Origin of the sequence: Brevundimonas sp., assembly GCF_013912065.1 — a bacterium.
In the GTDB taxonomy this organism is placed as follows: domain Bacteria; phylum Pseudomonadota; class Alphaproteobacteria; order Caulobacterales; family Caulobacteraceae; genus Brevundimonas.
The window spans coordinates 1-51,057 of the sequence record NZ_JACESA010000018.1 but is presented as its reverse complement, the minus strand read 5'-3'; the positions used below and the strand labels follow the sequence as shown (position 1 = coordinate 51,057).

The 51,057-nt window shown below is 67.6% G+C and carries 54 protein-coding genes and 1 pseudogene; 31 read left to right on the top strand and 24 right to left on the bottom strand.

The window, feature by feature from the left end:
* The 4 genes from H2037_RS14270 to H2037_RS14255 form a co-directional block, all read left to right on the top strand.
* The coding region (locus H2037_RS14270; protein WP_292123330.1) for a hypothetical protein at window positions 1–378 on the top strand (378 nt) is incomplete at its 5' end.
* A gap of 158 nt (window positions 379–536) precedes the next feature.
* Window positions 537–800: a hypothetical protein gene (locus H2037_RS14265; protein WP_292123328.1), complete on the top strand. Its 264-nt coding sequence runs from the start codon at window positions 537–539 to the stop codon at window positions 798–800.
* Window positions 797–1,540 carry a Crp/Fnr family transcriptional regulator gene (locus H2037_RS14260; protein ID WP_292123326.1) on the top strand — a complete coding sequence of 248 codons (744 nt, stop codon included), beginning with the start codon at window positions 797–799 and terminating at the stop codon, window positions 1,538–1,540. The genes H2037_RS14265 and H2037_RS14260 overlap by 4 nt, the downstream gene beginning before the upstream one ends.
* Window positions 1,541–1,592: 52 nt before the next feature.
* The gene (locus tag H2037_RS14255; RefSeq protein ID WP_292123323.1) at window positions 1,593–2,273 is read left to right on the top strand and encodes a helix-turn-helix domain-containing protein; all 681 of its coding nucleotides are present in this window, start codon (window positions 1,593–1,595) and stop codon (window positions 2,271–2,273) included.
* Here the strand turns inward: H2037_RS14255 and glmS are convergent.
* The gene (gene glmS / locus H2037_RS14250; protein WP_292123321.1) at window positions 2,234–4,048 is read right to left on the bottom strand and encodes a glutamine--fructose-6-phosphate transaminase (isomerizing); all 1,815 of its coding nucleotides are present in this window, start codon (window positions 4,046–4,048) and stop codon (window positions 2,234–2,236) included. The genes H2037_RS14255 and glmS overlap by 40 nt on opposite strands.
* A gap of 165 nt (window positions 4,049–4,213) precedes the next feature.
* Between glmS and glmM the strand changes: the two genes are divergently transcribed.
* Complete coding sequence (gene glmM / locus H2037_RS14245; protein ID WP_292123319.1) at window positions 4,214–5,563, top strand: phosphoglucosamine mutase; 1,350 nt, start codon at window positions 4,214–4,216, stop codon at window positions 5,561–5,563.
* Between the two features lie 215 nt (window positions 5,564–5,778).
* Window positions 5,779–7,611, top strand: a complete 1,833-nt coding sequence (locus H2037_RS14240) for a DUF885 family protein (protein WP_292123317.1) — start codon at window positions 5,779–5,781, stop codon at window positions 7,609–7,611.
* A gap of 8 nt (window positions 7,612–7,619) precedes the next feature.
* Here H2037_RS14240 and H2037_RS14235 read toward each other — a convergent pair whose 3' ends face one another.
* The 3 genes from H2037_RS14235 to H2037_RS14225 are packed head-to-tail and all read right to left on the bottom strand — an operon-like array spanning window position 7,620 to window position 8,864.
* Complete coding sequence (locus tag H2037_RS14235; RefSeq protein ID WP_292123316.1) at window positions 7,620–8,540, bottom strand: NAD(P)/FAD-dependent oxidoreductase; 921 nt, start codon at window positions 8,538–8,540, stop codon at window positions 7,620–7,622.
* Complete coding sequence (locus H2037_RS14230; protein WP_292123314.1) at window positions 8,521–8,733, bottom strand: DUF2945 domain-containing protein; 213 nt, start codon at window positions 8,731–8,733, stop codon at window positions 8,521–8,523. Before H2037_RS14230 ends, H2037_RS14235 begins: the two co-directional genes overlap by 20 nt.
* Complete coding sequence (locus tag H2037_RS14225; RefSeq protein ID WP_292123312.1) at window positions 8,697–8,864, bottom strand: hypothetical protein; 168 nt, start codon at window positions 8,862–8,864, stop codon at window positions 8,697–8,699. The genes H2037_RS14230 and H2037_RS14225 overlap by 37 nt, the downstream gene beginning before the upstream one ends.
* 186 nt (window positions 8,865–9,050) lie before the next feature.
* Here H2037_RS14225 and H2037_RS14220 point away from each other — a divergent pair, with 186 nt between their 5' ends.
* The 3 genes from H2037_RS14220 to H2037_RS14210 all read left to right on the top strand — a co-directional run bounded on the left by H2037_RS14220 (window position 9,051) and on the right by H2037_RS14210 (window position 11,580).
* Window positions 9,051–10,271, top strand: a complete 1,221-nt coding sequence (locus tag H2037_RS14220) for an NADP-dependent isocitrate dehydrogenase (RefSeq protein WP_292123310.1) — start codon at window positions 9,051–9,053, stop codon at window positions 10,269–10,271.
* Window positions 10,272–10,400: 129 nt separating this feature from the next.
* A complete protein-coding gene (locus H2037_RS14215) occupies window positions 10,401–10,991 on the top strand; it encodes a DUF2939 domain-containing protein (protein WP_292123308.1) in 591 nt (196 codons plus the stop codon).
* Between the two features lie 34 nt (window positions 10,992–11,025).
* Window positions 11,026–11,580: a DUF2939 domain-containing protein gene (locus H2037_RS14210; RefSeq protein ID WP_292123306.1), complete on the top strand. Its 555-nt coding sequence runs from the start codon at window positions 11,026–11,028 to the stop codon at window positions 11,578–11,580.
* A gap of 15 nt (window positions 11,581–11,595) precedes the next feature.
* On the opposite strand, the gene alaS is transcribed toward H2037_RS14210, so the two are convergent.
* From alaS to H2037_RS14190, 4 genes and pseudogenes are all read right to left on the bottom strand, one after another.
* The gene (gene alaS, locus H2037_RS14205; protein ID WP_292123304.1) at window positions 11,596–14,256 is read right to left on the bottom strand and encodes an alanine--tRNA ligase; all 2,661 of its coding nucleotides are present in this window, start codon (window positions 14,254–14,256) and stop codon (window positions 11,596–11,598) included.
* A 95-nt stretch (window positions 14,257–14,351) separates the two neighbouring features.
* Window positions 14,352–14,810, bottom strand: coding sequence for a pirin-like C-terminal cupin domain-containing protein (locus tag H2037_RS14200; protein ID WP_292123333.1), 459 nt, complete (start codon window positions 14,808–14,810; stop codon window positions 14,352–14,354).
* An 81-nt stretch (window positions 14,811–14,891) separates the two neighbouring features.
* A pseudogene (locus H2037_RS14195) lies at window positions 14,892–15,199 on the bottom strand (pirin family protein); the annotation flags it as partial.
* 46 nt (window positions 15,200–15,245) lie between these two features.
* Complete coding sequence (locus H2037_RS14190) at window positions 15,246–15,839, bottom strand: hypothetical protein (RefSeq protein ID WP_292123302.1); 594 nt, start codon at window positions 15,837–15,839, stop codon at window positions 15,246–15,248.
* Between the two features lie 204 nt (window positions 15,840–16,043).
* On the opposite strand from H2037_RS14190, the gene sdhC reads away from it, so the two are divergent.
* The 9 genes from sdhC (at window position 16,044) to H2037_RS14145 (ending at window position 23,948) form a co-directional block, all read left to right on the top strand.
* Entirely contained in the window at window positions 16,044–16,508 is a 465-nt protein-coding gene (gene sdhC, locus H2037_RS14185; protein WP_292123300.1) for a succinate dehydrogenase, cytochrome b556 subunit, read from the top strand.
* Window positions 16,505–16,909 (top strand): succinate dehydrogenase, hydrophobic membrane anchor protein, encoded by a 405-nt coding sequence (gene sdhD, locus H2037_RS14180; protein ID WP_292123298.1) that lies wholly within the window; start codon window positions 16,505–16,507, stop codon window positions 16,907–16,909. The genes sdhC and sdhD overlap by 4 nt, the downstream gene beginning before the upstream one ends.
* 7 nt (window positions 16,910–16,916) lie before the next feature.
* Window positions 16,917–18,701, top strand: a complete 1,785-nt coding sequence (gene sdhA / locus H2037_RS14175) for a succinate dehydrogenase flavoprotein subunit (RefSeq protein WP_292123296.1) — start codon at window positions 16,917–16,919, stop codon at window positions 18,699–18,701.
* A 6-nt stretch (window positions 18,702–18,707) separates the two neighbouring features.
* Complete coding sequence (creD, locus tag H2037_RS14170; RefSeq protein WP_292123294.1) at window positions 18,708–20,210, top strand: cell envelope integrity protein CreD; 1,503 nt, start codon at window positions 18,708–18,710, stop codon at window positions 20,208–20,210.
* Entirely contained in the window at window positions 20,210–21,007 is a 798-nt protein-coding gene (locus H2037_RS14165) for a succinate dehydrogenase iron-sulfur subunit (protein WP_292123291.1), read from the top strand. The genes creD and H2037_RS14165 overlap by 1 nt, the downstream gene beginning before the upstream one ends.
* A 218-nt stretch (window positions 21,008–21,225) precedes the next feature.
* Window positions 21,226–21,546, top strand: a complete 321-nt coding sequence (locus H2037_RS14160; RefSeq protein ID WP_008259676.1) for a 2Fe-2S iron-sulfur cluster-binding protein — start codon at window positions 21,226–21,228, stop codon at window positions 21,544–21,546.
* A 68-nt stretch (window positions 21,547–21,614) separates the two neighbouring features.
* Window positions 21,615–22,550 carry a signal recognition particle-docking protein FtsY gene (gene ftsY, locus H2037_RS14155; protein ID WP_292123289.1) on the top strand — a complete coding sequence of 312 codons (936 nt, stop codon included), beginning with the start codon at window positions 21,615–21,617 and terminating at the stop codon, window positions 22,548–22,550.
* A gap of 1 nt (window position 22,551) precedes the next feature.
* Window positions 22,552–23,208 carry a septation protein IspZ gene (locus H2037_RS14150; protein ID WP_292123287.1) on the top strand — a complete coding sequence of 219 codons (657 nt, stop codon included), beginning with the start codon at window positions 22,552–22,554 and terminating at the stop codon, window positions 23,206–23,208.
* Window positions 23,209–23,333: 125 nt separating this feature from the next.
* Window positions 23,334–23,948: a MarR family transcriptional regulator gene (locus H2037_RS14145; protein WP_292123285.1), complete on the top strand. Its 615-nt coding sequence runs from the start codon at window positions 23,334–23,336 to the stop codon at window positions 23,946–23,948.
* 8 nt (window positions 23,949–23,956) lie between these two features.
* Here the strand turns inward: H2037_RS14145 and H2037_RS14140 are convergent, their stop codons facing one another.
* The 6 genes from H2037_RS14140 to H2037_RS14115 all read right to left on the bottom strand — a co-directional run bounded on the left by H2037_RS14140 (window position 23,957) and on the right by H2037_RS14115 (window position 29,048).
* On the bottom strand, window positions 23,957–24,343 hold the full coding sequence (locus tag H2037_RS14140) for a hypothetical protein (RefSeq protein WP_292123283.1): 387 nt from the start codon (window positions 24,341–24,343) through the stop codon (window positions 23,957–23,959).
* A gap of 126 nt (window positions 24,344–24,469) precedes the next feature.
* A complete protein-coding gene (locus H2037_RS14135) occupies window positions 24,470–24,841 on the bottom strand; it encodes a phasin (protein ID WP_292123281.1) in 372 nt (123 codons plus the stop codon).
* Window positions 24,842–24,924: 83 nt separating this feature from the next.
* Window positions 24,925–25,698: a creatininase family protein gene (locus tag H2037_RS14130; protein WP_292123279.1), complete on the bottom strand. Its 774-nt coding sequence runs from the start codon at window positions 25,696–25,698 to the stop codon at window positions 24,925–24,927.
* A gap of 25 nt (window positions 25,699–25,723) precedes the next feature.
* Window positions 25,724–26,338: a TetR/AcrR family transcriptional regulator gene (locus tag H2037_RS14125; protein WP_292123277.1), complete on the bottom strand. Its 615-nt coding sequence runs from the start codon at window positions 26,336–26,338 to the stop codon at window positions 25,724–25,726.
* Window positions 26,338–27,951 (bottom strand): DHA2 family efflux MFS transporter permease subunit, encoded by a 1,614-nt coding sequence (locus H2037_RS14120; protein WP_292123275.1) that lies wholly within the window; start codon window positions 27,949–27,951, stop codon window positions 26,338–26,340. Before H2037_RS14120 ends, H2037_RS14125 begins: the two co-directional genes overlap by 1 nt.
* On the bottom strand, window positions 27,948–29,048 hold the full coding sequence (locus H2037_RS14115; RefSeq protein WP_292123273.1) for an HlyD family secretion protein: 1,101 nt from the start codon (window positions 29,046–29,048) through the stop codon (window positions 27,948–27,950). Before H2037_RS14115 ends, H2037_RS14120 begins: the two co-directional genes overlap by 4 nt.
* A 122-nt stretch (window positions 29,049–29,170) precedes the next feature.
* On the opposite strand from H2037_RS14115, the gene H2037_RS14110 reads away from it, so the two are divergent.
* Window positions 29,171–30,487 carry an NAD(P)/FAD-dependent oxidoreductase gene (locus H2037_RS14110; protein ID WP_292123271.1) on the top strand — a complete coding sequence of 439 codons (1,317 nt, stop codon included), beginning with the start codon at window positions 29,171–29,173 and terminating at the stop codon, window positions 30,485–30,487.
* A 56-nt stretch (window positions 30,488–30,543) separates the two neighbouring features.
* On the top strand, window positions 30,544–31,230 hold the full coding sequence (gene nth / locus H2037_RS14105) for an endonuclease III (RefSeq protein ID WP_292123332.1): 687 nt from the start codon (window positions 30,544–30,546) through the stop codon (window positions 31,228–31,230).
* Here the strand turns inward: nth and H2037_RS14100 are convergent.
* Complete coding sequence (locus tag H2037_RS14100) at window positions 31,227–31,763, bottom strand: MarR family transcriptional regulator (protein ID WP_292123269.1); 537 nt, start codon at window positions 31,761–31,763, stop codon at window positions 31,227–31,229. The genes nth and H2037_RS14100 overlap by 4 nt on opposite strands.
* Window positions 31,764–31,844: 81 nt before the next feature.
* Between H2037_RS14100 and H2037_RS14095 the strand changes: the two genes are divergently transcribed.
* Window positions 31,845–33,332, top strand: coding sequence for a PAS domain-containing methyl-accepting chemotaxis protein (locus H2037_RS14095; RefSeq protein ID WP_292123267.1), 1,488 nt, complete (start codon window positions 31,845–31,847; stop codon window positions 33,330–33,332).
* On the opposite strand, the gene H2037_RS14090 is transcribed toward H2037_RS14095, so the two are convergent.
* On the bottom strand, window positions 33,329–34,201 hold the full coding sequence (locus H2037_RS14090; protein WP_292123265.1) for a transporter: 873 nt from the start codon (window positions 34,199–34,201) through the stop codon (window positions 33,329–33,331). The two genes, H2037_RS14095 and H2037_RS14090, sit on opposite strands and share 4 nt — an antisense overlap.
* A 93-nt stretch (window positions 34,202–34,294) precedes the next feature.
* Here H2037_RS14090 and H2037_RS14085 point away from each other — a divergent pair, with 93 nt between their 5' ends.
* The gene (locus H2037_RS14085; RefSeq protein ID WP_292123263.1) at window positions 34,295–35,311 is read left to right on the top strand and encodes an adenosine kinase; all 1,017 of its coding nucleotides are present in this window, start codon (window positions 34,295–34,297) and stop codon (window positions 35,309–35,311) included.
* Window positions 35,312–35,502: 191 nt separating this feature from the next.
* Here the strand turns inward: H2037_RS14085 and H2037_RS14080 are convergent, their stop codons facing one another.
* Window positions 35,503–36,624, bottom strand: coding sequence for an aromatic ring-hydroxylating dioxygenase subunit alpha (locus tag H2037_RS14080; protein ID WP_292123261.1), 1,122 nt, complete (start codon window positions 36,622–36,624; stop codon window positions 35,503–35,505).
* Window positions 36,625–36,790: 166 nt separating this feature from the next.
* Between H2037_RS14080 and H2037_RS14075 the strand changes: the two genes are divergently transcribed.
* The 3 genes from H2037_RS14075 to H2037_RS14065 all read left to right on the top strand — a co-directional run bounded on the left by H2037_RS14075 (window position 36,791) and on the right by H2037_RS14065 (window position 40,573).
* The gene (locus H2037_RS14075; protein ID WP_292123259.1) at window positions 36,791–37,750 is read left to right on the top strand and encodes an alpha/beta hydrolase; all 960 of its coding nucleotides are present in this window, start codon (window positions 36,791–36,793) and stop codon (window positions 37,748–37,750) included.
* The gene (locus H2037_RS14070; RefSeq protein WP_292123257.1) at window positions 37,747–38,370 is read left to right on the top strand and encodes a class I SAM-dependent methyltransferase; all 624 of its coding nucleotides are present in this window, start codon (window positions 37,747–37,749) and stop codon (window positions 38,368–38,370) included. The genes H2037_RS14075 and H2037_RS14070 overlap by 4 nt, the downstream gene beginning before the upstream one ends.
* 106 nt (window positions 38,371–38,476) lie before the next feature.
* The gene (locus H2037_RS14065) at window positions 38,477–40,573 is read left to right on the top strand and encodes a PBP1A family penicillin-binding protein (protein WP_292123254.1); all 2,097 of its coding nucleotides are present in this window, start codon (window positions 38,477–38,479) and stop codon (window positions 40,571–40,573) included.
* Between the two features lie 175 nt (window positions 40,574–40,748).
* Here the strand turns inward: H2037_RS14065 and H2037_RS14060 are convergent, their stop codons facing one another.
* Together H2037_RS14060 and phaZ are read right to left on the bottom strand one after the other, a co-directional pair.
* Window positions 40,749–41,477, bottom strand: coding sequence for a SprT family zinc-dependent metalloprotease (locus H2037_RS14060; protein ID WP_292123252.1), 729 nt, complete (start codon window positions 41,475–41,477; stop codon window positions 40,749–40,751).
* A complete protein-coding gene (gene phaZ / locus H2037_RS14055; RefSeq protein WP_292123249.1) occupies window positions 41,443–42,723 on the bottom strand; it encodes a polyhydroxyalkanoate depolymerase in 1,281 nt (426 codons plus the stop codon). The genes H2037_RS14060 and phaZ overlap by 35 nt, the downstream gene beginning before the upstream one ends.
* A gap of 197 nt (window positions 42,724–42,920) precedes the next feature.
* On the opposite strand from phaZ, the gene H2037_RS14050 reads away from it, so the two are divergent.
* The 3 genes from H2037_RS14050 (at window position 42,921) to H2037_RS14040 (ending at window position 45,035) form a co-directional block, all read left to right on the top strand.
* Window positions 42,921–43,259: a hypothetical protein gene (locus tag H2037_RS14050; protein WP_292123246.1), complete on the top strand. Its 339-nt coding sequence runs from the start codon at window positions 42,921–42,923 to the stop codon at window positions 43,257–43,259.
* A gap of 60 nt (window positions 43,260–43,319) precedes the next feature.
* Complete coding sequence (locus H2037_RS14045; RefSeq protein ID WP_292123243.1) at window positions 43,320–44,591, top strand: hypothetical protein; 1,272 nt, start codon at window positions 43,320–43,322, stop codon at window positions 44,589–44,591.
* 96 nt (window positions 44,592–44,687) lie between these two features.
* Entirely contained in the window at window positions 44,688–45,035 is a 348-nt protein-coding gene (locus H2037_RS14040) for a PilZ domain-containing protein (RefSeq protein ID WP_292123240.1), read from the top strand.
* Between the two features lie 77 nt (window positions 45,036–45,112).
* Here H2037_RS14040 and H2037_RS14035 read toward each other — a convergent pair whose 3' ends face one another.
* Together H2037_RS14035 and H2037_RS14030 are read right to left on the bottom strand one after the other, a co-directional pair.
* Window positions 45,113–45,988: an HAD family hydrolase gene (locus H2037_RS14035; RefSeq protein ID WP_292123237.1), complete on the bottom strand. Its 876-nt coding sequence runs from the start codon at window positions 45,986–45,988 to the stop codon at window positions 45,113–45,115.
* Window positions 45,989–46,028: 40 nt separating this feature from the next.
* On the bottom strand, window positions 46,029–46,550 hold the full coding sequence (locus H2037_RS14030) for an S-type pyocin family protein (RefSeq protein ID WP_292123234.1): 522 nt from the start codon (window positions 46,548–46,550) through the stop codon (window positions 46,029–46,031).
* Between the two features lie 116 nt (window positions 46,551–46,666).
* On the opposite strand from H2037_RS14030, the gene coaBC reads away from it, so the two are divergent.
* Together coaBC and dut are read left to right on the top strand one after the other, a co-directional pair.
* The gene (coaBC, locus tag H2037_RS14025; RefSeq protein WP_292123231.1) at window positions 46,667–47,896 is read left to right on the top strand and encodes a bifunctional phosphopantothenoylcysteine decarboxylase/phosphopantothenate--cysteine ligase CoaBC; all 1,230 of its coding nucleotides are present in this window, start codon (window positions 46,667–46,669) and stop codon (window positions 47,894–47,896) included.
* The gene (dut, locus tag H2037_RS14020) at window positions 47,893–48,351 is read left to right on the top strand and encodes a dUTP diphosphatase (RefSeq protein ID WP_292123228.1); all 459 of its coding nucleotides are present in this window, start codon (window positions 47,893–47,895) and stop codon (window positions 48,349–48,351) included. The genes coaBC and dut overlap by 4 nt, the downstream gene beginning before the upstream one ends.
* Here dut and H2037_RS14015 read toward each other — a convergent pair.
* Window positions 48,348–49,271 (bottom strand): DMT family transporter, encoded by a 924-nt coding sequence (locus H2037_RS14015; protein WP_292123226.1) that lies wholly within the window; start codon window positions 49,269–49,271, stop codon window positions 48,348–48,350. The two genes, dut and H2037_RS14015, sit on opposite strands and share 4 nt — an antisense overlap.
* Before the next feature lie 144 nt (window positions 49,272–49,415).
* Between H2037_RS14015 and H2037_RS14010 the strand changes: the two genes are divergently transcribed.
* On the top strand, window positions 49,416–49,781 hold the full coding sequence (locus H2037_RS14010) for a hypothetical protein (RefSeq protein ID WP_292123223.1): 366 nt from the start codon (window positions 49,416–49,418) through the stop codon (window positions 49,779–49,781).
* Window positions 49,782–49,938: 157 nt separating this feature from the next.
* Here H2037_RS14010 and dapB read toward each other — a convergent pair whose 3' ends face one another.
* Both dapB and H2037_RS14000 read right to left on the bottom strand, forming a co-directional pair.
* Window positions 49,939–50,688, bottom strand: a complete 750-nt coding sequence (gene dapB / locus H2037_RS14005) for a 4-hydroxy-tetrahydrodipicolinate reductase (protein ID WP_292123220.1) — start codon at window positions 50,686–50,688, stop codon at window positions 49,939–49,941.
* A partial coding sequence (locus H2037_RS14000; protein ID WP_292123217.1) for a DnaJ C-terminal domain-containing protein occupies window positions 50,685–51,057 on the bottom strand: 373 nt, incomplete at its 5' end. The genes H2037_RS14000 and dapB, both read right to left, overlap by 4 nt.

The window sequence follows — 51,057 nt, the reverse complement described above, 5'->3', positions numbered from 1 at the left end:
CGCGGCCCGGCCTGTTGCTCACACCGCGCTGAGAAGCGTAACAAACGCCGGGACTCGGGTCGCCGCTGGATGAAAACTCAGGGGCAGGTCACTGGCGGCTGGGCGATCCACACAACAGAGTATAACCTGTTTTCTAACGACGCGACGGTTGACGACGCCGGCACGGTTCTATTTCGCCGTCGAGATTTCGAGTCTCTTGCGGCCAGATTGGCGAAAAAGGGTCACCGTATGGCGCCCCTATCATTTGAGCCGGGCAATGGTTTGATCGACAACTACATCGACATCGCCCCCTACTCGGAAGAACCGTCGCTGAAAATCGCCCTATTCGGCTTCGCCACTACATCGTTCGGCATCGTCGTCCAGCGGTCGGAAACCTGACCTCCGCTGCGCCGCTTCGACGAGTGTCTGGAATGGGCGCCGCGCGCGGAAATGCTCAGACCCTGTGGACAGAGGTCAGCGACTTCTGACCACAGGATCCTGATCTGAACCAATCGGCGTGACGACCGCTTCATCCAGACCTGACGCTGGAGGCCCGATTGCCGCATTATTATTTCCACACCGAGAACGGTGATCGCATTCGTGACGACCAGGGCGAGGAATTGCCCGATGTTGAGGCCGCCCGCGAGGAGGCTGTCACCGTACTGGGCGAGATTCTGCGTTATCGCGGCTCGGCCTTCTGGACCACCGGCTCCTTCAGCGTAATCGTCACCGATGACGCCGGCCAGGCCGTGGTCAGCGTCACGGCCAGGGCCTCCGACAAGCCGCCAGAGGGCTGGAAGCTGAAGAAGGCCGGCGCATGAACACCAATCCGGTGAAGCCGCAGATCACCAACCTGGTCGAAAAACTGGCCCGGCGCGATGCAGTCACGGCGGCCGAGGCCGAGGCGCTGCAGGACATGCTGGGGCCGTCGAGGGACGTTCGCTTCGGGGCCGACATCGTGAGTCAGCACGAGCACCCGCTGCATTCCACCCTGCTGATCTCGGGCTTTTCTGCCCGGTACAGCACCCTTGCCGACGGGTCGCGTCAGATCACCGAGATCAATGTGCCCGGCGACTTCATCGACCTGCACAGTCTGCTGATGAAACAGATGGACCATGGAGTGGTGGCCCTGAGCGACTGCGTCGTCGCCTCCGCGCCCCATGCCAAGTTGATCAGGCTGACGGAAACCCAGCCGCATCTGATGCGGCTGCTGTGGCTGGACACCATCGTCGACGCAGCCATTCACCGCCAGTGGCTGGTGGCCATGGGGCGGCGCAGCGGCCTGGGCCATCTCGCCCATCTGGTGTGCGAACTCTATCTGCGCCTCCAGGCCGTGGGTCTGGCGGACGGGATGCGGTTCGAACTGCCCTTGACCCAGGCCGTGCTCGGCGACGCTCTGGGCCTGTCGACCGTCCATGTCAGCCGGCTCGTCACCGAGCTTCGCGGCGAGGGCGTCGTCAACTGGACCGGCGGCCAGGTGGAGATCGTGAACTGGCACAGGCTGGCCGAGATCGCCGAGTTCGACGCCACCTATTTGCGCCTCCAGAACGAGCCGGTCTGAGGGATTAACCCATGTTATCGCGCAGGGCTCCGCCCTGGGTTTGATCCGCCTCATGTCCGAATCGAATCTCGCGCGCGTCCTGCTGTCCCAACTGGCGGTCCAAGGGATTGATCCGGGTGACCAGCGGGTCTTTCCGGGCGCTCGTGTCCATTCGCTTCAGGACGGCCGGCCATTGGTCACCCTGGTGCTTGAGGGCGCGGTGGCGCGGCGAGGGGGCGGCCCCTTGTGCCTGGGTCTCGCCGGTCCCGGTGATCTGCTGAATTTCGACGCCGTCGCCGGAGGGGCCGCGCAAGAGGAAGGTCTGTGGCTGACCCACGGCCGACAGGCCGCTATTCCGGCCGACCGTCTGATCGCGACGATCGATCCTGGTATCCTGGTCGAGACTGCCATGGCGGACCTTCGAGGTCGGATGGAGGCGGCCAAGGCCGAGGTGGTGCGCCAGGCGCGGGGCCGGGTCACCGAACGGCTCGCCTCGCTCCTGCTGGATATTCACGCCCTAAGCGAGGCTACGGAAATACCGCTGCGTCAGAGCGATATCGCCGATCTGCTGGCCGTGCGCCGCGCGGGGATTTCCACAGCGGGCGGCGAACTGCAGGCGACCGGCGCGATCCGCGTCGGCCGGGCGTCGATCAGTCTCTGCGATATCGACGCCCTGGCAAGAGCGGCCGTCGGTCCGGCGCGCGAGGGCGGGCTTCACTCCACCGTGACGGACTTGGCCAGGTTGCGCGGCTGATCGACGTCCGTCCCCTTCTGGACGGCGGTGTAATAGGCCAGCAGCTGGACCGGCACGGCGTAGACCAGGGGCGCGATCAGCGGGTGGCAGTCGGGCGCATGGATGCGGCGGATGCCGGCGCCGTGGGGATCGGGGGCCTGTTCCGGCGCGATCATGATGACCGGGCCGCCGCGCGCCGCCACCTCCTGCAGGTTTGACGCGGTCTTCTCGAAAACGTCGTCCAGGGGAGCCAGGGCGATGGTGGGGGTATCTTCGTCGATCAGGGCGATGGGGCCGTGCTTCAGCTCGCCGGCGGCATAGCCCTCTGCGTGGATATAGCTGATCTCCTTCAGCTTCAGCGCGCCCTCCATGGCGAGAGGGAACATGGCGCCCCGGCCCAGGAACAGGACGTCGTCGGCCTTGGCCAGGTCCTGAACGACGGCGCGGATGCTCTCGTCCATACGCAGGGCGTCAGCGATCAGGCGGGGGCTTTCGAACAGGGCCTTGACCAGTTCGGCCTCTTGGATCGCGTCGATCCGGCCGCGAGCCACGCCGGCGGCGACAGCCAGGGCCAGCAGGGCGGCGACCTGGGCGGTGAAGGCCTTGGTCGAGGCGACGCCGATCTCGGGCCCGGCGTGGGTCGGCCACAGCACCTCGGCCTCGCGCGCCATGGACGAGGAATGGACATTGACCACGGCGGCGGTCTTCAACCCTTGCGCCTTGCACCAGGTCAGGCTGGCCAGGGTGTCGGCGGTCTCGCCGGACTGGCTGACGGCGACCGCCAGCGTCCTTTGCGACACGGCCGGGGAGCGGTAGCGGAACTCGGACGCGATCTCGACGTCGCACGGCAGGCCCGCCAGCTTCTCGAAGGCGTAGCGGCCGATCTGGCCGGCGTAGAAGGCGGTGCCGCAGGCGACGATCTGAATCCGGTCCAGGGCGGCGAAGTCGATGGCCTGGGGCTTGGCCTTGCCGGTCACCAGGTCGAGATATTCCGACAGGGTATGCTGGACGCTGTCGGGCTGTTCATGGATCTCCTTTTCCATGAAGTGGCGGTATTCGCCCTTTTCGACCATGGCCGAGGAGGCCGAGACCTGGACCACAGCCCGATCGACCGGGCGGCCGGACACGTCGAACATCTGGGCGCCGGACTTGGTCACGGCGACATAGTCGCCCTCTTCCAGATAGGAGATCTTCTGGGTGAAGGGGCCGACAGCCAGGGCGTCGGAGCCCAGATACATCTCGTCCTCGCCCCAGCCGACCACCAGGGGGCTGCCGCGACGGGCGCCCAGGATCAGATCGTCCTCGCCGTCGATCAGCACCGCCAGGGCATAGGCGCCGGTCAGCCGGTCCAGCGTGACCTTGAAGGCCTCCAGCGGCGCCCGGCCAGTGTTCAGCTCGGCGTCCAGCAGATGGGCGATGACCTCGGTGTCGGTCTGGCTTTCAAAGACATGGCCCTCGGCGGCCAGTTCGGCCTTCAGCTCGGCGAAGTTTTCGATGATGCCGTTGTGGACCAGGGTGACGCGGCCGGCCTTGTGCGGGTGGGCGTTGGCCGTGGTCGGGGCGCCGTGAGTGGCCCAGCGGGTGTGGCCGATGCCGACGGTGGCCTTCAGCGGGTCTTCGACCAGGACGGCTTCCAAATTGCGGATCTTGCCCTGGGCGCGGCGACGTTCGACCGAGCCGTCCACCACGGCGGCGACCCCGGCGGAGTCATAGCCGCGATATTCCAGCCGTTTCAGACTGTCGATCAGCCGGGGAACGACGGGTCCATTGCCGGTGACGCCGATGATGCCGCACATGGGCTGGAACTCCGCAGACGAGGGGAACAGAGGGGCGCCGCTTTGCACTGGCGGCGATCCGGGGCTAAGCCACGCATCGAGCCCCATCGGCCGTCTATGCAATCTTAAGGCGGACCGCATCAAAAAAGGGGTTTCGGAACGTTACCCGACACGAAGGACGACGCCTTGGGCGACAGGAAATATTTCGGCACCGACGGTATTCGCGGGCGCGCCAACACCTATCCGATGACGGCCGAGGTGGCGCTGCGCGTGGGCCTGGCTGCGGGGAAACTGTTCCGCACCGGCGACGACCGGCGCCATCTGGTGGTGATCGGCAAGGACACGCGCCTGTCCGGCTATACGATCGAGCCGGCCCTGGTCGCCGGCTTCGCCTCGGTGGGCATGGACGTGCGGACTTTCGGCCCGGTGCCGACGCCGGGCGTGGCCATGCTGACCCGGTCGATGCGCGCCGACCTGGGGGTGATGATCTCGGCGTCGCACAACGACTATGCCGACAACGGGATCAAGCTGTTCGGGCCGGACGGCTACAAGCTGTCGGATGAGATCGAGCTGAAGATCGAGGCCCTGATGGACGACGGTCTGGACCAGGGGCTGGCGCCGTCGAACAAGCTGGGTCGCGTCAAACGCATCGACGACGCCCAGGCCCGCTATATCGAGATCGCCAAACAGGCCTTCCCCAAGAAGCTGACCCTGCAGGGCCTGCGGATCGCCGTGGATTGCGCAAACGGCGCCGGCTACAAGGTCGCGCCCACCACCCTGTTCGAACTGGGCGCCGAAGTCTTCCCCGTGGGCGTCACCCCCAATGGAACCAATATCAATGCGGAGTGCGGTTCGACGCATCCCCAAACTCTGATCGAGGCGGTCAAACGCTACCGGGCCGACATCGGCATCGCCCTGGACGGCGACGCCGACCGGCTGATCATCTGCGACGAGAAGGGCCAGGTGGTGGACGGCGACCAGATCATGGCCCTGGTCGGGCTGGACTGGGCCAGGCGCGGGCGACTGGCGGGCGGCGGCGTGGTCGCCACCGTCATGTCCAACCTGGGGCTCGAGCGTAAGCTGAAGGCCGAGGGACTGACGCTGGAGCGGACCAAGGTCGGCGACCGCTATGTGATGGAGCGGATGCGCGAGGGCGGCTTCAACATCGGCGGCGAACAGTCGGGCCATATCATCCTGCATGACCACGCCACGACCGGCGACGGCCTGATGGCGGCGCTTCAGGTGCTGGCCGTCCTGGTCGAATCCGGGAAGCCGATGAGCGAGCTGGCGCGCCAGTTCGATCCGGTCCCGCAGCGGCTGGAGAATGTCCGCTACGCCGCCGGCAAGCCGCTGGACAGCGACAAGGTCAAGGCTGCAATCGCCGAGGCCGAGGCCGCGCTGAACGGCGCGGGCCGGTTGCTGGTCCGCCCGTCGGGCACCGAGAGACTGATCCGCGTCATGGCCGAGGGCGACGACGAGGCCCTGGTGAAACGGGTGGTGTCGGACGTGTCCGCGGCGGTGAAGGCGGCAGGGTAGGCGTCGCCGTCTCCTTCCTCTTGCGGGGGGCAACTCCTACGGACGCTGGCGACGCGGTGAAGAGCCCCTCCGTCACGACCCGAAGGCGCGTCGCGCCACCTCCCCGCGAAGCGGGGAGGAGACCGGTCTAGCCTTGTCCCTGTCCGCGATTTCACTTGCCGGATAGCGCGAGCGGGGCTCCACTGCGGGCTGACATTATCGCAGGGGGCTCCACCATGATCGACCGTCGCCGTCTTCTCCTGTCCGCCGCCGCCGGCGCGGGCCTCGCCGCTGCGGGCGGACCCGCCTTCGCCCACGGTGCGGCCGGCGACGCCGCCGCGGCCAAGGCCGCGCTGGCGACCTATATGGACCAGGCCTTCGAGCAGACCCTGGACCTGAGCCCGGAAGCGGTCACCGCCTTCGGTCTGGACAAAGGTCCGCGCGCCGCCACCAAGTCGCAGCTGACGGTCCCGACCCTGGCGAACGAGGAAAAATTCCGCGCCTTCACCAAGGCCCAGCGCGCGGCCTTGAGCGCGCTCGACCGGTCGTCGATGGACGCCCAGGACGGCGTCTATTACGATACCATCGCCGATAATCTGGACGGGGTCATCGCCACCTTCGCCATCCCCTACGGCCAGGGCGGCTGGCCCAATCCGTATCGGGTCAGCCAGCAGGGCGGGGCCTATCAGTCGACGCCGGACTTCCTCGCCAACCAGCACACGATCGAGACGGCGGCCGACGCCGATGCCTATGTGTCCCGGATCGCCGCCTTCGCCGACGTGCTGAGCGCCGAGACCGAGCGACTGCGCGAGGACTACGCCCTGGGCGTCATCCCGCCCGACTTCATCCTGGCCAAGGCCATCCGCCAGCAGGACGGAATCCTGGGCACGGCCGCCGCCGCCTCGCCGATGGTCGCCTCGGTCGTGGATCGGAGCGGCCAGAAGGGATTGACCGGCGACTGGGGCGCCCAGGTCGAAGCCCTGTTGAGCCAGAAGGTCTATCCGGCCCTGGCGGCGCAGAACGCCCTGCTGAAGGCTGCCCTGCCGCGCGCGGGTCACGAGGCCTCGGTGCGGCGCCTGCCCCAGGGCCAGCAGTATTACGCCAACAGCCTGCGCTACATCACCACCACCCGGCTGACGGCGGACGAGATCCATCGCACCGGCCGCGAACAGATGGCCGAACTGACCGCCCGCGCCGACGGCCTGCTGAAGACCCAAGGCCTGACGCAGGGGACGGTTGCGGAGCGAATTCGGGCCCTCGGCGAAGATCCCCAGTACGTCTATCCGAACACCGACGCCGGCAAGGCCGAGCTGATCGAGAAGCTGAACGCCCAGATGGCCGACATGCAGGCCCGTCTGCCCAACGCCTTCGGCCGCCTGCCCAAGGCCACGGTCCAGATCAAGCGGGTCCCTCCCGAGATCGAGGCCGGCGCGCCGATGGGCTATTACAACTCGCCCAGTCTGGATGGGTCGCGGCCCGGCATCTACTGGATCAATCTGAAGGACACGTCGGAATGGCCGTCCTGGACCCTGCCGACCCTGACCTATCACGAGGCCGCGCCCGGCCACCATCTGCAGATCAGCCTGCAACAGGAGAGCGCGGCGGCGCCGAAGCTGATGAACCTGCTGGGCTTTTCCAGCTATGTCGAAGGCTGGGGGCTATACTCCGAACAGCTGGCCGACGAACTGGGCGCCTATGAGAACGATCCGGTGGGCCAGATCGGCTATATCCAGTCGCTGATGTTCCGCGCCGCCCGCCTGGTGGTCGATACCGGCATCCACTCCAAGGGCTGGAGCCGCGAACAGGGCATCCAGTACATGATGGAGGCCTATGGCGACCAGGAGGGCGCGGCCGTGTCCGAGGTCGAACGCTATTGCGGTTGGCCGGGCCAGGCCTGCGCCTACAAGGTCGGTCACAACGAATGGGTCCGGTTGCGCGAAAAGGCCAAGACGACGCTGGGCGATCGGTTCGACCTGAAGGGTTTCCACGACACGGCCCTGGCCACCGGCGGCGTGCCCCTGTCGGTGCTGGAGCGGATCGTGGACGGCTGGATCGCGACCCAGGCCTAGGCCCAGGCCTAGTCCGACACCGTCAGGCCGTCGATCCGCCGCAGCCGGTTGTGCATGTCGGTGGCGGCGACGGCGGCCTCTGCGGTGGCGACGGCGATCTGATTCAGGCCGCGCACCACATCGCCGGCGGCATAGAGGCCCGGCACGCTGGTTCCCTGGTGCAGATCGACCTCCAGCCGGCCGTCGTCGGCGAGCTGGGCGCCCATCGTCTGAGCCAGTTCGGCGTTGGGGGACGTGCCCAGCGCCGAATAGACAAGGTCAAAACCACGGGCGCGACCGCCCCAGGTCAGGGCCGTGACCCGGTCCTGTTCGATGGAGACGGCCTCGATCGGAGCGAGGATCAGTTCGACGCCCAGCCGGTCCAGTTCGTCGTGCCGGGTCAGGGCCGACGCCGGACCGACATGGATCAGCGTCACCCGCTCGGAATAGGTGCGCATGAAGGCGGCTTCTCGCGCGCCCTTGTCGTCATGGCCGATGATCGCGACCGCCTTGTCCGTCGCCTCATAGCCGTCGCAGATCGGGCAGATGCGGACCAGGGACCGCTGGATCGCGCGCTCGACGCCGGGCAGGTCGGGATGATGGTCGATGACCCCGGTCGCCAGAAGCGCGATCCGGGCCCGGATCGACCGGCCGCCGATCTGGGCCGTGAAACCGTCGCCGTCTCGCGTGAGGGTCTCGACACGACCGGAGACGATCTCCGCACCATATTCCAGCGCCTGATCGCGCATGCGCTGCAGGATGTCGGTCCCCGCCACCCCTGCGGGAAAGCCCGGCATGTTGTGGCTGATCGGGATCCAGCAGGCGCGGGGATCGCCCGCGTCGACGACCAGGGTCCGCCGTCTGAACCGCCCCAGATAGGCGGCGGCCGTCAGTCCGGCCGGGCCGGCGCCGACGATCAAGGCCTCGGGTTCAAAGCTTGCGGAGGGCATCGGGCCGGTGAGCCGCCTTGGCGCCGGTCTTGTCGCTCTCCACGAGAAACTCGGGATCATCTCGCGACGCGGCGACCTTGTGATCCTTGATGCGTATCGGAGAGACGACCTTCTTGACGACCTTGCCCGTCGTCGTCCCTTGGCTGTGATCCCATTTCACACGGTCGCCGGGGCGGAAGGATTGCTCTGACATACGACCGGTCTCCTCAGGATGGCTTCCTGCTCAGCGATCAGGCTCCGCATCAGTTCCGCATCGACGATCGGGGGCGCCTCGCAGAATACGGCGATCCATTTATCGACAAGCGCCTGCTCATCCTGGGTCATTCGCGGGGTCCGTCATTGTCTGGGGGGTAGCCAGGCATAAAGCGTCGCGCGCCGGGCGGTTCAGCTTGGCCTTGGGCTTTTTTAGAGACGGACCAGACTGAAGCCGGGGTTTGCGCAGGCGCGTCGTCCCGCTATATCCCCGCCACGATATTCTTTCCCCCAAAGCTTCAGAGGCGGACCTCACGCATGGCCAAGATCAAGGTCGAAAACCCCATCGTCGATATCGACGGCGACGAAATGACCCGCATCATCTGGCAGATGATCAAGGACAAGCTGGTCTTCCCGTTCCTGGATCTCGAGCTGGACTATTACGACCTGGGCATGGAGCACCGCGACGCCACCGACGACCAGGTGACGATCGACGCCGCCCACGCGATCCAGAAGCACGGCGTCGGCGTGAAATGCGCCACCATCACCCCGGACGAGGCGCGGGTGAAGGAGTTCGGCCTGAAGAAGATGTGGAAGTCGCCCAACGGCACGATCCGCAACATCCTGGGCGGCGTGGTCTTCCGCGAGCCGATCATCTGCTCGAATGTGCCGCGCCTGGTGCCGGGCTGGACCCAGCCGATCGTCGTCGGCCGCCACGCCTTCGGCGACCAGTACAAGGCCACCGACTTCCTGATGCCGGGACCGGGAACCCTGACGATCAAGTTCGTCGGCGACGACGGCGAAGTGATCGAGCACGAGGTCTACAAGGCCCCCGGCGCCGGCGTGGCTATGGCCATGTACAATCAGGACGATTCTATCCGCGAGTTCGCCCACGCCAGTTTCGCCTATGGCCTGCAGCGCAACTATCCGGTCTATCTGTCGACCAAGAACACCATCCTGAAAGCCTACGACGGCCGCTTCAAGGACCTGTTCCAGGAGATTTTCGACGCCCACTACGCCGCCGAGTTCAAGGCGCGCGGCCTGACCTATGAGCACCGTCTGATCGACGACATGGTCGCGGCGGCGATGAAATGGTCGGGCGGCTTCGTCTGGGCGTGCAAGAACTATGACGGCGACGTCCAATCCGACGTCGTGGCCCAGGGCTTCGGCTCGCTGGGCCTGATGACCTCGGTCCTGATGACGCCGGACGGCAAGGTGCTGGAGACCGAGGCCGCCCACGGCACCGTGACCCGCCACTACCGCCAGCATCAGAAGGGCGAGGCCACCTCGACCAACTCGATCGCCTCGATCTTCGCCTGGACCCGCGGCTTCAAACACCGCGCCAAGCTGGACGACAACGCGGCCCTGGGCGTCTTCGCCGAGACCTTGGAAAAGGTCGTCGTCGACACCGTCGAGGCCGGTTACATGACCAAGGACCTGGCGCTTCTGGTCGGCGACCAGCAGGGCTGGCTGACCACCGAGGGCTTCCTCGACAAGGTCGCCGAGAACCTGCAGGCGGCCCTGCCGGACGCCGGCTAAGCCCGTCTCGAAGCCGCGCGAAGCGTGGCGGACAGCCGAGAATAAAGCCCCGCCGGAACGATCCGGCGGGGCTTTTCATTGCGTCGTCGTCACGGGCATGCATGATCGGCTCGACCTTGGGGAAGCGACTTGAAACGACTGTTTGGCAATCTTCTGATCCTGGCGATCGTGGTGGCGGTGGTCGCCTTCTTCGCGGCGCCGGCCGTGGGCTTCTTCGCCATCCGCTCGGCGGCGGAGGCCAGCGATGTGCAGGGGCTGGCCCGGTTGATCGACTTCCCGGCGGTGCGTCAGTCGTTGCGGCCGCAACTGACCGGGCGGCCCGAAGCCTTGGCGCCGGCGCCCTCCTTCCTCGAGGATCCGATCGGCGCGGTCCGGCGTCAGCTCGAACAGAATCCGGTCGTTCGCGCGCCCGACGTCGACGCCTATCTGACCCCCGCCGCCCTGGCCGCCCTCATGCGGGGCGAGGGGCGTTACGCCAGCCTGAGGACGACGATTCAGACCGAGGCCGAGGCGGCCGAGCCCTGGCCGCGCCCGGTCTTCTGGAGCGTCAACCGGGCGCGGATGGCCGTCGAGGACCAGGGCGGATCGCGCACCGTCTTCACCTTCGAGCGACGGGGTCCGTTCGAGTGGAAACTGGTCCAGATCGGTCTGCCGGACGGGGCCGCGCCTCCACCGCCGCCGGCGCCTCCGCCTGCGGCAAAGGCCAAGGGCGCCTCGTGACCCCGGTCCAGCGTTGGACGGGCGTGGACGCGTCATGACCCGCAAGATCGTTACCGGACTACTGGTCGCCGTCGTGGCCGGCCTGCTGATCGCCTGTTTCGTCTCGCCCTTCGTCGCGGCCCAGGGCCTGATCCGGGCGGCGCGGACGGGGGATCAGGCGGGGCTGGAGCGCTACGTCGACTTTCCCGCCTTCCGCGCCAGTCTGAAGACCGAACTGAACGCCCGCGCGGCCTTGGAAATCCGCCGCCGCGCCGGAGACGACACCGGCATGGCGGCCCTGGGCATGTTGCTGGCGCCATCGCTGGTCGAGGGGGCGGTCGACGGCTTCGTCACCCCCCAGGCCATCGCCGCCATGGTGCGCTCAGGCGAGAAGCCTCGCCCGGAACGGCCGGTTCCGCCGACGGACACGCCCGCGACGCCCAAGGATCGAATTCATCAGTCCTGGGCCTATCGCGGGATCAACGCCTTCGCCGTGACCCTGACACGCGACGACCGGCCCGACGACGCCCTGGTTCTGATCCTGGAGCGGCGGGGCCTGTTCGGCTGGCAACTGACCGGGGTGGACCTGACGCCGGATCCGATGGGCTAGGTATCCGGGCGGGCTTCAGCCCGCGAGGGCCGCACGCACCGCCGCCAGACCGTCCTCGGCCTTGGAACCGTCAGGGGCGCCGCCTTGGGCGAAGTCCGGCTTGCCGCCCGCGCCCTGACCGCCCATGGCCAGGACCGCCGCGCGGGCCAGATCGGCGGCGCTGATCCGGTCGGCCCCGGTCCCGGCAAGGTCGGAGGTGACGGCGACGGTGACGGCGGCCTTGCCCTCGGTCACGCCGATCAGGGCGACGACGCCGGTTCCGACCTGTTTGCGGAAGTCCTCGGCCACGCCGCGCAGACCCTTGCCGTCGACCCCGTCCAGAACGCGGGCCATCAGCTTGATCCCGCCGATCTCTTCCGGCGCGGCGGACGCGCCCGAACCGCCGCCCAGAGCCAGTTGCTTCTTCAGTTCGGCGACCTGTTTCTCCAGCGTCTTGACCGAACCCTGCAGGGCCTCGACCCGGCCGGGGACGTCCTGGGTCTGGATCTTGAAGTCGCGGGCCAGGCCGCGCGTGACCTTGGCCTGGGCTTCCAGATAGAGGCGGGCCGCCTCGCCGGTCAGGGCCTCGATGCGGCGGACGCCGGCGGCGACGCCGGTTTCCTGAACCACCTTGAACAGGCCGATGTCGCCGGTGCGGGCCACGTGGGTGCCGCCGCACAGTTCGACCGAATAGGGGGCGTTATCGCTGACCAGCGAGCGGCCCAGGGTCAGAACCCGGACTTCGTCGCCGTATTTCTCCCCGAACAGGGCGATGGCGCCGGCCTCAATGGCGTCCTGAGGGGCCATCAGCTTGGTTTCCGCCGGGACGTTCTGACGGATCACGGCGTTGACCTCGGCCTCGATGGCGGCCAGCTCGTCCTCGGTCACGGGGGCTCCGTGGCTGAAGTCGAAACGGGCGCGCTCGGCATCGACCAGCTGGCCCTTCTGGGCGACCGCCGGGCCAAGCACATTCTTCAGGGCCGTGTGCAGCAGGTGGGCGGCCGAGTGGTTGGCGCGGGTGGTCATACGCTTGTCGGCGTCCACCAGTTGGGCGACGCGGGCGCCGATCTGCAGCGTTCCGGCCGTGATCTGGACCGACAGGACGTGCAGGTCGCCAGCGTGTTTCTTGACGTCCAGCACTTCCGCCTCGCCGCCCGGCCATTCCAGCGTGCCTTGATCCCCGGTCTGGCCGCCGCTTTCGGCGTAGAAGGGGGTGTTGTCGAACAGGATCTCGACGATCTCGCCGGCCTCGGCCGTCTCTACGGGTGCGCCGCCGTTCATCAGGGCCAGGACCTCGCCCGAGCCCTCGATGTTGTCATAGCCGGTGAAGACGGTCGGACCCATGCGGTCGCGGATGGCCAGCCATTCATTGGTGTTGGCGGTCTGGCCCGAGCCCTTCCAGTGTTCGCGCGAACGCTGGCGCTGTTCGGCCATGGCGGATTCGAAGCCATCGACATTGACCGAGAAGCCGCGACGACGGGCCTCGTCCTGGGTCAGGTCCAGCGGGAAGCCATAGGTGTCGGACAGGGTGAAGGCGGTCTGGCCGTCCAGCATGTCGCCGGGACGGAAGCCCTGAACCGCCGTGTCGAACAGGGCCATGCCCCGGCCGAGCGTGGTGCGGAAACGCACCTCTTCCTGTTTCAGCGTATCCTCGATGAAGGGCTGGGCGCGGGCCAGTTCCGGATAGGCGTCGCCCATCTGGGCTACCAGGGTCGGGACCAGACGGTGCATCAGCGGATCGGCGGCGCCCAGCAGGTGGGCGTGGCGCATGGCGCGGCGCATGATCCGGCGCAGCACATAGCCCCGGCCCTCGTTCGACGGGGTGACGCCGTCGGCGATCAGGAAGGAGGACGAACGCAGGTGGTCGGCGATGACCCGGTGGCTGGCGGCGCGCTCGCCGTCCGACTTGGTCGAGGTGGCGTCTTCCGAGGCGGCGATCAGGGTCTTGAACAGGTCGGTCTCGAACACCGAATGCACGCCCTGGAGCACGGTGGTGATCCGCTCCAGCCCCATGCCGGTGTCCACGCTGGGCTTGGGAAGGTTGCGAACGATCTGATCGTTCTCCTTCTCGAACTGCATGAAGACGTTGTTCCAGATCTCGACATAGCGATCACCGTCCTCGTCAGGCGAACCGGGAGGGCCGCCGGCGATCTTGTCGCCGTGATCCCAGAAGATTTCGGTGCAGGGACCGCAGGGACCGCTGTCGCCCATGGCCCAGAAGTTGTCGCTGCCGGCGATGCGGATGATCTTGTCGTCGCCGAAGCCGGTGACCTTCTTCCAGATCGCCGCCGCCTCGTCGTCGTCGATATAGACGGTGACCAACAGGCGTTTGGCGTCCAGGCCGAACTCCTGCGTCACCAGTTTCCACGCCCGGTCGATGGCGTGTTCCTTGAAATAGTCGCCGAAGGAGAAATTCCCCAGCATCTCGAAGAAGGTCAGGTGGCGGGCGGTGTAGCCGACATTGTCCAGGTCATTGTGCTTGCCCCCGGCGCGGACGCATTTCTGCGAGCTGGTGGCGCGGGGATAGGGCGGCTTGGACGCGCCGGTGAAATAGTCCTTGAACGGCACCATGCCGGCGTTGACGAACAGCAGGGTCGGATCGTTCTGCGGCACCAGCGGAGCCGAGTGCACCTTCTCGTGGCCGTCGGCCGCGAAGAAGTTCAGATAGGTGGCGCGGATCTCGTTCAGGCTGGGCATTTGGGCGTGTCTTCGGCTGGGCGGTCGCTAAGGAACCGGCGTCATATAGGGTTTCGTCGGCGAACGCATCATCCGGTCGGGGGATGGCGAACGCCTCACACCCGCGGCGGCGGACCGAACTTGCCGGCCTGATAGTCTTGCATGGCCTGGATGATTTCCTCGCGGGTGGTCATGACGAAGGGGCCGTGGCTGAAGACGGGCTCGTTGATCGGTTCGGCGTGACCCAGCAGGACGACGGCCTCGGTCTGGGCCTTGATCTCGACCGTGTCGCCCTCGCCCAGGGCGGCGAGGTTCCATTCGGGCACGGGGGTTCCGGCGACGGAGACCTGGCCCTTGACCGTATAGAAGAAGACATTGCGGCCGGTGGCGACCGGGGCCTCGAACCGGGCGCCGGCGGGCAGACGGACGACGGCCAGATGGATGTCGATCAGCGACTGGATCGGCGCCGCGACCCCCAGCCATTCGCCGGAGACCGGCTCGACTGTGACCCCGCCCTCGGTGGTGAAGGTCGGGATGTCGGCGGCCTGAAGGCCCACATAGTTGGGCCTGGTCATCTTCAGGCGCGAGGGCAGGTTGACCCATAGCTGAAGGATTTCCATCGGCCCGCCGTCGCGCTTGAAGTCGGCCGGCGACAGTTCTGCGTGGATCAGGCCCGAGCCGGCGGTCATCCACTGGATGCCGCCCGCCCTTATGATGCTCTCGCCGCCGCCGGAATCATTATGGGCCAGTTCGCCGTCGAGACGGTCTCGAACCCCCGGTGCGGGTGTGGGCCGAACGGCAGGCCGTCGTTGCCCGGCGCATAGGTCTGGGGCCCGTGGTGGTTCAGGAACAGGAAGGGATCGACCTGGTCCAGGCCCGGGCCGGGCACCGGACGGCGCGTGATCAGGTCGCCGATGTCATCGCGGTCGGCGGGATGCAGGCGCAGGACGGGGCGGGGAGTCATCAGGGTCATTCGTCACATATAGTGTGGCGATTCAGGCGTGGCGAGCTTAGCCGATTCGCGAGACGGTGACGGGCCGGGCGCGGCCGTCCTGGACCCATTCGCCGGTCCAGCCCGGTCCCGCCGGCTGGAGCCGCAATTCGCCGCCGGAGACCGGAACCACAAGCTTGCCGCCGACGGTGGCGACGGGGCCGGCCGGGCCGCTCAGGGGCGTTTCGGGCGGAGCGTCGAGCCTGCGCCAGGCGCCTTCGACCCGCCGTCCCTGGCCCTGGTCGGTCAGGGCCAGGGACATCAGGGGCGCGCCGTCCGCTGCGCTCACGCGCCAGCGGCCGTCCAGAGGTCCCATGAGACGATCGGTGTCGATCTCGGCTTGTGCCACCCCTTGGTCGTAGGCGACCTCGGCGTCGGTCGGGCTGACCTCATAACTGCCGACATACGCACCGACGTCTACCGGTCTCGTCAGGGGGGCGCGGTGCAGATCCATATCCGCGTCGCCTTGAGCCTGTTCTCGACCAAAGTCGGAGGGAGGTTCAAACGGTCGCACCACCGGCGCCTGATAAGTCTCGGGGGTGGCGTCGAGCAGACCGGTGGTCTGGACGACGGGGTCGGAACTCAGGGCGATTACGAAAACTAGCCAGAACATGAGCTTAACCTGCCAAACACTGCACTGCGGCGCCTAGTGCAGATCGGTCACACGCGAAAACGTGATCCTGACGTCGCGGAACCTTTGTCAGGCAAGATTGAGCCGATGATCGCCGCGGTGCGTTGACACCGCCGCCTTGGGGTCACAAAAGCCTTCGCAACCGCACACGGCGATTGAATTCATTCGCTTTTGAGAACCATTCGCATGACTCAGCCCAGCCCGACCCCGGGGGTTGCATCCGGCGACCGGACCGGTCGTTTCGTCACCCAGCCCAACGGTCACGTCACGCCGCTTTCGCCCCACATGGACATCTGGCGCTGGCATGTGACCATGGCCGCCTCGATCCTGTTCCGGGCCACCATCATCGCCGCAACCGTCGGCGTCCTGTTCGTCACGGCCTGGCTCGGCGCCCTGGCCTGCGGGCCTGAAGCTTACGAGACCGCCCTGGCCCTGGCCGGATCGCCGCTGGGCCTGTTCGTCGGCTTCGGCCTGACGGCGGTGCTGTTCTCCTTCATCCTGAACGGCGCCCGCCACACCATTAACGACACTGGCAACGGCCTGACGATCAAGACATCGACAACCCTGTCGAACATCGCCGTCTGGGCGCCGGTTCCTCTGGCGGTCCTGTTCTGGGTCGTCCTGTTCGCTGTCGGGAGGGTTTCGCTGTGAGCGGCGCCGCCAAGTTCAAGAACAACGTCAAGATTTCGGAGCGCCACGGCGCCGGCGAATGGGCCGCCGAGCGGGTGCTGCTGGTGATCCTGCTGCCGCTGGGCCTGTGGGTCGCCTCGACCGGTTTCACCCTGGCGGGCGCGGCCTATAAGGTCGTTCTGGACTGGTTCGCCAGTCCGCTGAACGCAGGCCTGCTGGCCGTCACGGCCGTGGTCTTCTTCTGCTATGTCAGCCTGGCCTGGAAGGTCATCCTCGAGGACTACGTGCCCCAGCCGGGCGCCCGCAAGGCGCTGCTGGGTCTGCTGAACCTGGTCTTCCTCGTGCTGGCGGCCGCCAGCGTCTTCTTCATCGTGCGGCTGGCGCTGGGTTCGGCGCCCCTGCCCGCCGGTCTCGGAGCCTGATCGCATAATGTCTGCTTACGAACTTATCGATCACGAATACGACGTCGTTGTCGTCGGCGCGGGCGGCTCCGGCCTGCGCGCCGCCCTCGGCGCCGCCCAGCAGGGCCTGAAGGTCGCCTGCGTGACCAAGGTCTTCCCGACCCGCTCCCACACCGTGGCCGCCCAGGGCGGCATCTCCGCCTCGCTGGGCAATATGGGCGAGGACAGCTGGCAATGGCACATGTACGACACCGTCAAGGGGTCGGACTGGCTGGGCGACCAAGACTCGATCGAATATCTGGTCCGCAACGCCCCCAAGGCCGTCTATGAGCTGGAACACTGGGGCGTGCCTTTCTCGCGCACCGAAGAAGGCAAGATCTACCAGCGCGCCTTCGGCGGCATGACCCGCAACTTCGGCGAGGGCCCGGTGCAGCGCACCTGCGCCGCCGCCGACCGCACCGGCCACGCCATCCTGCACACCCTGTACGGCCAGTCGGTCCGTCGGGAAGTGAAGTTCTTCGTCGAATATTTCGCGCTGGACCTGATCATGCAGGACGGCGCCTGCACCGGCGTCACCGCCTTGCAACTCGATAATGGCCAACTGCACCAGTTCCGCGCCAAGATGGTCGTGCTGGCCACCGGCGGCTACGGCCGCGCCTATTTCAGCGCCACCAGCGCCCACACCTGCACCGGCGACGGCAACGCCATGGTGCTGCGCGCCGGCCTGCCGCTGCAGGACATGGAGTTCGTCCAGTTCCACCCGACCGGCATCTATGGCGCCGGCTGCCTGATCACCGAGGGCGCGCGCGGCGAGGGCGGATATCTGACCAATTCGGAAGGCGAGCGGTTCATGGAGCGCTATGCGCCGACCGTGAAGGACCTGGCCCCGCGCGACATGGTCAGCCGCTCCATGACCATCGAAATCCGCGAAGGCCGCGGCGTGGGTCCGAACAAGGATCACATATTCCTGCACCTGGACCACCTGGATCCGAAGATCCTGCATCAGCGCCTGCCGGGCATTTCCGAAAGCGCCAAGATCTTCGCCGGCGTGGACGTGACCAAGGCGCCGATCCCGGTCCTGCCGACCGTCCACTATAATATGGGCGGCATACCGACCAATTATCACGGCGAGGTGCTGACCCTGCGCGACGGCAACCCCGACAGCGTGGTGCCCGGCCTGATGGCCGTGGGCGAGGCGGCCTGCGTCTCGGTGCACGGCGCCAATCGCCTGGGCTCCAACTCCCTGACCGACCTGGTGGTGTTCGGCCGCGCCGTCGGCCTGCGCTGTGGCGAGGTGGTGGACAAGGCCTCGGCCGTGCCTTCGGCCTCCAAGACCCAGACCGACGCCCACCTGGCCCGGCTGGACCGCTTCCGCCACGCCGATGGCTCGACCCCGACGGCCGAGCTGCGCCTGGCCATGCAGAAGGCCATGCAGGCCGACGCGGCGGTGTTCCGCACCGGCGAGACCCTGCAACAGGGTACGGACAAGCTGCGCGCCATCGACGCCGCCGGTTCCGACATCAAGACCACCGATCGTGGTCTGATCTGGAACACGGACCTGATGGAGACCCTGGAATACGACAACCTGATCGCCCAGGCCGTGGTTACAATCGAGAGCGGTCTGAACCGCACAGAATCGCGCGGCGCTCACGCCCGCGAGGATTATCCGGACCGGGACGACGCCAACTGGATGAAACACACCCTGGCGTGGAAGCGTCCGGGCGAACAGGTCCAGATCGACTACCGTCCCGTGCATAATTACACGATGTCCGACGACATCGCGTACATCGAGCCCAAGGCTCGGGTGTACTGATCCACCATGGCCCAGCCGCCTTCAGACGCACAGCCTGACAGTCCCGCCACGCCGTTCGAGATCAGCGCGGCGACGGCGGCGCGTCTTGCGTTGGGCAAGGCGACGCCGCGGCGGTCGCTGGGGTTGAAGCTGCTGCTGGTCTGCGCCCTGGCGCTGCTGATGAGCATTCCGGCCCTCTTCGTCTTCGGCCTGCTGATGGATCGCAGCAATCGGGCCGATCGGGTCGCGACCGAGGTCGGCGACCTGATGGGTGGCAAACAGACCTTCCTGGGGCCGGTCATCGCCATCCCCTACAGTCGCTCGGCCGGGGTCGTCGCTGCCTCGCAGATTGCCGCCCCCGTCGCCCCGGCCCCGAACCTCGCCGCTGACCGAATCCAGACCGGCGTCTGGTACGTCTTCCCGGCCCAGGGCCGGATCGATGTGGACACGGATTCCGAAGTGCGTCGCCGCTCACTGTTCCGCGTCGCCGTCTATGAGGCCCAGGTCGGCTATTCCGCCCAGTTCGATCTGGACCGCGCGGGCGCGGAAGCGCCGGCCGGCGCCGTGCTGGACTGGAGCCGCGCCGAGATTCTGGTCGGCGCATCCGACGCTCGGGGCGCCCGCTCCGACATCACGCTCAAGATCGGCGGCCGTAACGCCGTGCTGACGCCCTCGACGCTTGATCCGTCGGTCGCCCTGACCACCGATCCAGGCGTCGACATGCGGTCCGCCACGGCGCCCCGTTCCGAATTGAAGCTCTTTGGAACACCGCTGAACCTGACCGACCGCGCCGGCGGACTGCAGGTGTCGGGTCGGGCGACCTTCTCGGGCGCGCAGAGGATTTCAGTCCTCCCCTTCGCCGGCACGACCGAGGCTGCGATCAAGGGCGACTGGCCCCACCCCTCCTACAACGGCGGCTTCCTGCCGACACGCCGCGAGACGGCGGACGGGGGGTTCGACGCGGCCTGGAGCGTACCCTTCGTGGCGCGCGGCATTCCCGCCGAGGGCGACGCCGGGGCCCTGGCGCGGCTGGGCGCGGCCGATCTGGCGGTCAGTTTCGTTGAGCCGGCAAACCCCTATCAGTCGGTCAGCCGCTCGCTGAAATACGCCCCGATGTTCATCGGCCTGGTTTTCCTGGCCTTCTTCCTGTTCGAGACCACGACCGGACGACGTGTGCACCCGGCGCAATATATCCTGATCGGTCTGGCCCAGGTCATCTTCTACATGCTGCTGCTGTCCATCGCCGAACACACCGGCTTCGACATCGGCTTCGCCCTGGCGGCGACGGCGACCGTCGCGCTGATCTCGGCCTATGCCGGATGGACCTTCGACAGCCGGCGCCAGGGCATTCGCGCCCTGATCGCCTTCACCTTCCTCTACGGTCTCATCTATGTACTGATGCGGCTGGAGGACTACGCCCTGCTGGTCGGCGCATTGGCCAGCTTCGCCGCGATCTTCGCGGTCATGTATTTCACTCGCAAGCTTGATTGGTACGGCATCACCGGCGCCGCGGCCAAGGACATATCCTGATGGTTCAGCTCACTCTCCCCAAGGGTTCCAAGCCGACGAAGGGCAAGGTCTTCAAGGCCGCGCCGGGGTCCAAGGACGTCAAGACCTACAAGGTCTATCGCTATGACCCCGAGGTGGACGCCGATCCGCGCTGGGACGTCTATGAGGTGCCGACCGGCGACCACGGCCCGATGCTGCTGGACGCCCTGATCCACATCAAGAACACGATCGACCCGACCCTGTCGTTCCGGCGCTCGTGCCGGGAGGGCATCTGCGGCTCGTGCTCGATGAACATCGACGGGCGCAACGCCCTGGCCTGCACCAAGGGCTGGGACGAATGCGCCTCGCACAACATCACCATCGCCCCCCTGCCGCACCAGCCGGTAGTCAAGGATCTGGTGACGGACCTGAGCCTGTTCTACGCCCAGTACGACTCGATCCAGCCCTATCTCCAGTCCGACGAGCCGGACCCGGAGAAGGAACGCCTCCAGACCCCAGCCGAGCGCGAAAAACTGGACGGCCTGTACGAGTGCATCCTGTGCGCCTGCTGCTCGACCTCCTGCCCCAGCTACTGGTGGAACCAGGAAGAATACCTCGGCCCGGCGGCCCTGCTGCAATCCTATCGGTGGATCTCCGACAGCCGCGACGACGCGACCCAGAAACGTCTGGACGATCTGGAAGACCCGTTCAAACTGTACCGCTGCCACACCATCATGAACTGCGCCCAGGTCTGCCCCAAGGGCCTGAACCCGGCCAAGGCCATCGCCGAAACCAAGAAGCTGATGGTCGCCCCCAGCCGCAAGAAACAGGCGGCCTGAGGTCGACGGACGAGCCACATGACGAGCCCCCGGAGTTCGCGCTCCGGGGGCTTTGTCGTTCAGGCCGGTTTTTAGGCCAGCTTCAGGCCGAGATGAGCTGTGAAATGTCGGAGGTCGGCGTCGTTCGTCGCCAGCGGCACGTCCGCGTCGATACAGGCCTGAGCCACGGCGTAAACTTACGGCCTTGCGCGGGCGGCGCGGCTTGATATGAGCGGCGCATGGCCAGCATCACCTATATCGAGCATGACGGAACCGAGCACGTCGTCGACGTGAAGCCGGGGCTCAGCGTCATGGAAGGCGCGATCCGCAACAATGTGCCGGGCATTGACGCCGACTGCGGCGGGGCCTGCGCCTGCGCCACCTGCCATGTCTATGTGGACGAGGCTTGGCGCGAGGCGACGGGCAAGCCCTCGGCCATGGAGGAGTCGATGCTGGACTTCGCCGAAGAGGTCGAGCCGAACAGCCGGCTGTCGTGCCAGATTCGCGTCTCGGACGCCCTGGACGGCCTGGTCGTGCGCCTGCCCGAAAACCAGCACTAACGTCGCAGGCTCGGGACGCCCCGCAGGTTGGACGTGACGTCGGACGGCCGGCGCGCTAGAGCCAGTCCATGACAGACACGCCGAAAAAGGGCTGGTTCCAGCGCCTGTCCGCCGGACTCTCGCGCTCCTCCAAACAGATGACCGACCAGGTCGTCGCCAGCTTCGTCAAGGAACCCCTGTCGGAGGCCTCGCTGGAGCAGCTGGAGGAGCATCTGCTGGAAAGCGATCTCGGTCCCGCCGCCTCGGCCCGGATCGTCGATCGTTTCCGGGCGCTGAAGTTCGGCAAGGAGGCTCAGGAGCAAGAGGTCAAGGAGGCCTTAGCGGAGGCCGTCGCCGCCGAACTGTCGCCGCGTCAGGCGAGCTTCGATCCGCTGAACGGTCCCAAACCCTATGTGGTCCTGTTCGTCGGGGTGAACGGCTCGGGCAAGACCACCACGCTCGGCAAGATCGCCGCCGACCTGACCGGCAAGGGCGCCAAGGTGATGATCGTCGCCGGCGACACCTTCCGCGCCGCCGCCCGCGAACAGCTGAAGGTCTGGGCCGAACGGGCCGGCGCCCATTTCGAGAGCCGCCGCGACGGCGCCGATGCGGCGGGGCTGGCGTTCGACGCCTACGCCAAGGCCAAGGCTGAAGGTTTCGACGTCGTCCTGATCGACACGGCCGGCCGGCTGCAGAACAAGTCCGCGCTGATGGACGAACTGCTGAAGATCGTGCGGGTGCTGAAGAAGGTGGATCCGGACGCCCCGCACGACACCCTGCTGGTGCTGGACGCCACGGTCGGGCGCAACGCCCTGGCCCAGGAACAGATCTTCGGCCGCACGGCCTTCGTCACCGGCATCGTCATGACCAAGCTGGACGGCACGGCGCGGGGCGGGGTGCTGGTGCCCGTGGCCCAGGCCTCGGACGCCCCCCTGATGCTGATCGGGGTGGGCGAGGGGATCGAGGACCTGCAACCGTTCGACGCGCGCGCCTTCTCGCGTTCGCTGGTGGGACTGGAAGACTGAGATGACCGACGCCCCCGCCTCGCCTGAGCCCAGGAAGAACCGCCAGTGGATTCGCCAGCTGGTCGACTTCGGCGCCCTGGCCGCCTTCATGATCAGCTATTTCACCACCCGCGACATGATCCTGGCCACCTGGGTCCTGGTCGGGGCTTCGGCCCTGGCCCTGGTCGTGGGCTATGCGGTGGAGCGGCGGTTCGCACCCCTGCCGTTGATCACCGGCCTGTTCGCCCTGGTGTTCGGCCTGCTGACGGTCTTCACCCAGGACGACCTCTATGTGAAGCTGAAGCTGACGGTGCAGAACGGCCTGCTGGCGATCGTGCTGCTGGGGTCGATCCCGCTGAAGAAGTATCCGTTCAAGGCCCTGCTGGGCTCGGCCATCAAGGTCAATGACGCCGCCTGGCGCACCCTGACCCAGCGCTACGGCCTTTATTTCCTGACCGTGGCGATCCTGAACGAGATCTTCCGCAGCCCCGCCGCCGTCACCGCCATCTGGCACGCCCTGGGCCGCGACACGCCCAATCCCAACGATGTCTGGACCAGTTTCCGCGGTGTCCTGTGGATCGCCGCCTCGATCTTCGGCTTGTCCCAGGTGCCGCTGATCATGAAGAACATGCCCAAGGACGAGGAGCCCGGCCCCGTCTCGCCGGATCCGGGGCTATAGCTTAACCGTTGATTTAAGCGGGGTAGCCTACAGACAGAATGTCGCATAACGGACATACTTCTCGCGTCAAATCGTAAAGCGGCGCTGATACGCATGCGGACGAAAGACAATCGGGGGACGGTCGAATGGTCAAGTCGGGCAAGTCGTTGCGCAAGGTCGGGCCGCTGGCCACCTCTCCCAGCCATCTGATGCATCGCGCGTTGCAGCTGGCGCTGGACATCTATTCCGAGGAAATGGGCGCCAACGGCCTGACCCAGCGCCAGTTCGCCGTTCTCGAGGCCGCTTCGCTGAAGGCCGGCCTGACCCAGACGGAACTGGTGCGGATGACCGGTATCGACCGCTCGACCCTGGCTGACCTGGTGACGCGGATGACCGCCAAGGGCCTGCTGGAGCGTGAACGCTCGACCCTGGACGCCCGCGCCAAGGCGGTCCGTCTGTCCACGGAGGGCGCTGCCCGGCTCGAGGCCGCGCGCCCCCTGGTCGAGGCCGCCGACAAGAGGATCATGGGCCTGCTGCCCAAGGGCCAACGCGACACCTTCCTGGCCCAGCTGGCCGAACTGGCCGCCGCCGCAGACGCGGCCCCCGACGCCGCCAAGGCCGAGGCCAAAGCCGCCAAAAAGGCGCTGAAGCTGGCCGAGAAGGAAGCCAAGAAAGCCGAAAAGGCCGCCAAGAAGGCGGTCCGCCCGGCCAAGGCCTCTAAGGTCAAAAAGCCCCGGCTGAAGGTGGTCGAGACCGTCTAGGGGTCGGCTCAGATCAGGCATCTGATCAGCAGACTCCCGCCCAGGATCGAAACGGGCGCGATCAGGCGCACGGCGACTGGCGGAATCTCCTTCGCCCACCAACGCGAATAGCGTGAGTGCCATCGTCGCGGCAGCAGGGCTAGCGCCAAGGCCGACACGACCAGAAACCATCCGATGAAGGCGATCCAGCCGGGAAGACGGGACGCGGGCGCGGCGAGAATCAGAAGAAGGCCCGCCACTCCGCGCACGGCCATTTCGCCGAAGTGAACAGAGGGCGTTCCGCCCATGGCCGCCAGAACCGACAGGGCCTTGCGCGGGGCGGCCGCCATGAAGAAGCCGACGGCGATCAGCCAGACCCCGGCCAAGGCGGACAGCCAGCTTGCAACTTCGGACATCGTCCTTCCTCCCCGCGGGGCGCCTGTCTAGCATGTCGGCGCAACCCGGCCCCTATCGTCGTTATGCGGGTTGAGGGGTTCGCTCGCGATCCCTCCACGCAATGGGAACAAGGCGGTTCAGCCCCCCTAGCTCTTTCTCAGCCGTTTGGCGTTGGCAGTGGCTGTCTTGTGGATGGGGGCTATGGCCTCCAGCTGGGCCTTGGCCAGTTCGCGATTAAGGGTCAGGGTCTGGCTCGTGGCCCGGCCCCACCAGCCCATGGCGTAACGAAACTGCGCCTGGGCCGCCTCGACGGGGCTTCTGGCTTGCGCCATCTCCATAGCCGCCTGCATCGCCCGCGATCCCTCGTCCAGCGCGACCTGGCCCAGCCGTTCGCCCATGGCGCCGGCGTTCGTCGCCAAGGCGCCGGCGGAGGCGGCCATGGCCTCGGCCTTTTCGGAGCTCATCAGCGACAGTTCGACCATGTCCTGACCCCTGGGATCCGTCAGACCCTGGGCCATCAGGGTGGTCCGCGCCGCGATCACCTCGGCCGAGGCGCTTAGCAGCTCTGCGCCCAGAACCGCGGGCGAGCGGGTCTTGCGGGTCAGAACGCCTCTCCAGGGCGGGTCTCGGCGGCGAAGGCCGCGATGTCAGCCAGCAGGGCCGGAACCGCCAGATCGATGATCCGCCGGCCCTTCTCGGGGCTGGCCTGGGCCGGGTCCGATCCGATCCGGCCGTCCGGGAAGCGGGCGCGATAGTCCAGGGCGTCGCGGATCGGTCCGCTGGGCGCGATCCGGGGCGAATATTCGGCCGTCTTGATCCGGTCGGGATAGGCGGCCTGGGTCACGGCGATCTCGGACGGGGTGGCGTGCATGCCGTGGCCGGTCGGGAAGATCTGGTTGCACAGGCTGTGCACGCCCGGCAGATCCCACCAGTTCTTCAGCTTAAGGACAAACGGAGGCGCCTCCTCGACAAAACTCCACTCCGCATAGATTTCGGAGAAGGTCGCCTCGATGGTGGCGACATTGCCGCCGTGCCCGTTCAGGAAATAGATCCGCTCGAACCCGTGCCGGCTCAGCGACGAGACCCAGTCGGTGATCGCGGCCATGAAGGTGGAGGGGCGCAGGGAAATGGTGCCGGCGAAGGCCAGGTGATGCTGGGCCATGCCGATGTTGAAGGTCGGGGCGACCATCAGGGTATCGTCGGTCCGTTCCGCCTCGTGGGCGATGATCTCGGGGCACAGCCAGTCGGTGCCCAGGAGGCCGGTGGGGCCGTGCTGCTCGTTGGAGCCGATCGGCACGACCACCGTCTTGGACAGCGGCAGGTCGGCGTTCAGGCGGGCGTCGATCTCGGGCCAGGACGACAGGTGGATCAGCATGGGCGAACTCCGTACGCGACCTGTCTCACCTAGCGCGAAGATCGCGGGGCGCATAGGCCGTGACGAAGACCCGTGCGGCCTCTCGCGCCCGTCGCGTTCGTTGGGCGTCGTCGATCTGCGGCACGTTCAGCATGGCGCGCAGATGGCCGTGGCCCAGGACCAGGCCCGAGAACATCTCGGCCGCATCGTCCGGGTCGGGCACGTCCAGCCGTCCGGCCCGCGTCTGTTCGGCCAGCCAGGCCGACAGCAGGCCCAGGCTTCTCTGCGGCCCGGCCTCATAGACCGCCATGGCGATATCGGGCGCCTCCGCCGACAGCAGCGTCACCCCGCGCATCGAACTGGCCTTGTCCGGATGACAGACCCGATCCAGCAGGCTGGCGGCCAGCGCCTCCAGCACCGCCGCCGGTTCGCCGGCCTCCTTCAGCGGCGCCGCCACGGCGTCGGACCTCTGGTTGGCCATGGCCTGGGCGATGGCCAGTTTGGAGGCGAAGCGATTGTAGACGGTCTGTTTCGACACGCCCGCCACGCGCGCGATCTCCTCCATCGACACCGCCAGCCCCTTGTCGGCGAACAGGGTCGCGGCGGCCTCCAGGATGGCCTCGCTCTTCTTCTCGTCGATCTGTCCGCGACGGCGCGCCATCAGTGGGCGTCCGACGGCGGGGCGCCGGCCGGGATCTTGACCGGCTCGGCCAGCAGGGTGACGAAGGCGGCGCAGGCGCACATGATGCCCAGCAGGGCGAAGGCGTCACCGAAGGCCATGGTGGTCGCCTGTTTCTGCAGCATGCCGTAGATGGCCTTCATCGCCGAGGCGGCGGGGTCGATCGTGCCGGCGAATCTCTGGGCCATGCCGGCCATCATCTGGCGCATGGCCTGATCGCCCTGGGTTATGCCGCTGGTCAGTTCGCCCATGTGGATGGCGGTGTTGGTGGTCAGGCCGGTGTTCAGTATGGCCAGGCCGAAGGCGCCGCCGACGTTTCGCGACAGGTTCACCAGGCCCGAGGCGTTCTTGACCATATGGGGCGGCAGGGTGGCCATGGTCACCTGCTGCGAGGCGATCATCGCCAGCATGACGCCGACGCCCCGGAAGGCCTGGACCGACGCGAACTGCCAGAAGCCCCAGTCGTCGGTGACGATCCGCGCCTCCCACATGCCCCAGGCGCACAGCATGAAGCCGCCGAACATCAGCACCCGCGCATCGAGCTTGCGCACCAGACGTCCGGCGAACGGCCCGGTGGCGAACATGGCCAGACCCGAGACCACCATGGTCGTGCCTACCTCGGCCGACGAATATTCACGCACCCGACCCAGGAACAGCGGCAGCAGGAAGGTGCCGCCGAACAGGGCGAAACCCACCGTGAAGGTCATGATGAAGCCGACCAGGAAGTTGCGGTTGCCGAAGGCGCGCAGTTCGACGATCGGCTGGCGATAGGTCAGCGACCGCCAGACGAACATCGGCGCGGCCACGGCGGCGACCACCGTCAGCAGCAGAATGGCGGTGTCGTCGAACCAATCGTTCTTGGCGCCCTCTTCCAGCACGAACTGCATGCTCATCAGGAAGGCGGCCATCAGGCCCAGACCCCACCAGTCGAACCCCTTGGCCAGCGAGGGGTCGCCCTTGTCGAAATTGCCGAACCGGCCGACCAGGAACAGGACCAGCAGGCCCGGCGCGACATTGATGAAGAACAGCCAGCGCCAGCTCAGCCATTCGGTCAGGTGCCCGCCCAGGGTCGGACCGACGGTCGGGGCCAGGGTGACGATCAGCCCCATGACCACGCTGGCCGTGACCCGCTTGTCCGGCGGAAAGGCGGTGAAGGCGACGGCGAAGACGGTCGGGATCATGGCCCCGCCGACGAAGCCCTGGATGGCCCGGAACAGGATCATCATGTCGATGGAGGTCGACAGGCCGGTGGCGATGCTCATCAGCACGAAGCCGGCGCACGAGGCCAGGAACAGCCGCTGGGTGCCCCATAGCCGCGACAGGAAGCCGGACAGGGGGATCATCACCACCTCGGGGATCAGATAGGCGGTCTGAATCCAGCTGATCTCGTCGGCCGAGGCGCCGACGCCGGCCTGGATCTGGGGCAGTGAGGCGGCGACGATCTGGATGTCCAGAATGGCCATGAACTGACCCACCACCATCCCGGAAAAGCCGAGCAGCAGCATGGTCCAGTTGATTTCGGGATGGCCGGCGACGGGCCCCTTCGAGGCCGAAGGGACCCCGGCGCCGTTCGCGGCGGGGTCGGCGGCGGTCACGGGCGGGTCGCCTCGTTGGAGGCCATCTGGGCGCCCACGGCTGCCTCGGCGAAGCTCTGGCCACCCTCGCTCTTCAGATCGACCTTGACGTCGACGGACAGGCCGGGCCGCAGGGCCAGGCCCCGGTCGGCGCCGCTGACCACGATCCGCACCGGCACCCGCTGGGTGATCTTGGTGAAGTTGCCGGTCGCGTTCTCGACCGGAATAAGGGCGAACTCGGAGCCGGTGGCGGGGGCGAAACTGTCGATGCGGCCCTCGATCTTGCGGCCGGGGAAGGCGTCGGCCGAAATTTCGACCGTCTGGCCCAGGCGCATCCGGTCCAACTGGGTCTCCTTGAAGTTGGCGACCACATAGGTCTGGGTCAGCGGCACGATCGACAGCAGCTGGGTCCCGGCGTTGACGTACTGGCCCGCCCGGACGCTGCGCGCGCCGACCACGCCGGCGACGGGCGCGCGGATGACGGTGCGCTCCAGCGCGATGCGGGCGGTGTCGACGACGGCGCGGGCCTGTTCGACGGCGGCGACGCTCTGTTCGCGGGTCGAGCCCAGAACCCCGGCGGTGCGCTGTTCGGCGACCAGGGCGGCCTGGGCCTGCTGGACGCTGGCGTCGGCGGTGGCGGCCGAGGCGCGCTCGGTCTGGATACGCTGCTGCGACACCCAGCCCTGTTCGGCCAGCTTGCCGTAACGATCGACCTCGGCCCGGGCCAGGCCGGCCTGGGCGTGGGCCTGGGTCACGGCGGCGGCGCGGGCGGCGATGTTGGCGCGCTCCTGCTCGGCCTGGGCGTCGACATTGCCGACGGCGGCGAGCGCGGCCTGGAGATTGGCCTCGGCGCGGGCCAGTTCGGCCCTCTGATCGGAATCGTCCAGCTTGACCAGGACCTGACCGGCCTCGACCCGCTGGTTGTCGCCGACCAGAACCTCGGTCACCCGGCCCGACAGCTGGGGGCTGACCAGGGTGGTGTCGGCCTGGACGAAGGCGTTGTCGGTGGTCTCCCACCGTTGGCCGTTGATCCACCAGACGACCCCGCCGGCGATGAGCATCAGGCCGACGATGACCGCGATGATCAGCGGCAGACGTTTCTTCAGTTCAGGCGACATAGGGAACATCCGGGGAAGGTGCGACGTTTTGAAGCGGGGCTAAAATGGACGTCATCGTCCAAAAATCAATGCCCGCTCGCAAGAATCCCGATCACGACCCGTTTTCGTGTATTTCCCCGCGCATGATCGACCGCCTCCCTGCCTCGAACCCGCTGCCCTCTCAGGTCGGTGTAGTCGTGATCGGCGCCGGGGCCGCCGGGATCGCCGCCGCGCAGCGGCTGATCCGCCCCGGCCTGTCCCTTCTGGTTCTCGAGGCCCGCAATCGCCTGGGCGGACGGGCCTGGACCCAGAGGGTCGAGGGCGAGGGCCTCGACATGGGTTGCGGCTGGCTGCATTCGGCCGACGATAATGTCCTGGCCGGTCGGGTCGAGGCCGAGGGGCTGACGCTGGACCAGACCCCGCCGCCGTGGCGGACCCAGGCCTTCGATCACGAGATGACGCCCGCCGACCAGGCGGACTTTCGCCAGGCCTTCGACGCGTTCGACCAGCGGGTGTCGGAGGCGGCGGCCCTTTTCCGGGCTGGCCTGGGCGAGGACCGGCCCGCCTCTGACTTCTTCGATCCCGACGGCCGCTGGAACGCTCGTATCGACGCCATCTCGGGCGCCATGAACGGCGCCCGTTTCGCCGAGGTCTCTAGCCTGGACTACGACGCCTATGGCGACACCGGGGTGAACTGGCGGGTGCGCGAAGGCTATGGCCGGTTGATCGCCCGGCTGGGGGAGGCTGTGTCGGGACGGGTCGTGCTGGACTGCGCGGTGCGGCGGATCGATCGGTCCGGCCCTTTGCTGCGGCTTGAGACCAGTCGGGGCGAGCTGACGGCTCGGGCGGTGATCCTGACCGTCCCCAACAGCCTGATCGCGACCGAGGCCGTCCGCATCGATCCGCCGGTTCCGACCCTGCTGGAGGCGACCGCCGGCGTGCCCCTGGGCCTGGCGTCCAAGGTGCATATGACCGTGCGGGGCGCGGGCGACTTCCAGCCCGACACCCAGCTGTGGGTTAGGGGCGATACGGCCCAGACCGGCGGCTATCATCTGCGGCCGTTCGGGCGGCCGATGATCGAAGCCTATTTCGGCGCCGACCTGGCCTGGGGGCTGGAGGCGCAGGGACCGGCGGCCGTGGTCGATTTCGCCGTCTCCGAACTGGTCGCGGCCCTGGGGTCGGACATGCGCCGACGGCTGGAGGCCGTGGCGGTCAGCGGCTGGGGCGTCGATCCCTGGTCGCGCGGAGCCTATTCCCACGCCCTGCCGGGCCATGCCGGCGACCGGGCCAAACTACGCGGCGCCGTCGAGGACCGGATCTTCCTGGCGGGCGAGGCCACCGCCCCTGTCTATTACGGCACGGCCCACGGGGCGTGGATGGAGGGCGAGCGGGCGGCGGACGCGGTCCTTGAAAGCCTGGGTCTTGACCCGCGCCGCGACGACGGCGACAGCGAGGCATGAAGCCGCCCAAGGCCCGAAAACCTCCGGTGAAACAGACCGTCAAACGCCCGTCGATCATGACCGGCGCGGCCATTCCCGTCCTGGCCTGGCCGCCGGACGAAGATCGGGTCGAGGCGATCTTCGAACGTCTGGCGGGGGTCATGCCCGACCCGAAGACCGAGCTGAACTTCTCCAACCCCTTCACCCTGGTCGTCGCCGTGGCTCTGTCGGCCCAGGCCACGGACGTCTCGGTCAACAAGGCGACCGACCGGCTGTTCCAGGTCGCCGACACGCCGCAGAAGATGCTGGCCCTGGGGGAGGAGGGGCTGGTCCCCTATATCGCCTCCATCGGCCTCTATCGCGGCAAGGCCCGCAACGTCATCGCTCTAAGCCGGATCGTGCTGGAGCGGCACGGGGGCGAGGTTCCGCTGAACCGGACGGACCTGCAGGCCCTGCCCGGCGTGGGGCGCAAGACCGCCTCCGTGGTGCTGAACGAACTGGGGATCGAGGCGGCCATCGCCGTCGACACCCATGTCTTCCGCGTCTCCCACCGGCTGGGTCTGGCCAACGCCGCCACGCCCGACAAGGTCGAGGCCCAGCTGTTCAAGGTCGTGCCCGAGGACTGGCTGCCCAAGGCGCACCACTGGCTGATCCTGCACGGCCGCTACACCTGCACGGCGCGCAAGCCCAAATGCCGGTCCTGCGTCATCGCCGACCTGTGTCCGTCGCGGGCGGGGCTGATGGCCTTGGGCGAGGCGGGCTAGGCGAGGCGGACGTCGTCCGAGTCCATATCTTCGATCATCTTGTGAAGAAGATCGCGCAGATTGACGATCTGCTGTTCGGACAGAGGCAGGCGTTTTACGACCTCGCGGCGGACGTCCAGAACCTCTTCACGCAGAGTCCAGGCTTTAGGGGTGGGCTGAATCCAGACCTTGCGCTCGTCCGTCTCGTCCCTTCGGCGTTCCAAAAGGCCGGCGGGTTCCATCTTCTTGACCTGGGGGTTCAGGGCGCCGGGATCCATGTGAGTGCGGCGACCAAGCTCGCCCATGGTCAGGGGGCGGTCGGTTTCCCACAGGGCGAGCAGGATCAGATACTGGGGGTGGGTCAGATTCAGCGGGTCCAGTAGGCGACGGTAAATTCGCGTCACCAGGCTGCTGGTCGTCTGAAGCGCCAGGCACAACTGCGAGTCGATCTCCAGATCGGGGACCCGTCCGTGAACTGTCGGTGCTGTATCCATGACCCCCAGTAGATTATGACGAACGGGCGGAAAAGCCAGAAGGCGTTCGAGTATCTGCATGGGAAAAGAATATCAGAAATGATATAATCATTTGTTAGCAAGATTGCTTCAGTTTGCAACTGTTCAGAAGGAGCAGACAAATTGTTCAGCAACCGCCAGAGCCGTCGTAATATCGAAGAGTTGCAGGAGCTCCGCGAGGTCGTAGCCGCCATTAAGCGCGCCCAGGCAGTGATCGAGTTTGAGCTGGATGGCACGATCATTACGGCCAACGAAAATTTCCTGGCCGTGATGGGCTACAGCCTGGACGAGGTCCAGGGACGCCATCACCGGATGTTCATTGACCCCTCTGCGAGTGAAGCTCCCGCGTATCTGGAGTTCTGGCGGCGCTTGAACGGGGGCGAATTCATCACCGACAAGTTCGAGCGTTACGGCAAGGGCGGCGCCCGAGCGGTGATCGAGGCCAGCTACAACCCGATCTTCGGCGCCGACGGCAAACCCTATAAGGTGGTCAAGTTCGCCACCGACGTGACGGCGGTGGAGGTGGAGCGCGAACGGCGCGCCGAGGCCGATCGCATTGCGGCCGAGACTCAGTCGTCGGTGGTCCAGGCCACGGGACGGGGGCTGTCGGCTCTGGCGGCGGGCGACCTGTCCTACCGTATCAAAGAGGCCTTCCCGGGTGACTATGCGATCCTGCGAGAGGACTTCAACCGGGCGATGACGTCGCTGGATCACGCGGTGGGGGTCATTCGCAACAATGCCGGTTCGATGCTGTCGGGCGCGAACGAGATCAGCAGCGCGGCCGAGGACCTGTCGCGCCGCACCGAACGTCAGGCCGCCGGACTGGAGGAAACCGCCGCCGCCCTGGATCAGATCACCGCCACCGTCCGCAAGGCGGCCGAGAACGCCCAGTCCGCCGATACGGTCGTAAGCCAGACCCGGACCCAGGCCGAAACCGGCGGGGGCGTCGTTCAACGCGCCATTTCCGCCATGGGCGAGATCGAGACGTCCTCGAAACAGATCGGCGACATCATCGGCGTGATCGACGAGATCGCCTTCCAGACCAATCTGCTGGCCCTGAACGCCGGGGTCGAGGCGGCGCGGGCGGGCGAGGCCGGTCGCGGTTTCGCCGTGGTGGCGTCCGAAGTGCGCGCCTTGGCCCAGCGCTCGGCGGACTCGGCGCGCGAGATCAAGACCCTGATCTCGACCAGCAGCAATCAGGTCAAGAGCGGTGTCGTGCTGGTGCGGGAATCGGGTGACGCTCTGTCGGGCATCGCCGTGCGCATCAATGAGATCACCCATCTGATGGGCGAAATCCGCGCCTCGACCCAGGAGCAGGCCCTCGCCTTGGCCGAGGTCAATACGGCCGTCAACGAGATGGACCAGGTCACACAACAAAATGCTGCGATGGTCGAGGAATCGACCGCCGCGAGCCTGAGCCTGAACCGCGAGGCGACTGAATTGGCCCAGTTGGTTGGACGTTTCCAGGTCAGCGAAGAGGGATCTGACCAGGCGCCGGCCCCGATCCGCCAGGCCCAGGCGCGGATCCAGGCCTTCGCCGCCCAGACCACGCCCGCCCGGCCGCGTCTGGTCGCCTCGGGCGGCGGCGGTGGGGACTGGGAGAGCTTCTAGACGGCTAACCGATCCTGCACGGCGCGGGCGAAACCGGCGCCGTTGGCCGGGTCGTGGTCCAGATAGAAGTCAGGCTCGATCAGTTCGGCCTCCATCAGCACCCAGGCGCCGGCGTCGTCGCGGGCCAGGTCGATGCGGGCGTAAAGGAGGGGCTCGTCGACGGCCGCCAGCACCTGTTCGGCCAGGGCCATGGCATGGGCGTCCGGCGTCACTGTTGTATAGAGGCCGCCGAACTGGATCTGGATGCGGAAGTCGCCGGGCACGGGGCGTTTGTTCACCGCATGGCTGAACCGTCCGCCGAAGAAGAGCAGCGAGGTCTCGCCCTCGGTCTCTATCGACTTCAGATAGGGCTGGATCATCGCTGGGCCTTCGGGCGCATCGCTCAGGACGTCGCCGCGCGACAGGCGCAGGGTGCGGAATGCGCCGGCTGACACCGTCGGCTTGACGATCAGGGTCGAGACCCCGGTCTCGGCGAAGGCGGCCTCGACCTGATCCTGATCGACCCGCTCGCTCCAGCGCGTCGGCGGGATCGGCACGCCCTTGTCGGCGAGGCGCGCCAGATAGGTCTTGTCCGAGTTCCAGCGCAACACCTCGGCCGGATTGGCGACCGGCAGCCCTGCCTCGGTCCAGGCCGCGCAGGCCTTCAGCCAGCGGCCGTGATCCCGGTGATAGCCCCAGGCGATGACCGGCAGGATCAGGTCATGGGCCGCCAGACCCGAGGCCTCCTCGACATGGTCGGTCCAGGGCGTGGCGACGACCGTCGCGCCCGTTCCTTCCAGCGTCGCCTTCAGCCGGTCCAGCACGCTGGGCCAGCGGCCGACATAGGTGTGGTCGTCGGGATCGGGGGTCAGGACGGCGATCTGGGTCATGGTCGCCTGCCTATCGCACCTGGAGGCGACATATAAGGGCTTCCTTATGGGATTTCGGGTGACGCGGCGGCGACGAGCGGCTAAGGCGCGATCATGACCCAGAACACCGCCCAATATGAAGTCTGCGCCGTCGGCAACGCCATCGTCGACGTGCTCAGCCCCTGCGACGCCGCCTTCCTGACGGCCCAGGACCTGGCCCCCAACTCGATGCAGCTGGTCGACGCCGAACGCAGCGCGGCCCTGTACGAGGCCATGGCCCCGGGCGTGGAAGCCTCGGGCGGATCGGCCGGCAATACGGTGGCCGGCGTCGGCTCGTTCGGCGGCCGCGCCGCCTATATCGGCAAGATCGCCGACGATACGCTGGGCGAGGTCTTCGGCCACGACATCCGCGCCGCCGGCGTCCATTTCGACACCCCGGTCCTGACCGGCGGGGCCGATAAGGGCTTCGGCACCGGCCGCTGCCTGATCAACGTCCTGCCGGACGGCGCGCGCACCATGGCGACCTTCCTGGGCGCCGCCAACCAGTTGTTCGCCGACGACATCGACGAAGCCCTGATCGCGTCGAGCGCCATCGTCTATCTGGAAGGCTATCTGTTCGACCCGGCCCCGGCCCGCGCCGCCTTCGAACGCGCCGCCGCCGCCGCCCACAAGGCGGGACGCAAGGTCGCCATCACCCTGTCCGACACCTTCGTCGTCGCCCGCTGGCGCGCCGAGCTGCTGGAGTTCATTGAACAGTCGGCCGACATCGTCCTGGCCAACGAGGCCGAGCTGGGCGCCCTGTTCGAAACCGACGACTTCGACGCCGCCGCCGCCAAACTGGCCGAAATCGTCGAGATCGCCGCCGTGACGCGCAGCGAGCACGGTTCGGTGGTGATCCGGGGCGCCGAGCGCGTGACGGTCGCCGCCTATCCGGTCGCCAAGGTGATCGACACCACCGGCGCCGGCGACCAGTACGCGGCCGGCTTCCTGCTGGGTCTGGCGCGTGGTCTGTCGTTGGAAGAGGCCGGGAAACTGGGCTCGCTGGCCGCGTCCGAAGTCATCGCCCACTGGGGCCCGCGCCCGATGGTGAAACTGTCCGACCTGGCGACCGAAGCCGGGTTGAAGCTTTAAGCGCATCGCTGATGGCGGTGGGGCGTTCAGAGCCCCTCCACCCCCGCGCGAAGAGGCGCGGCGGTCCCCCTCCCCGCAAAGCGGGGAGGAGACAGTGGGACGGCGAGGTCTGTCTCCTCCCCATTCATGGGGAGGTGGCGCGGCGCTTCTTCAGCGCCGTGACGGAGGGGCTCTAAACCGCGTCGCCGACGTCAGCTCTTCCACCTCAGGGTCGTCGGTTCGATCGGGTTGACGAACGCCCGGCCCTCGGCGCGGCTTTTGGCCCATTCGCGTTTCAGCTGCTGATACCATTTGGCCTGTTTGTCGGCGTCGTCGATCCAGATCAGGGCGGGGTCATAGCGCAGGCCCTCGTTCTGCAGGTTCACCATGCCGCCGTCCTGTTTCAGGAAGGCGACCACCCCCATGCGCAGGAAGGGTTTGGCCAGGTCGAAGACCCAATGGTCGGACCAGAATATCTGGGTGATCCGGGTCTTGGTCTCGCTGATCGGGGTCAGGCAGGTCAGGGCCAGGACTTGTTTCTCGCCCACCTGGATATGTTCCCAACGATAGCCGGGCAGGCGGAAACTAATCTCCGTAGCGGGGGCGCCGCCCAGGATCTTGTAGAGGCGGCTGTTCGACGAAGGGGCGTGGCGGACCATGGCCCAGCCGCACTCGGTCGGGACAAAGGCCTTGGACTTTTCGTGCATCGAATGTTCGGACCGCCACCACCATTGCTGGTGGACATAGGGGCCATGGGCCGGGTCCATTAGGCCGACGACGGCGTGGTCGATATGGCTGTCGAACTCCATCGTCTCGACCAGTTTGGCCCCGCCGCCGACGACGCCGGGGAAGACCGGCGGTTCGTGGTCCGGCTCCATCGGATTGCGGGCGTCCGAGGCCATCCAGACGAAGACCATGCCCTGGCTTTCACGGACGGGATAGGACCGGACGCGGATGCGGCTGGCCTCGAACGCCTGATCCTCGACCAGGGAGGGAATGGCGGCGCAGACCCCGTCGGGCCGGAACCGCCAGCCGTGATAGGGGCATTCGATCGTCTCGCCCTCGCCCGGCTTATCCACCAGCTTGCCGGCCGACAGGGGCGCGGCGCGGTGGGGGCAGATGTCGCGCATCGCATAGACGGCGCCGGCGCGGGTGCGGCCGACCAGGACCGGCTCGCCCATGATCTCATGACGTTTCAGCCCGGCGGGGGCGACGTCGCGGGCCAAGGCGACGAAATACCAGGCGTCGGCGACGAACCCCTTGCCGAACGGCGAGGCGCCCGCCTTGGACGGAGCGGCTTCGGCTTTGGGGGGCTGGACGGGAGCGGCGGTCATTTGCGCTTTTTATCAGCGCGAGAGCGGCAGCCATAGAGGCCAGCGCGCGAGGAAGCAGGGCGGTTTGTCCATGCGCCTCTAAGAGGCGTCTTCCCCCGCGAACGGGGGATGGTTTATGAACGGATCAAAGAACGCCGATCAGGCTGTCTCAAAGGGAAGTTTCGCCATGATCCGCACCGTCGCCTTCGCCGCCGCCCTGTTTGTCGCCGCGCCCGCCGCCCATGCCCAGGACGGCCATGGCGTCCATCCCGAACACGGCCATGCGCATGGCGACCATCAGCATGCCGACTTCGTCTCGGACCGAATCCATGTGCGGGTGGAGGGCCAGGGCCGCGACATCGTCCTGATCCCCGGCCTCAGCTCCTCGCCCGAGGTCTGGCAGGGGACGGTCGATCATCTGGCGGCTCAGGACGGCGCCGGCTGGCGCGTCCACCGCATCCATGTCCAGGGTTTCGCCGGCGCTCCGGCCGAGGGCAACGCCCAGACCGGCGCCGCCCCGACCCCGGTCGCGGCCCCGGTCGCCGAGGAGATCGCCCGCTATATCGCCGAACAGGGGCTGGAGAAGCCGGTCGTGGTCGGCCATTCGATGGGCGGGACCATCGCTATGATGCTGGCCGCGCGCCATCCGGACAGCGTCGGCAAGCTGATGGTCGTCGACATGATCCCCTTCATGGGGGCGATGTTCGGCCAGCCCGGCGCGACGGCCGACAGCGTGACCCCGGTCGCCGACCAGATTTGGGCCGCCCAGGCGAACAGTTCGCGCGACGCCTATGTCGCCCGGGCGACGGATTCCATCACCGGCATGGTCAATAACGAGAGCCGCCGCGAACAGGCGCTGGCGGACATGCGCGCCAGCGACCAGAAGGTGTCGGCCGCTGCCTTCCGCGAACTGATCGCGACCGATCTGCGCCCCGAACTGTCGAAGATCACGGTCCCGACCGAGGTCCTGTACGTCAAGTTCAACGATCCCCGGATGACGCCCCAGATCACCGACGCCATTTATCAGGCCAGTTTCGCCAACCTGCCGGGCGCCCAGCTGAAACGCATCGACGACAGCGCCCACTTCGTCATGTTCGACCAGCCCGAGGCCTTCTACGACGCCCTGGACGCCTTTCTGGCGAAATGAGCCACCCGGCCGCCCTGCGGATCGTCGGCCTCTATGAAGACAAGGCGGCGGACTGGATTCGCGACCGCGGCCGCCTTCTGTATCCAGGAGACGACGGGCTGGACGAGGCGAGGTGGCTGGACCACTTTGTCGCCGGCCTGCCCGCCGGCGCGTCCATTCTGGACGTCGGATGCGGTTCCGGTTGGCCGATTGGGGCGGCCCTGCTGGAGCGCGGGTTCAAGGTCATGGGACGGGATTCCTCGCCTGCCCTGATCGCCCATGCGAAAAAGACCCTGCCCAATGGCGACTGGGCGACGGGCGATATGCGCGCGGACTTGCCGGACGGCGGGTTCGCGGGGGTTTTGGCCTGGCATAGCCTGTTCCACCTCACGCCCGAGGATCAGGTGCGCGTGCTGCCGAATTTGGCCGCCCGTGTCGGCGAGGGCGGCCGGTTGATGTTCACCGCCGGGCCGGGCCATGGCGACACGATCGGCGAATGGCGAGGCGAACCCCTCTATCACGGCAGTCTGGACCCCGATGCCTATCGCATCCTGCTGGACGCGGCCGGGCTGGAGGTCGAGGCCGACGGGGCGGAAACGGGCGTCTGGCTGGCCCGCCGCGCCTTTCTTTCGGCGAAATAACCGCTCACGGTCGCGTGAAGCCAGCGGGGCCGTTTCGGCGGCGGTTCATACGGGGTACACATCCGTGGGGCTAATTCCGCCGATACGCGGTTCTTGAGGATATTCGATGGCGGGTCCAGGGTTCGGGGGCGGACAGCAGGGCGGGGCGAAGCCGGCCCGCACGCGGTTGCAACAGGCGCTCTACTGGGGCGCGGTGCTGGCCGTCTGGGGCCTGATCTTCCTGGTCGTCTTCTTCGCCGTCTTCGCGCGCGGTTTGCCCGACACCTCGACCCTGTACGACATCGATCGCCAGCCCTCGATCACCTATCTTGACCGCAACGGCGCCCTGATCGCGACGCGAGGCACCCAGATGGCGCCGCCCGCCGACCTGGACGCCCTGCCCGACTATGTGCCGGCGGCCTTCATCGCCATCGAGGACCGGCGCTTCTATCACCATCCCGGCTTCGACCCGATCGGCATGATGCGGGCCGTGGCCACCAATATGCGCGCGGGCCGGGTGGTCCAGGGCGGCTCGACCCTGACCCAGCAGCTGGCCAAGAATCTGTTCCTGACCCCCGACCAGAACATGCGCCGCAAGGTGCAGGAGCTGATGCTGGCGGTCTGGCTGGAGATGAAATTCTCCAAGAAGGAGATCCTGGCCCTCTATCTGAACCGGGTCTATTTCGGCGCCGGCGCCTATGGGATCGAGGCGGCGTCGCAGCGGTATTTCGACAAGTCGGCCAAGGACCTGACCGTCGGCGAGGCCGCCCTGCTGGCCGGTCTGTTGAAGGCGCCGTCGCGCTATTCGCCGGTGTCCGAAAGCGAGCGGGCCGCGACCCGCGCCACCGTCGTGCTGAACGAAATGGAAGAGGCCGGTGTAATCACCGCCGCCCAACGCGAGGAGGCCGTGACCCAGCCGGTCATCGTCTCGCGCACCCTGGCGACCCAGCACGCCCAGTATTTCATCGACTGGCTGGACAAGTCGATCCGCGGCCTGGTCGGCGAACCGACCGAGGACATGATCGTCGAGACCACTCTGGACCTGACGCTGCAGACCGCGGCCGAACGCTCCGTGCGCCGCATCCTGGACCGGGACGAGGGCAAGGGGGTCGAGCAGGCCGCCCTGGTCGCCCTGGACGGCGACGGCCGGGTGCGGGCCATGATCGGCGGCGGCTCCTACGCCGACAGCCAGTTCAACCGCGCCGTGGACGCGCGCCGTCAAGCCGGATCTGCCTTCAAGCCCTTCGTCTATCTGGCGGCGGTCGAGGCTGGCTATACGCCCCAGACCCCGGTGGTCGATCAGCCGATCACCATCGGCAACTGGTCGCCGAAGAACTATTCCAACACCTTCAGCGGCAACATGACCCTGGCCCAGGCCGTGGCCCAGTCGACCAATACGGTGGCGGCCTATGTCGCCGACCAGGTGGGGCGCGACAGCGTGGCCCGCGCCGCCCGCCGCCTGGGCATCGAGAGCCGGATCGGCCTGGAGCCGGCCATGGCCCTGGGCGCCGTCGAGGTCTCGCCTCTGGAGATGGCCACCGCCTATGACGCCTTCGCCAACGGCGGCCGCCGGGTCGAGGCCTATGGCGTCAGCCGCATCCGCACGCCGCAGGGACGCGTCATCTATCAGCGCGCCAGCGGCCAGAGCGGCCAGGCCATCAACAATCCGTCCCTCTACTACATGAACCAGATGCTGCGCGGGGTCATGACCTCGGGCACCGGGCGTAGCGCGGCCATCGCCGGGCGCGACCTTGCCGGCAAGTCTGGCACGACCTCGGATTACAAGGACGCCTGGTTCGTCGGCTACACCGGCGGCTTCGTCACCGCCGTCTGGGTCGGCAAGGACGACAACACCGCCATGCGCGGCGTGACCGGCGGTTCGTCGCCCGCCGCCATCTGGAAGGGTTTCATGGAGGCGGCCCTGCCGCGCCTGAACGCCCCGGCCATTCCGAACGGCCCCCCCATGCCCGAAGGCTGGACTGCGCCTGATCCCATCGGCGACCTGATGTCCGGCCTGGGCGAGGGCGGCGCCCTGGTCGAGCCGGTCGATCCCAGCCTGGGCCAGCCCTATGTCGAACAGCCGGGCGCGACGGTTCAGCCGACGTCCCCGCCCCAGCCGGCCGCCCGTCCCGCCGCACCCCAGCCGGCGCCCCGCTCCGCGCCCGAGCAGCAGCTCGACGGCCGCCTGCCGGCCGAGAAACGTTCGGACCCTCTGTTCTTCTAACCACGCCCGCCGCCGCCACCTCCCCGCTTTGCGGGGAGGTGGCGCGACGCCCTTCGCGTCGTGACGGAGGGGCTCTTCGCCGCATCGCCGATGTCAGTGGGACTTCAAGAACCCCTTCACCCCCGCGCGAAGAGGCGCGGCGGTCCCCCTCCCCGCGAAGCGGGGAGGGGACGGTTCACCGCCCTACCGCGTGCAGGGCGGCGCCATAATCCTTCAGCCATTTGCGCCAGGGCTTGTGGTCGCCGACCAACCGTTCGACCACCGACCAATAGGCCGGGCTGTGGTCGGCGTGGACCAGGTGGGCGACCTCGTGGGCGGCCAGATAGTCGATGACTGGCGGCGGGGCCATGATGACCCGCCAGGAATAGCGGATGGTGCGATTGTGCGGACTGCACGAGCCCCATCGCGATTTGGTGTCGGCGATCGAGATCGTGACCGGCGCCAGACCCAGGGCGCGCAGATGGACGTCGGTGCGGTCCGCGAGGGTCTGGCGCGCCTCGCGTTTCAGCAGGTTCTCGATCCGCCGGGCATAGGCCTCGCCCTCGCCGCCCGAGCGGATCACGGTCCCGTCCTCGACCAGTCGGGCCGCGCCTGCGCCAGGCACAGCCTCCAACCGGACGGGGCGACCGCGCAGGGAGATGACCTGGCCCGGCTCCAGCGGCCGGCTCTTGGGGCGCACCGCCAGACGTTCGGAGATCCAGACCCCCTTGGAGCGGGCGAAGGCGACGGCCTGGGTCAGACCCCGCTCGGTCGGGGCGACGACCACGGCCTCGCCCGCGCGGGCGTCGATCCGCACCGACAGACGCCGGGCGCGGGGATTGACGGACAGTCGGAGCGTGGGGCCGGAACCGGAGTTCGCGCCCTCCGCGTCAAGCGGCAGCCGCTGACCGTTGCGATACGCCACCGCGGGCCTCGTTCTGGGCGATGAAGTCGCGGACACGGGGATATATCTCGTCACGGAACCGGCGGCCGTTGAAGACGCCGTAGTGGCCCACGCCCGGCTGGACGTAAAGCACCCGACGATCGTCGGGAATATTGGGGCACAGTGCGTGCGCCGCCTGGGTCTGGCCGACGCCGGAGATGTCGTCCTTCTCGCCCTCGACGGTCATCAGGCCGATGTCCGTGATCTTCGAAAGATCCACCCTGTTTCCGCGATGCTCCAGCAGGCCGCGCGCCAGCAGATGCTGCTGGAAGACGATATCGATGGTCTGGAGGTAGAATTCCTCGGTCAGGTCCAGCACCGACAGATACTCGTCGTAGAATTCCTCGTGCTTGTCGACCCCGTCGCCGTCGCCGTCGATCAGGCTGTTGAAATAGTCCCAGTGGGCGTCGCGGTGGCGCGCCTCGTTCATCGACATGAAGCTGTAGAGCTGGACGAAGCCCGGATAGACCCGACGCCCGAACCCGGCATAGGGCAGGGGCACGGTATGGATCATGTTCGAGCGGAACCAGGTAAACGGCTTTTCCTCGGCCAGCTGGTTGGTCACGGTCGGGGACAGGCGCGCGTCGATGGGCGAACCCATGAAGGTCATGGACAGGGGCCGGTTCGGATCCTGATCCTCGGCCATGATCGCCCCGGCGGCCAGAACGGGCGGGCCGGGCTGGCAGACGCCGACGACGTGGGGCCGTCCGCCGACCTCTGCCAGCATGGTCCGGACGTGGTCGATATAGTCGAAGAAGTCGAACCGGCCCTCCAGCATCGGCACCTGGCGGGCGTTGATCCAGTCGGTGACATAGACGTCGTGGTCCTGAAGAAAGGCCTCGACCGTGCCGCGCAACAGGGTGGCGTAGTGGCCCGACAGCGGGGCGACGATCAGGACGGCGGGACCGGAAGCCGGTTTCCCGGCCCGTTTAAGGTCGCCGATATTGCGGGCGAACCGGACCAGGCGACACCAGGGGCTCTGCCAGATCACCTGTTCGGTGGTGCGGACGGTCTTGCCGCCGATGTCGAAGGTCTCCAGCTTCCAGTCCGGCTTGCCGTAACGCCGGGTGACGCTCTCGAACAGTTCGGCCGAGGCATAGGCGGTGCGGCCCACGGCCGTATCCGCCGCTGGATTGAAGGGCGAGGTCCAGAAGCGCCGCGCCATCTGGGCTCCGATGCGGAACGGGAGGGCCGACTGATAGGCGAGTTCATGAAACGTGTAGAGCATGACGATCCATTATTCGGCCTGCCGGAACCGGGACCCGGTCGGCGGGGCCATTTGCTGCACGGCAGCATAGCCGGTTTCCGCCTTGCATGGCAGTTATTCGCAGTCCCGTTCAATTGCCGCCTGGGTTCGACCTTCTCGCGGTCGCCTGAACGTGGTCTGATGTCGGCGATGTCCGGGGGGACGTCGTGGAGCATTCGATGTTGGTCCCATTGACCCTCGCCAGCCTGCTGATGCAGCAGACGCCGACCGTCGGCCTCGTCTCCTACGAGGAGGCGGTGCGTTGCGCCGGCCTGACCCAGGCCGCATCCGAACTGGAAGGCGGAGAGAGCGCGGAAGGGCGTCGCCTGTATGACGCCGCCCTGTTCTGGTCGCTGGCGGCGATGCAGGCCGCCACCGCTGCGGGGAAGTCCGCGCCCGCCGCCGAGGCCGACCAGACCCGCGCCCGGATCGAAGCCGTGCGCCGACTGAACGCCGACGCTCCCGCCGCCCGCGCCGCGCTGGAGCGGTGCCGCCGCAAGACGCCGGATCTGAACTGAAAACGTCGTTAAGGCCCAGCTGAACCGCCCGCACGGCGTCGCGTTTGCATTGAGAGCCAAGTGGGACGCACCGTTCGTCCCGAAGCGGGATTGAGAGGCGTCCAACGCATGTTCGAGTTCGGCCGAGACCTTCGCAAGCTGTTCGCCCACGCTCGCGAGAGCGAGGATCTGGGCTGGGTCGAACTGATCGGCGTCGATCTGCTGGCCGCCGAGGCGAGGCGCGAGTCCATCGACGCCGGCCGGGTCTCCTGCGCCCGGCCCTTCGAGACCGAGAGCCGCGCCGCCGCCCTGTGGCGCGAGCATGCCCGCCGCAGCGGCGCCGTCGACAGCCTGGATCGGGCCGACTGTTGCGCCGACAGCCTGGCGCGCGTCGCCCAAGGCGACGACCAGGCGACGCGCGCCGCCCTCGACAGGGCCCAGGCCCTGATGTTGCGTTTCGACCTGTGTGGAGAGCCGGCCAATCTGGATCGGGCCCTGACCACGCTGGACGCCGCCGTCCGTCCCCGTCGATCCCGTCTCGCGGCGGACCTGTATGCGACCCATGCGCGGCTGAAGGCCCGCAAGGCGCGCCTGTCCGGCGATCCGGGCGCCCTGCTGGACGCCGCCGCCCTGATGGACGCGGCCCAGCATGGATCGGGCGCGGCCGACGTCGAGCTGAGGCTGGACCGGGCGAGTCTGGCGCTGGAGGCCGGGGTCATCAAGCGCGACGCACGGCTGCTCGATCAGGCCGGACGCGATCTGGGCGCCCTTGTCGAGGCCGCCTCGCCCGATCATCGCCCCTTGACGCGCGCCCGCGCCCTGGCCCTGTGCGGGGCCGGCCTGTCGGCCCTGGCGGCCATCGCCGGCCATACGGAGGCTCAGGCGCAGGGCCGGATCATGTTCGACGCCGCCGCCGACCAATTCACCCCCGACCACAGTCCCCTGGACTGGGCCGTCATCCAGATGCTGCGCGCCGGCGACGAGGCCATGCCCCTGATGGTCCTGAACCAGGCCGAGGCCCTGACCCAGGGGCGGGGCCTGATCGTCGGCGCCCTTGTTCGCGAACGCCGGATGGTGCGCGAGATCGCTCTGGCCGAGGCCGTATGCGATCTCGCCGGGCTGGAGATGCTGGAAGCCCGTCTGCACAATCGTCTGGTCGGCGCGGCGCCGCTGGACTGGGCGGCGGACCAGATCGGCTTGGCCGAACTGGCCCTGGCGCGCCATCGGCTGGGCGGGGCGGCCCCGCGCAACCTGAACCTGATTTTGAACGAGGCGGTCCTAACGGCCCGGGAGCTGGGCGTGCCGGTTCTGGCGGAACGAGCCGGGACCCTGCTCTGGACATTGGAACTGTAATGTCGCCGCTCGCTCTTCCTGACCCGCCGAAAGTCCGCTACCGGCACTGAGGTCTCGTTTCTTTCGGAGAGGGAGAAGGCCGCGCGTTCTGAGGCCATGAGCATGTTTGGATCCAAGCCCGCGTCTTCGGCGGATCGACGGTCGCAGCCGCGGCGGGCCGTCAACTCGCGAGGTATCGTCTGCGCGCCCGGCGTGGAGACGGCCTGTGTCATCGCCGACCTTTCCGACAACGGCATCCGGTTGAGGCTGGATCGCGGCGCGGCCCTGCCGACAGAGATCGTGGTGGTCGACGTGGCCCAGGGAGTCGCCTATCCCGCCGTGGTCGTCTGGCAGAAGGGCCAGGAGGCGGGCGCGCGACAGACCGGCGCCAAGTCCCTGCGCGGTCTGGCCCCCGCCCGGCTGATCGGGGCGCGCGACGCCTGGCTCCGGGCCGGCGGCCGCTAGAGCGAAATCGGCTGAGCTGGACGCAAGGCCTGCTCAGCTCAGATTTCGCTCCAGCATTAATCTGGAGCCTGTCCGGCCTAAAGCCCCGCCGGCATGGCGCCGACATTGATGGCGATCCGGCCGATCAGTCCCTTGACGATCAGATCCAGGGCCGATCCCTCGCGATAGTCGGCAGCGGCGACGAAATTGACCCGGTCCTCGGAGATCAGGGAATAGACCTTCTTCTGGTCCTTCTCGTTCGAGCGCGGGTCATAGACGGCGATCGAGAAGCCGCCCTTCGTGTGCATCATCTTCATGGTCGGGACATCGGTGTCGCCGTCGCCGATGAAGATCATCCGGTCGAACGGCACCGGCCGCTGCTCGTCGGGGATGAAATGATTGATCCGCTCGTGCTCCCAGTGGTTCTTCACCCCCTTGTTGATGCGGAACAGATACTGGGTTTTGGTGGTGTAGTTGACGCCGACCGCGGGCCAGGCGGCCTCGCCCTTGTCGTCATAGACATAGTGGGAGGCGAAGACGTGGGTCAGGGCGGGGCGGATCGGCGTGCCGTCGATCATCTCCTCCAGGCCGGCGGAGACGATATAATGTTCGATCTCCAGCCCGTACCGGGCGCCGAAGGCGTTCATCCGGTCGAACCAGCTGAGGTCCTTCAGACCCTCGAACAGGGCCACGGCCTCGCCATGCTGGCGCAGGGTCTCGCGCGTCACCGGCGACCCGTTCTGGCGCGCGTGATGCAGCATCAACTGCATGTACATCAGGATGCCGTCGCCGTCGGCGTCCTTGGTCAGGCGCTCGGCTTCTTCCCAGAAGGCGCCGATGTCCATGCCGACGGAGGGGATGAAACTGACCTCCTGCATATTGCCGCGCGCCAGTGTGCCGTCGAAATCATAGATCAGCGCCGTCTTCAGCAGGGGCGTCTTCGGCGAGGTCGGGGCGGCGGGAGCGTCGGCCATGAGCGGGTTCCAGAGCGTCGGTCGGACCCTGCCCTCTATATCAGCCGGCCGTATCCGTCGATTGCCGCCGCTGGCCGAAGCTGGGCGCCGCGGCCTTCTGTTCGGCCCAGTAGTCGGCGCCGGTGGTCGGCTTGAACATGGTGCGCGGCGCTCCGTTTCGCGCCACCACGGCGAAGGTGTTGGTCGAGGCCTGATAGATCAGGGTGTCGCCGTTGGGGCGTTTCACCGTCTCGACGTCGCGCGGCGTCTTGGTGGTGAAGGCGGTGACCTTGGCCAGATAGTCCTCGGCCGAAGCCGCGCCGAAATCGGCGCCGTTGCGGTCGTACAGCCGGGCGATCTTGGCGTCGACGGTCTCGCGACGGTTGGCGGTCAGCACCGGCTTGTCCTCGGGCGATGTCGAGGCCGCCGCCGCATCCGTCACGGTCGCGGCCATGGCGATAGGCCTGACCTCGGTCGTGCGGTCGCGTGTCTGGACCGCCGAGGCGTTGTCGCATCCCGCCAGCCCGATCAGGGCCAAGCCCGCCAGGATCGCACCCGCCCATTGTCGATTGTAAGACTCCATCCCGACCTCCCGCCGTTTGAATGCTCGTTTGACGGGACGTAAGCACAACTTAAATGTTCGCGCAATGTTCTTGTGGTCTGTCTCGACGGCGTCGCCTCGGGACGCTAGACGGAGGAATGGACAACCGCCCGCTCTCGAACCGGAAACTGCTGCTGATCGTCGGCGGCGGCATAGCGGCCTACAAGGCGCTTGAGCTGGTGCGGCTGATCGCCAAGGCGGGCGGAGAGACGCGGGTCATATTGACGGAGGCGGGGGCGCAGTTCGTCACCCCCCTGTCGCTTGCGGCCCTCAGCGGCCATCCGGTGCGGTCGGACCTGTTCGATGCCGGGGAAGAGACGACCATGGGCCATATCGAGCTGTCGCGCTGGGCCGATCTGGTGGTCGTGGCGCCCGCGACCGCGGGACTGATCGCCAAGGCCGCCAACGGGATCGCCGACGACCTGGCCTCGACCACATTGATCGCGACGGACAAGCGGGTGCTGCTGGCCCCCGCGATGAATGTGCGGATGTGGGAACATCCGGCGGTCCAGGCCAATGTGGAACGGCTGAAGGGTTTCGACGGCTTCCATGGCGCGGCCGTGGTCGGGCCGGACGCGGGCGAAATGGCGTGCGGCGAATACGGGCCGGGCCGGATGGCTGAGCCTCCGGCGATCCTGGACGCCATCGTCGGCCTGCTGGCGGGCTCGGGCGGTCGGCCGCTGGCGGGCAAGCGGGCGGTGGTCACGGCCGGGCCGACCTTCGAGCCGATCGACCCGGTGCGCGGCCTGACCAACCGATCCAGCGGCAAACAGGGCTACGCCATCGCCTCGGCTCTGGCCGAACTGGGCGCCGAAGTGACCCTGGTGTCCGGCCCCACGGCCCTGGGTGTTCCGCCGGGGGTCAGACGGATCGACGTCGAGAGCGCGCTGGAGATGCAGGCCGCCACGCAAGCCGCCCTGCCCGCCGAGATCGCGGTCCTGTCGGCCGCCGTCGCCGACTGGCGGGTGGACACCATCGCCGGCGGCAAGATCAAGAAGGGACCGGGCGGCCCGCCGACTCTGGCCCTGATCGAGAACCCCGACATTCTGGCGGGGATCGCGGCGCCGGGGCCGAACCGGCCGAAACTGGTCGTGGGCTTCGCCGCCGAGACCACGGATCTGGAGGCCAACGCCCGGGCCAAACTGTCCAAGAAGGGCTGCGACTGGATCATTGGCAACGACGTGTCCGACGAAGTCTTCGGCTCGGACGGCAACGCCGTGCTGCTGGTCACCGCCGACAGGACCGAGGCCTGGCCGCGCCAGTCGAAATCCGCCATAGCCCGGGCCGTCGCGGCCCGTATCGCCGACCATTTCAAGAGTTCAGAATGACCGCCGCAACCGCCGTCCAGATCCAGCGCCTGCCCCACGCCGAGGGCCTGCCCCTGCCGGCCTATGAGACGACGGGATCGGCCGGGATAGACCTGCGGGCGGCGGTGCCCGAGGACCAGCCGATGACCCTGGCGCCGGGCCAGCGCGCCCTTGTCCCCACCGGCCTGAAGATCGCGCTGCCGCTGGGGTTCGAAGCCCAGGTGCGGGCCCGCTCGGGCCTGGCGCTGAAACACGGCATCATCTGCCCCAATGCGCCGGGCACTATCGACAGCGACTATCGCGGCGAGTGCGGCGTGATCCTGGCCAATATCGGCGCCGAACCCTTCGTCATCCGCCGCGGCGAGCGGATCGCCCAGCTGGTGATCGCCAAACACGAACGCGCGGACTGGGTCGAGGTCGAGACGCTGGACGAGACCGCGCGGGGGGCGGGCGGATTTGGATCGACGGGCCGCTAAACCAGCGGCGCGCTCGCCCGCATCAGGGCGGCCTTGCGGCGGACATGTTCGCGCCAGGCGGTATAGAGGCCGGCGGCGGCGATGAGGGCGGCGCCGGCCAGGGTGTTGAGGCTCGGGGTCGCGTGCATCAGCCACCAGCCGAAGACGACGGCGCCGACGATCTGCAGATAGTCGAACGGCGCGACCACGGCGACGGGGGCGGCCCTGAGCGAGGCCGTCATGAACAGCTGGGCCAGGCCGCCGGCGATGCCCGAGGCGACCAGCAGCCCGAAGGTGGCCGGGGAATGCATCCGGCCCACGAAGACCAGCAGGACCGCCCCGACGACCGAAGAGGCGACGAAGAACCAGAAGACGATGGCGGCGACATGTTCGGTGTCGCGCAACTGGCGCAGGGTGATGGTGACCCCGGCGGTCAGCACGGCCCCCGCCAGGGCGAATCCGAGCCCGGCCAGGGGCACGGCCTGTTCGCCCCCGCCCGGCCGCATGACCACGATCACCCCGATGAAGCCCAGGGCGACAGCGGCCCAGCGGCGCGGTCCCACCGCCTCCTTCAGGATCAGGAAGGACAGCAGGGTGGCGAAGATGGGGGCGGTGAAGCTGAGGGTCGTGGCGTCGGCGAGCGGCAGCAGGGTCAGGGTCTGGAACAGGCACAGGATCGAGACGATGCCCAGGGCGCTGCGGCCCGCGAGCGCCCAGGGACGGCGGGTGGTCAAGCCTGCCAGGCCGCCCGGCTGGGTCAGGACCCAGACCAGCACCACGGGCAGGCCGAAGAAGGCGCGGTAGAACAGCATTTCGGACGCCACCACCCCGTCGAACGAGGCCAGCTTCAGCGTCGCCGTCATCACCGAGAAGGCGCCCGCCGCCGCGATCCTCAGCGCTATGCCGCCGGCGATGTCCTCGACGCTGTTCCTGGCCTTCATGTCGTCCCGTCGATCCAAGATCCCGGCCCGAAAGCGGGGCCGCCTCATGCGAGGGAGCCTTTAAGCATGAGCGGCGTTAACCGTTACGAACCGCCCAAGCTTGGCTGAAGCCTTTTCTCAAACTTTCTTTGCAGGAGTGACGACGTGGAAAATCTGATCGATCAGATCGGCGACTTCCTGAGCGGAATCGCGGGTCTGGCCAGCGCCGGCTTCGACGGCGTCAACCAGGTGATGGGCCTGATCATCGCCATCATCGCCGCTCTGCTTATGGTGGATTGGCGTTCGCTGGCGTCGACGGCTCTCGGCGCCACCCTGGTGCATCTGATCGTGCTGGCGGTGTTGCCGGTGCTGAACGGGGGCGACTTCGCCTTGCCGAACATTCTCTCGGTCGGCTTCTGGATGACCGCCCTGGCCCTGTTCCTGGGCTATGCGATCGTCATCGCCATCTTCTTCTTCATCAAGTCGCTTCTGACCGGTTCGGCCTTCAGGCGGCGTCGAGTGGCGCACTGATCCAAGGGGGCCTACCGCGCTTTGCGTTACTTGAGGCCCGGCCATGTCCTAGTAACGCGACACCGCCGCCAACCTGGCGACGCCGGCGCTCAAGCCGCGAGCGACCGCGTCGCGAGCATAGCGCGTGGCGACAGCGCCATCAGGCACAAAGCTCGGTTCAGGCCTGCCTGAAACCGAGCACGTCCTGCATGTCGTAGAGTCCCGGACCGCGGGTGCGGACCCAGGCGGCGGCGGCCACCGCGCCCTTGGCGAACAGGGAGCGGTCGATGGCCGAATGGCTGAGGGTCAGGACCTCGTCCTCGGAAGCGAACAGGACTGTATGCTCGCCGATGATGCCGCCGGCGCGGATCGAGGAGAAGCCGATTTTGCCGCTCTCGCGTTCGCCCTGAACGCCGTCATAAGGGGCGGAGCGGATCTCGGACAGGTCGGTGAACCGTCCCTCGGCGGCGGCTTCGCCCAGCATCAGGGCGGTGCCCGACGGGGAATCGACCTTGCGGCGATGATGGGCCTCGGTGATCTCGATGTCCCAGTCCTGGGCGTCCAGCCGCTGGGCCGCGTGCTGGACCAGGCCGATCAGTATGTTCACGCCCAGCGAGAAATTGCCGCTTTTGACGATGGCGATCTTTTCGGCGGCCTTCATCAGCTCGGCCTCCTGTTCCGGCGTGAAGCCGGTCGAGCCGATGACCAGGCTGGGGCCGCCGCGTTCCGCAGCATCCTGGGCCAGGGCCAGCGAAGCGTCCGGCGTCGAGAAGTCGATGATCACGTCGCACAGCGAGATGTCGGCCGTTTCGCCCCAGTCGAAACGGGCGGCGACGACCACGTCCTCGCGCGCGTCCAGCACCTGGGAAACCGCGCGACCCATCCGGCCGCGATAGCCGGATATGCCGGCGTGGAAGATGGCGCTCAAGCCGCGTTCTCTTTCGACCCGTCCGCATCCTGATTACCCAGAATGTCGGCCCAGAAGCGCTTCGCCTTGCCGGCGAAGCTGGAATTGCGTGGGTTCTGCCCCTCGCCGAACGACAGGGCAAGCTCTTCCAGCAGTTCCTTCTGACGCGGAGTCAGATCGGTGGGGGTCTCGACGAACAGTTCGACCACCAGATCGCCGCGCGCGCGGCCGTTCAGATGCGGCATCCCCTTGCCCTTGATCCGGACCGTCTTGCCGGTCTGGGCGCCGGCGGGAACGGCGACGGCGGCCTTGCACTTGCCGTCGCAGGCGTCGGAGACCAGGCAGGGGGCGTCGATCTCGCCGCCCAGGGCCGCGACCGTCATCGGCACG

What these genes read in the sequence shown, in the direction of transcription:
- H2037_RS14260 (WP_292123326.1), top strand. Translation starts at nt 797, where the DNA reads ATGAACACCAATCCGGTGAAGCCGCAGATCACCAACCTGGTCGAAAAA.
- H2037_RS14255 (WP_292123323.1), top strand. Translation starts at nt 1,593, where the DNA reads ATGTCCGAATCGAATCTCGCGCGCGTCCTGCTGTCCCAACTGGCGGTC.
- glmS (WP_292123321.1), bottom strand. Translation starts at nt 4,048, where the DNA reads ATGTGCGGCATCATCGGCGTCACCGGCAATGGACCCGTCGTTCCCCGG.
- H2037_RS14240 (WP_292123317.1), top strand. Translation starts at nt 5,779, where the DNA reads ATGATCGACCGTCGCCGTCTTCTCCTGTCCGCCGCCGCCGGCGCGGGC.
- H2037_RS14235 (WP_292123316.1), bottom strand. Translation starts at nt 8,540, where the DNA reads ATGCCCTCCGCAAGCTTTGAACCCGAGGCCTTGATCGTCGGCGCCGGC.
- H2037_RS14230 (WP_292123314.1), bottom strand. Translation starts at nt 8,733, where the DNA reads ATGTCAGAGCAATCCTTCCGCCCCGGCGACCGTGTGAAATGGGATCAC.
- H2037_RS14225 (WP_292123312.1), bottom strand. Translation starts at nt 8,864, where the DNA reads ATGACCCAGGATGAGCAGGCGCTTGTCGATAAATGGATCGCCGTATTC.
- H2037_RS14220 (WP_292123310.1), top strand. Translation starts at nt 9,051, where the DNA reads ATGGCCAAGATCAAGGTCGAAAACCCCATCGTCGATATCGACGGCGAC.
- H2037_RS14210 (WP_292123306.1), top strand. Translation starts at nt 11,026, where the DNA reads ATGACCCGCAAGATCGTTACCGGACTACTGGTCGCCGTCGTGGCCGGC.
- alaS (WP_292123304.1), bottom strand. Translation starts at nt 14,256, where the DNA reads ATGCCCAGCCTGAACGAGATCCGCGCCACCTATCTGAACTTCTTCGCG.
- H2037_RS14200 (WP_292123333.1), bottom strand. Translation starts at nt 14,810, where the DNA reads ATGACCAGGCCCAACTATGTGGGCCTTCAGGCCGCCGACATCCCGACC.
- H2037_RS14190 (WP_292123302.1), bottom strand. Translation starts at nt 15,839, where the DNA reads ATGTTCTGGCTAGTTTTCGTAATCGCCCTGAGTTCCGACCCCGTCGTC.
- sdhC (WP_292123300.1), top strand. Translation starts at nt 16,044, where the DNA reads ATGACTCAGCCCAGCCCGACCCCGGGGGTTGCATCCGGCGACCGGACC.
- sdhA (WP_292123296.1), top strand. Translation starts at nt 16,917, where the DNA reads ATGTCTGCTTACGAACTTATCGATCACGAATACGACGTCGTTGTCGTC.
- creD (WP_292123294.1), top strand. Translation starts at nt 18,708, where the DNA reads ATGGCCCAGCCGCCTTCAGACGCACAGCCTGACAGTCCCGCCACGCCG.
- H2037_RS14165 (WP_292123291.1), top strand. Translation starts at nt 20,210, where the DNA reads ATGGTTCAGCTCACTCTCCCCAAGGGTTCCAAGCCGACGAAGGGCAAG.
- H2037_RS14160 (WP_008259676.1), top strand. Translation starts at nt 21,226, where the DNA reads ATGGCCAGCATCACCTATATCGAGCATGACGGAACCGAGCACGTCGTC.
- ftsY (WP_292123289.1), top strand. Translation starts at nt 21,615, where the DNA reads ATGACAGACACGCCGAAAAAGGGCTGGTTCCAGCGCCTGTCCGCCGGA.
- H2037_RS14150 (WP_292123287.1), top strand. Translation starts at nt 22,552, where the DNA reads ATGACCGACGCCCCCGCCTCGCCTGAGCCCAGGAAGAACCGCCAGTGG.
- H2037_RS14145 (WP_292123285.1), top strand. Translation starts at nt 23,334, where the DNA reads ATGGTCAAGTCGGGCAAGTCGTTGCGCAAGGTCGGGCCGCTGGCCACC.
- H2037_RS14140 (WP_292123283.1), bottom strand. Translation starts at nt 24,343, where the DNA reads ATGTCCGAAGTTGCAAGCTGGCTGTCCGCCTTGGCCGGGGTCTGGCTG.
- H2037_RS14135 (WP_292123281.1), bottom strand. Translation starts at nt 24,841, where the DNA reads ATGGCCCAGGGTCTGACGGATCCCAGGGGTCAGGACATGGTCGAACTG.
- H2037_RS14130 (WP_292123279.1), bottom strand. Translation starts at nt 25,698, where the DNA reads ATGCTGATCCACCTGTCGTCCTGGCCCGAGATCGACGCCCGCCTGAAC.
- H2037_RS14125 (WP_292123277.1), bottom strand. Translation starts at nt 26,338, where the DNA reads ATGGCGCGCCGTCGCGGACAGATCGACGAGAAGAAGAGCGAGGCCATC.
- H2037_RS14115 (WP_292123273.1), bottom strand. Translation starts at nt 29,048, where the DNA reads ATGTCGCCTGAACTGAAGAAACGTCTGCCGCTGATCATCGCGGTCATC.
- H2037_RS14110 (WP_292123271.1), top strand. Translation starts at nt 29,171, where the DNA reads ATGATCGACCGCCTCCCTGCCTCGAACCCGCTGCCCTCTCAGGTCGGT.
- nth (WP_292123332.1), top strand. Translation starts at nt 30,544, where the DNA reads ATGACCGGCGCGGCCATTCCCGTCCTGGCCTGGCCGCCGGACGAAGAT.
- H2037_RS14100 (WP_292123269.1), bottom strand. Translation starts at nt 31,763, where the DNA reads ATGCAGATACTCGAACGCCTTCTGGCTTTTCCGCCCGTTCGTCATAAT.
- H2037_RS14090 (WP_292123265.1), bottom strand. Translation starts at nt 34,201, where the DNA reads ATGACCCAGATCGCCGTCCTGACCCCCGATCCCGACGACCACACCTAT.
- H2037_RS14085 (WP_292123263.1), top strand. Translation starts at nt 34,295, where the DNA reads ATGACCCAGAACACCGCCCAATATGAAGTCTGCGCCGTCGGCAACGCC.
- H2037_RS14080 (WP_292123261.1), bottom strand. Translation starts at nt 36,624, where the DNA reads ATGACCGCCGCTCCCGTCCAGCCCCCCAAAGCCGAAGCCGCTCCGTCC.
- H2037_RS14075 (WP_292123259.1), top strand. Translation starts at nt 36,791, where the DNA reads ATGATCCGCACCGTCGCCTTCGCCGCCGCCCTGTTTGTCGCCGCGCCC.
- H2037_RS14070 (WP_292123257.1), top strand. Translation starts at nt 37,747, where the DNA reads ATGAGCCACCCGGCCGCCCTGCGGATCGTCGGCCTCTATGAAGACAAG.
- H2037_RS14065 (WP_292123254.1), top strand. Translation starts at nt 38,477, where the DNA reads ATGGCGGGTCCAGGGTTCGGGGGCGGACAGCAGGGCGGGGCGAAGCCG.
- phaZ (WP_292123249.1), bottom strand. Translation starts at nt 42,723, where the DNA reads ATGCTCTACACGTTTCATGAACTCGCCTATCAGTCGGCCCTCCCGTTC.
- H2037_RS14050 (WP_292123246.1), top strand. Translation starts at nt 42,921, where the DNA reads ATGTTGGTCCCATTGACCCTCGCCAGCCTGCTGATGCAGCAGACGCCG.
- H2037_RS14040 (WP_292123240.1), top strand. Translation starts at nt 44,688, where the DNA reads ATGAGCATGTTTGGATCCAAGCCCGCGTCTTCGGCGGATCGACGGTCG.
- H2037_RS14035 (WP_292123237.1), bottom strand. Translation starts at nt 45,988, where the DNA reads ATGGCCGACGCTCCCGCCGCCCCGACCTCGCCGAAGACGCCCCTGCTG.
- H2037_RS14030 (WP_292123234.1), bottom strand. Translation starts at nt 46,550, where the DNA reads ATGGAGTCTTACAATCGACAATGGGCGGGTGCGATCCTGGCGGGCTTG.
- coaBC (WP_292123231.1), top strand. Translation starts at nt 46,667, where the DNA reads ATGGACAACCGCCCGCTCTCGAACCGGAAACTGCTGCTGATCGTCGGC.
- dut (WP_292123228.1), top strand. Translation starts at nt 47,893, where the DNA reads ATGACCGCCGCAACCGCCGTCCAGATCCAGCGCCTGCCCCACGCCGAG.
- H2037_RS14015 (WP_292123226.1), bottom strand. Translation starts at nt 49,271, where the DNA reads ATGAAGGCCAGGAACAGCGTCGAGGACATCGCCGGCGGCATAGCGCTG.